Raw genomic sequence first — 57671 nt, forward strand, 5'->3', positions numbered from 1 at the left:
ACTGGCCTAAAGTCCTTAAAATACCCTTTTTATAGTGATATAGAAAAGTTCGGAGAAAAGTATTCTAGTCATCTGCCAAATTAAAATGAAATGGAAATATCATTTCTAATACTAACCAAGAATATAATAAACTCTATTGTTGAACCGCTTTAAATCATAAAGGTAAACATACACTTTTAATAATCGTGAATCCGATTATTACTGTATTGCTGTTTAAGATTCATTTTAAGATTATTTTCTCGCTTAAACTAAACTTCCGCTCAAACATAATGTTCAAAACCTAAGCTTCCTTTACCTGCTCTCAAGGTACAATAGAGAATAATAGCCTGTTTTCTGCTTATACAATTCATTAAGATATGGATTTATTTTCTACACATGGTAAAAGAAGCAACCTACTGTTGCTTCTCTTTCACCATCTTAATAAAGAGAAAGAAGACAATGAATACGATAAAATAATTCAATGGATTCTTAACGATGCTTATCTCCAGCGAAATTTGTAAGAGAATCCAGAGAATGAAGATGGCTAGTATTGAAGGAATGATGATTTTGTACATGTCGACCACCTTCCATAGTTAGTAAAAGAAAGGGGCGCGGGCCCCTTTTTCTTCATGGTTAAAAGCAAGATGCGGCAGCTCCTGTCATTGCACCGCCAACAGCGCCGGTAATTGCTCCAACGGCACCCGCTCCTACTGTTCCGATGCCGGGTATTGTAACTGTTCCTACAGCAGCTCCTGCGAGACCCAGTGTGCCGCCGCCAGTTACCGCACCACCGCCAGTACCTAAAATACATTTCCCGACTGATTGGGTGCTGATTGAACCGCTCGTTTTTCCAGCGTCTTTGTTTACGACTTTGACTAAAATGCCATTTTTGATTTTTTCATATTTCAGTGTAACGGGGTCACCATTTTTGTCAGTAGAGCTTTTCGGAAGAGCCTGCTCCTCGCCCGTTATGTTGTCTTTTAGGGTTGCATTGCCTTTAGCGTCAATATGAACATCTGCATGATTGAACGTCATCTTCAGCTCACTGTCGTTGAGGTTCTCAACTTTGTATGTAGCTTGGGATGCTGCGGCAGCCGCAGCATGGGGTAAAACCGGGAGGGCAAAGGCACCTACTAGGAATACCAAGGCTGCCAGTTTCACTGCGGTTAGCTTCATTTTGCTTTGCATAATTGATCCTCCTCCTTTGGTTGCCATACTAACAAAGGCATTCTGCATCTTAAACCCTTACCATATAAAATGATAAAAAATTCACCCAATTTCATCACATTAACCAACAAGGTTTGTATGTTTCCCTTCGAAAGTCATAGGAGAGTAGGGTTCATATCTGATGCGAAGTTATCAAGGAGGGAAGAAACCAGAAGAGCCCAGAGAAGCACCTTTATTGCAAACAACAGCTTCTTTTCGCATTTTCCACACGACAGTATAAATCCCTTTCCGTCACGGAAACCTAGTGGAAAAGGTTTCTGAAAGGAGGGGGCGTATGATGAAAAGTGAAAAAATTCAAAACAAAACATCTTTGGTTTGGAAGATGGCGATTGCATCTGCGGTTTCTTGGGAAGCGGCAAAACTGGCGGGCTCTGATCATCCCTATTTAGCGCCTCTATCTGTTATCTTATGTTTGCAGCCAACGATAGATCAGTCGATTCGCTTTTCTTTTCATCGTATTGCGGGAACTGCGATTGGGATCATGCTAACGTCCTATCTTGTCAGTCACTTGCCAATGAATGGCTGGATGCTGGGGCTGTTCCTGTTAGGCGGTACTTACATTGCGAAGTGGTTACGAATAGATGTAACGGTTTTACATCAGGCAGCGCTCACCATTTTGTTGGTCTTTACGTTTGAACGGAACTCTAAAGATTATGCATTCGACCGAATCATCGATACGGTGATCGGCGTCATCAGCGCCATTCTGGTTCACATGTTCCTTTTTCCGCCGGACTACACAAAAAAGGCAGCGGACTCTTTTCAAACATTGGCTCGTCAGCTTTCCGGCACACTTTCAGACCTCTCCAAATGGGTTCAATCAGAGTGGGGACAAGGAAAAGGGAACCTTATGGAATATAAAATGAACCATCTTCTGCAGGAGCTGCATACGGCAAAAGAGATGCTGCAAACAGCCTCTGACAGCTTAAAATTCAACCCCGTCAGAAAAAAACATAAAAACATCATTTCAAGCTATCAAATAGAGATGCAAAAGTTGAGCGCCGGATTTGAGTATCTATCAAATATAGTGAAAACGTTAAAAGAATGGGAAAAAGAAGGAGCTTTATCTTCAAGTGACAAAAGGGAGCTGGGGAATGATTTACAAGTGTTAAGTGAATACTTTGCGGGCTTTAAAGGCATACAGCAGGGTGAAACAGACAACTGGAAACAGAAGGAACAAGACATGTTATTGGAATCTCTCCGCTCCGACATGCTGTCGCACCCGCCGCCCGGTCATAAGGTCTATAAAGACTCTTTTTTTTTAGAAACGAAGAAATTGCTGAAGCGTTTGTAATGTTTTCTGGAAATAAAGAATACGGATATACAGATGCAGATATGATCAGGTAAAAGCGGGGGACATGAAATGGATGATATACACCGGATTTTGGATGTCATCGCCAATTCTAAAAACGCTAAGGTACTGGCTACCATCATTAAAACAGAGGGGTCCGCTTATAAGAAAGAAGGGGCTTCGATGCTGATTTTAGGGGATAAAACAAGAGTCGGAATCTTATCCGCCGGTTGTCTGGAAGAAGATCTCGTTGAACGGTCGGAACAGGTCTGGGCTGCAGGACAGCCGTTGATTGTCCGCTTTGATATGAGCGCGGAGGACGATTTATCCTGGGGACAGGGCATTGGCTGTAATGGTGTTTTGACGGTTTTGCTTGAGCCTGTAAAAGGGGAATTGGAACGAAATCTGATGACAGTCAAGACATGCTTAGATGAAAAAAAGTCTGTGACCCGAGTGAAACGATTCACTGAAACGTTAGAGCCGAAGGAAGATCTGTATATAGCTGAAGACGGCAGCGTGTTTGGAACCGGGGATGTTATGGAACAAAGCCGTATTCAAAAACTGAGACAGATAGAAAAGGGAATCAAAAGGGATGAACATACATCTGATTTATTTTTTATCCATCAGATGGTGCCAAAGCCTTGTCTATATGTCTTCGGAGCAGGAGAAGATGCGAGGCCGTTAGTTTCGTTGGCAGCCGGTACGGGTTTTCATGTGACGGTGATTGACTGGCGCCCCGCTTTATGTCATCACGGACATTTTCCTGAAGCCGGCCATTTGATAACGGGAGCACCGGAAGAAGTCATGGAAGGCCTGAGCATGACAAAAAGGGATTTTGTTGTCATTATGACGCACAGCTTTCAAAAAGATCAGATCATTTTACATACATTAAAAAACAAGAATGTGTTTTATAAAGGCGTTTTAGGTCCCAGAAGGCGCACGGAGCGGCTTTTAGGCGGGGCTGAGATTCCGGAAGATATTCATTCCCCTATTGGGCTTCCTATCGGGGCACAAGGGCCTGAGGAAATTGCTGTAAGCATTGTCGGCGAGATGATTAAAAAAATGCGAAAGCAAAGGTCTGCTTTATGAAAACAGCAGCCATTTACCTGGCAGCCGGTACAAGCAGACGCATGGGGACGGATAAGCGAAGTTTATTTCTCAATGGCGTCTCTCTGGGAAGTATAGCTCTTAAAAATGCCTTGTTATCTGAATTAGATCATATTTTCGTTATAACGAGAAAGGGAGATTCACTGCATTGGCTTTCGGATTTTTTCTTTTTAGATCCCATATCAAATAAGTGGAGCCAGGCAGAATGTGAGAAAGCGGGTAAGGGCCAAGGCCATTCTATACAATGCGGTTTACAAAAAGCGGCAGAGTATGAGGCTGACGCCGTTATCATTCTCCTTGCAGATCAGCCGTTTGTCACCGCAGATATTATCAATACGTTAATTGATTCCTATCACAAGGAGAGCCGTTATTCATTTATCGCCGCTGAAAATCAACATCTTCCTATGCCCCCCATTTTATTCTCCAATCAATGTTTCCCGGTATTGCATCAGTTAAAGGGAGATCAGGGCGCCCGGCATGTGATCCGTGAAAGTATGATCAAGACGGGAAAAATGATCAGCTTTCAAGACCCTTTGCTTTTTTATGACGTCGATACAGCTGAAGATTATACGCTGCTGCTGAATAAATTCGGGGAGTGAATGAGTTGGAGTATATCGGGAAGAGTGTCATTCGGAAAGAAGCCCTTGAAAAAGTGACGGGTAAAGCGAAATATACGGATGATTTTCAAGAAACAGGGACGTTACACGCAAAAATGCTGACCAGTCCATATGCGCATGCCGATATTGTGTCTATGGACTTTTCAGAAGCTTGGAAGATTCCCGGAGTGAGAGCGATATTGGGTGATGAACCTTTTCCGCTTGCAGGTGAGGAAATTAAAGACAGATCGCCGATTGCTTATAAAAGGGTCAGATACCATGGTGAGCCGGTTGCTGTTGTTGTTGCGGAAAATCCGATTACAGCTAAAAAGGCAGCGGATGCCATCAAAGTATCTTATAAACCTCTTCCCGTCGTCAATTCCCCCCGTGAGGCCTTTCAAAAGGATGCGCCACTCGTCCATGAACATGCGGACCGCTATGAGAAGACAAAAGGTGTATTCCCGGTTCCGAAGACAAATATCGCAAACCTGGATAAGGTTAGAAAAGGAAATATTGAAGACGGGTTTAGGGAAAGTGATGTGACAGCAGAATTCCAGATTTCCTTTAACCCTTCTGATCACGCTGCGATGGAGACAAGATGCTCGATTGCTGAAATTCGCGCGGATGAGGAGATTATCATTACCACATCTTCTCAAGCTCCTTTTGCCATTAAAAAATTAATGCAGTGGTATTTTGGAATCGAACCCGGAAAGGTTATCGTCAAAACGCCTTTAGTAGGAGGAGCGTACGGGGGAAAAGCAGCCGTTCAGTTAGAGGTGATTGCCTATTTGGCATCAAAAGCGGTTGGAGGCCGACCCGTCAAATTATTTAATACGAGAGAAGAGGATATGATCACATCTCCCGTTCATATAGGATTGGATGCCATTGTTAAATTAGGGGCTGCAAAGGATGGAATCTTAAAGGCGGCAGACATTCAGCTTTTATTTGATGGCGGAGCGTATTCTGATAAAGGAGTGGACATCAGCCGGGCTGCAGTGGTTGATTGTACGGGTCCGTACGCTATCGACCATATACGGTGTGATTCATATTGTATGTATACGAATCATCCATATCCAAGTGCATTCAGGGGCTACAGCCATGCTGAAGTGTTATTTGCCTTTGAGCGGACGATGGATGTATTGGCGGAAAAGCTGAACATGGACCCGTTAGAACTCCGCTATAAAAATGCCATTCGTCCCGGTGACACTACACCTACTCAAGTTCTTCTCAATTCAAGCACGGTCGGAAATGTGCCGAAATGCATTGAAAGATTGAAGGAATTAATGAATTGGGACGAGGGACAGCGAATTGAAATCGACGGCCGGAAGATACGGGCGAAGGGAATCAGCTGCATTTGGAAAACTTCAACATTTGATACAAATGCAACGTCCGGGGTTCTTTTAACCTTTAATCCCGATGGAAGCATTAATTTGATGTCAGGGGTAGTAGAAATTGGAACAGGGACAAAAACAGTGCTAGCCCAAATCCTGGCGGAACGAATGAAAATGGATATAAGCAAAATTCATGTAAAAATGCTTATAGATACACAAACAACACCCGAGCATTGGAAAACCGTGGGGAGCAGAGGGACGTTAATGGCCGGAAATGCCGTACTGAATGCAGCGGAGGAAGCCATTCGAAAGCTTAAGGACGTGGCATCATGTGTGTTGCGGGTTCCTGTCGAGGAATTGGAAGTGGCCGACGGAAAGGTTTATTTTATAGATCATCCTTCTGTACATGTTGAAATAAAAGACATTGCTTACGGATATACGTTTCCAAATGGAAATACCATTGGCGGCCAAATCATTGCGAGCGGCAATTACACATTAACCCGGATGACGAATTTAGACCGGGAAACGGGAAGAGGAAAGCCGGGACCCGAGTGGGCTGTCGGTGCTCAGGGAATTGAAGTTGAGTTGGATAAACGGGATTATACGTACAGAATTACTAAAGCCTATTCTGTTGTGGATATGGGAACTGTACTGAATGAAAAAGCGGCAAGGGGCCAAGTGATGGGGGCGATGAGTATGGGAATTGCATTTGGAGGAAGAGAGACCTTTTTATTTGATTCATATGGAAGAGTATTAAATCCTCAGCTTAGAACATACCGCCCCCTTCACTATGGAGAGCAGCCTGAATATATCATTGAATTTGTTGAAACCCCGCATGTGATTGCGCCTTATGGGGCGCGCGGCGGCGGGGAACACGGACTGTTGGGGATGCCGGCAGCATTGGGAAATTGCCTGTCCGCCGCTTTAGGTGTCCAATTGAATCAACTTCCTCTCATTCCCGAACAATTATGGAGGACGCAAGAGGGGTGGAAAGATGATACCGTTTGATTTTGACTATTTTAAACCGAAGACCATTCAAGAAACAACCCGCCTGTTTCACTCGCTTGCGGCCGAAAAGAAAACACCAATGTATTATTCCGGCGGCACGGAAATTATCACGTTAGGAAGGCTGAATATCGTCTATACGGATGCGGTGATAGATATGAACGCGCTTCCGGGATTTCACGCGATCCGCTTTTATGAAAATGATCTGGTGATCGGAGCAGGCGTGTCATTAACGAAACTGGAGGAAGAAAATCCATTTCCGCTATTAAGTAAAACGGTAAGTGAAATAGCGGATCGGACGACTCGAAATAAAATCAGCCTGGGCGGAAACATTTGCGGGGGCATCTATTACCGTGAGGCCGTGCTTCCGTTGTTGATTTCTGATAGTTTGATAGGGATTGCAGGGAGAGCGGGGATTCATTACCATCCTATAAATAAAGTATTTAATAGGGAAATACAATTGCAAAAAGGAGATTTTTTATTTCATGTCGTTGTCGATCGAGCGTACGTTGACCTGCCATTTGTCAGTATCAAAAGAAGACAGCAGTGGAATGTCGGGTATCCATTGGTGACAGTCTGTGCGCTGAAAAAAGATGATGAGATCAGAATGGCCTTCAGCGGCGTATGTCCATTTCCGTTTCGTTCTGCTGAAATGGAGGCTGTGCTTAACGATAAAAGCCGATCAGCAGAAGAAAGAGTACGCAGGTCTTTACAATATGTACCCAAACCTGTTCTTGATGATGCAGAAGGCTCAAGTGAATACCGAATATTTGTCTTGCAACATACAATTTTAGATGCCTTATGGGAATTAGAAGGAGGTCCAAATGTCTGATCCTATTACGTTGAAAGTAAATGGCGAGGAAAGACAGATTACGGTCAGACCGGCTGATACTTTGTTATTTGCTCTTCGTCTTCGTCTCGGATTAACTGGTGCAAAGCCGGGCTGCTTAAATGGGGATTGCGGCGCCTGTACGGTATTAATGGACGGGGTGCCGATGAAATCTTGTTTAATGCTTGCGGCAGAAGGGGAAGGAAAGGACATTACGACAATTGAAGGACTGATCAATACGCCGATTCAAAAGGCCTTTATTGAAAAATTCGCGTTTCAATGCGGTTATTGCACACCGGGGTTTCTCATGAATTGTCATGCTTTAGTGAATACTGAGCCGAATGCAAGTGATGACACGATAAAAAATTGGCTGGAGTCCAATATTTGCAGATGTACGGGTTATAGGGAGATTGAAGAAGCGGTTAAATCCGTTTTACGTACAGGGAAAGGGACTCATTAGTCCGTAACCGTAAAAAAAAGAGCTCAGAGAATCATCTCTGAACTCCATATTCTTCACTTCATATACCGATACTCCCGCAGTTTCTCCAAAATCGCCACTTCTTTCATCAGTTCTTCACCGACGTTTGTTTCTTTCACTTTCTTCCGCTCCAGCTCTTTGTCGACTAATCGTTTCACTGTTAAGACGTCGGTTCCGGTGCTCAGCACTTCGGCCTTAGAGTTAAAGTGTTTATGGGCGACGAGCTGCATGCCGTAAGAGTTGTATAAGAGTGTGTAGCCGGCGATGCCTGTTGTGGATTGGTAGGCTTTGGAGAAGCCGCCGTCGATGACGATCATTTTTCCGTTTGCCTTGATCGGATCTTCGCCTTCGATTTCTTTTACCGGTGTATGGCCGTTGATGATATGGCCGTGATCCGGGTTGAGGCCGAATTCCTTCAGGATGTTTCGGCAGGCTGCTTCGTCTTCACGCAAATAGTAATACGGATTTTTCTTTTCTTTATGCGTTTCCTTCTCTTTAATGAAGTATCGCTCAAAGGTTGTCATGGCGCGTTTTCCGAAGAGGGAAGAGTATTCGCCTGTCCATAAGTACCAAGTCATATCTGTCGCCAGATCATCGGTTTCTTCCGGATGGGCGAAGGCTTCTCGTAAGAACCGTTCAAATACATCGAGCAGCTCACGGCCCGCATAAGCTTTATCCTCTATCATCATCGTTTCCATGCTGCCGTTTTCATCGACGGGAATACAGCCGTGAATCAGCAGGTTGCCGTTATATTTTAAATAAAGGCTGCCTTTTTTCATCATAAAATTCATATGGCGGCCCAGCTTTTCGGAGTTCTGAACAGAGAACAGCAGCTTGTCCATGACTTCCGCTTCTTCTTCTAACAGCTCGTCAGGCTGTTTAGGATTCACCGTCGCAAAGCAGGTGTTTTCCAGCTGATATGTTTTTCCGTTCAGCGTGATTTCATTGCGGTCATAATCAATCTTTTCCAGTAACAGACGTTCCTCCATATTAAAGTTCGGCCGTCTCTTAATAATCGGGCTCTCAAGCTTGAATTGGATCATCGCGATCGCCTGATGAATTTTTGTGATTTGTTTAATCTCATCTTCCGGTCTGTTTTCGTCCGCTTTCGGGCGGAAAGACGGGTTATCATCGTAATATTTTTCGGCAAGGTTCAATAGCGGTCTCAGATTGATGCCGTAAACGTCTTCAATAATATCCAGATTGTCATAGCGGGCACAGATGCGGATAATGTTTGCCAGGCATACTTTTGAGCCGGAATAAGCGCCTATCCAGAGAACATCATGATTCCCCCATTGAATATCCACTGAATGATAGTTGATCAGTTCTTCCATGATTTTATCCGGCTGCGGTCCGCGGTCATAAATATCGCCGACAACATGCAGATGGTCGACCACCAATCGCTGCGTGCTGTAGGCAAGGCCGGTGATCAGCTTATCGGCCTGGCCGAGCGCAATGATCTGTTCTATGATTTCGGAATAGTATTGTTCCTTGTTGGCGGCTTGTTCTGTTTTGTACAGCAGCTCTTCGGAAATATAAGCAAATTGGGCGGGCAGTGCTTTGCGCAATTTGGAGCGGGTGTACTTGGAAGAACAATAAGAAACGAGCTTAATCATCCGATGAATCGTTTCTTTATACCACTCGTTTAATGCCTCTTTCGTATCAAAGTCATGTTTGATCAGTTTCAGTTTGTCCTCAGGATAATAGACCAAAGCCGCCAGCTCATCAATTTCTCTATCGTAAATGACACCGCTGAAAATATCGCGGATCTTCTCTTTTACCCTTCCTGAACCGTTCCGCAGCACGTGCTGGAATGCCTGATACTCCCCGTGCAGATCACTGACGAAATGCTCGGTTCCTTTCGGCAGGTTCAGTATCGCTTTCAGATTAATGATTTCCGTGACCACTTTTTCTTCACAATCGTATTTTTGTGCGAGCAGATCTAAATATTTCGTTTCCAATCTCGTCCATCCCCTTTTTATTTACGAGCAATTGTATGATAAGGTGAATTTAAAGTATGACATAATGTTTACATTATTAGACCTTATATGATAGTACCGCATAACACCTTTTTGAGACAATGAAAACGGAAAATACGGCGCTTCAGGCATCGAAAATTGGACCGGGATAACGCCGTGAGCTCATCCCCCTATTGACAATGAATTCAACTTCCATTAGAATAAAAAGTTAGCTGATAGGTATTTCTATCAGAAACTCAATACGTAGCAGGCTATGATTGCTGTGGGTCGCACTACAGCAGGAGCGGCTTCTGGAGAGACCGCGGGTTTTCCGCGGCGCCGAAGGGTTCACAATCTCAGGCAAAAGGACAGAAGAGTACCGAATATGTATTTGTCATGCTGTTGATTGTCAGCGGCGCAAATATAATTTGATATTCTTATGACCATGAGATTGGAGGGCATCCAATCTCTTTTTTTATTGGCTTTTTTTGCTCGTCGTTCACTAGAGAGGTAAGGAGGAGTCAGATGTGGAGCAGCGAGAGCTAAAGAGGGACTTATCGAATCGGCACGTGCAGCTGATCGCCATTGGCGGCACGATCGGCACCGGATTGTTTTTAGGGTCCGGTAAGGCGATTCAGCTGGCGGGTCCTTCTATCATCTTTGCGTATTTTATTGTAGGTATTGCGCTTTTTTTCGTCATGCGGGCGCTGGGAGAACTGCTGTTATCTAAAGCGGGCTACCAATCATTAACGGATATTGCCGAAGCGTATTTAGGGCCGCGTGCAGCGTTTGTCACCGGCTGGACCTATTGGTTTTGCTGGATTATGACGGCTATGGCGGATGTGATCGCCGTCGGTGTGTATGTGAAATATTGGTTTGATATTCCGCAGTGGGTTCCTGCACTTATCTGTTTGCTCATTTTATTAGGGCTTAATTTGTTAACGGTTAAGATTTTTGGAGAATTGGAGTTTTGGTTCGCCTTAATTAAGGTAGTCACGATTCTCGCGTTAATTGTCATCGGTGTAGTTCTGCTGGTGATTGGGTTCAAAACGCATACCGGAACGGTTTCAGCGGCGAATCTGTGGGAGCACGGCGGCTTGTTTCCGAACGGATTTTCAGGCTTTTTGCTTTCGTTCCAGATGGTGATCTTCGCCTATGTCGGTGTGGAATTAGTGGGTGTGTCGGCGGCGGAAACGTCAAATCCGAAAAAAAATATTCCGTCCGCTATCAATAAAATTCCATTGCGGATTTTATTTTTCTACGTCGGGGCATTGCTCATTCTTTTATGTATTAACCCGTGGATGCAGTTGAATGCGGCGGAAAGTCCTTTTGTGAAGACCTTCAGTCTGGTCGGTATCCCGTTAGCCGCGGGAATCATTAATTTTGTCGTATTAACGTCTGCCGCTTCTGCTTGTAACAGCGGGATGTTTTCAACAAGCCGGATTTTGTATAACTTAAGCAAAACGAAACAGGCGCCTGCAAGTTTTGCGAAGCTGAATAAAAATCATGTGCCGAGCCGCGCATTATGGATATCGGTTATTGTGCTGTCAGCCGGCGCTCTTTTAAGCAAATTGATACCGGAAGCGGCCTTTGGCATCGTGACAACCATCAGCGCGATTTGTTTCATTTGGGTGTGGGGCGTGATTCTTGTCTGTCATATCAGATACAGGAAAACCCGTCCGGACTTACATGCAAGCTCGTCTTTCAAGGCGCCGTTTGCGCCGTTTATCAATTACGCCGTGCTGGCGCTGTTTGCCGTTATTCTGGTGATTATGCTGTTTGCGGATGCAACGCGCCCGGCTTTGCTGCTGACGCCGCTGTGGTTTATTGGATTATTTCTTATCTATCGGGCGAGAGGGAGAAAGACAGATTGAATTGCTTCAGACGGTGTACTGCCATGCAGTACGCCGTTTTTTGTTTTGATTGGAAAGCGGGAATATTTGTTAGAAATCAGGCTATAATGATTGTATAATTTTAAAAAAGTGTATAATTTTAAATTAAGCGAGGTGGTAATATGAAGTATGAGAAGTTATCTAAGCTTTTTTATAAAATGGATGCTGATTCATATGAGAAAGAATGTAAAAAGAGAACAAGCAGCTATGGCAGTTATTCAACATCATTAAACATACGGGGGTTCCGAAAAGGCCGACCCACGGGCGATTCATTTGAGTTATTCTATGTGAATACACATAAACTCATGAAGCTGAATAATGAAGTGTTGTTAAACAGTTCCAAAATTTCATCCCTTATCAGTCAGCTCCCCGAATTTGCCGTCAAACCTTATTTTGATAAATTAATTATTAATGAAGCACAGAGTAATAATGAAATTGAAGGAATCCGCAGTACAAAAAAAGAATTGAAAGAGGCTCTTAAAGCGTTAGAACAATCCGAGCCCTCACATAAGCGGTTTGTCGGATTGATGAAAACATATCAATTTATAGACCGAATTCCGTCGTTTACAAGCATTCATGACTTTAGGGAATTATATGACGAGCTGGTCGCAGATGAAATCGGAGCAGAAGATGCGCCGGATGGTGAGCTATTCAGAAAAGGCTATGTTGAAGTGAACGATGGGAACATGACCACCCATATCGGCGTTAATTCTGAACAGAAGATAACAGAAGCGCTTGAGGCTTTAATTGCTTATCTTCATGATGAAACACATCCCCAGCTGTATCGTTACATGACAGCTCATTACTACTATGAATACATTCACCCTTTTTATGACGGCAATGGAAGAACAGGACGCCTTATCGTTGGGAGTTATTTGTCCCGATACTTAGAAAAATATTCAGCCATCACTTTTTCTTACGCAGTTAATAAGAACAAAGATAAGTATTATAAGGCATTAGAGGAAATTCCCGCACCTTTAAACCGGGGAGAGCTGACTTTTTATTTAATGGATATGCTGGAATTGCTTCTGTCAGGACAAAAAGGGATTATTGAGGATCTTGAATTTAATTTAATGAAACTGAAACGAATTAGGAACTATATTGATAGCGATCAATGGGCTGATTATAAAGATGAACGTGATATTTTTAATATCATTATCACGATTAATGTATTTGTAAATGATCAGGTTACGCTGTCGGTGCAAGACTTAATGGAGCTCTCAAATAAATCGAGACATAAAATTAACAGAGTAATGGATTATTTAGAACAGCAAGGATTTGTTGAGCTGGTAAGCAGAAGGCCAAAATCTTATAAAATCAGGGAGGATTGTTTAGAGGAGATACTGCCTTCTTAATTCATATTTAAAAAAGCCGCCATATGAATGGCGGCTTTCACATTAATTCCGGATCAAATAATCAAATGCGCCTAAAGCGGCAGTTGCACCTGATCCCATGGAGATAATGATTTGGTTGTACGGGCCGTCTGTGCAGTCCCCTGCGGCAAATAGGCCGGGAACGCTTGTCGCGCCGCTCTTATCGACGATGATTTCGCCGATGCGGTTGCGTTCGACAGTTTCGTCTAACCATTCTGTATTAGGCACGAGACCGATTTGGACGAATACACCTTGAAGTTCAACGTGTTTTTCTTCGCCTGTTTCACGGTCAACGAACGTAATGCCGTTTACGTTTTGATCGCCTGTGATTTCTTTCGTTTGTGCATTTTTGTGCACAGTGACGTTTGGCAGGCTGTAAAGACGTTTTTGCAGGACTTCGTCTGCTTTCAGTTCAGGCGCGAATTCCAGCACAGTCACGTGATTGACGATACCTGCAAGGTCAATCGCCGCTTCGATTCCGGAGTTTCCGCCGCCGATAACCGCTACGTCTTTGCCTTCAAACAATGGTCCGTCACAGTGCGGGCAGTATGCAACACCTTTGTTTTTGAACTCTTGCTCACCAGGTACGTTGACATTGCGCCAGCGGGCACCTGTTGAAAGGATCACTGTTTTACTTTTCAGTACAGCGCCGTTTTCAAGTTCAAGTTCGAAGAGGTCTTTTTTCTCAAGGCGTTTCGCGCGCTGAAGGTTCATGACGTCAATATCATAATCTTTCACGTGCTCTTCAAGGCTTGCGGCGAGCTTCGGTCCTTCAGTCGCTTTGACGCTGATGAAGTTCTCGATGCTCATGGTGTCGAGTACCTGGCCGCCGAAGCGTTCAGCGACGACACCGGTGCGGATGCCTTTACGCGCCGTGTAGATCGCCGCGCTTGCGCCGGCAGGTCCGCCGCCGACAACAAGAACGTCAAACGGGTCTTTGTCGGCAAACTCAGACGCATCTGCGCCGCTGCCCATTTTCGCGAGAATCTCTTCGATGGTCATACGGCCGCTTCCGAAAGATTCACCGTTTAAGAAAACAGTCGGAACAGCCATAATGTTTTTGCTTTCTACTTCTTCTTTGAATGCCGCGCCGTCAATCATTGTATGTGTGATATTCGGGTTGAGCACGCTCATCATGTTTAATGCTTGGACGACATCAGGGCAGTTGTGGCACGTCAGGCTGATATAAGACTCAAAGCGGTATTCTCCGCTGATGTTCTTAATCTGGTCAATGACCTTTTGATCAGCCTTAGGCGCTCTGCCGCTGACTTGAAGCAATGCCAGCACTAAAGATGTAAATTCGTGGCCGAGAGGAACACCGGCGAATGTAACGCCTGTGTCTTCTCCGGTACGATTAACGCTGAAGCTCGGTGTTCTGTTTAATTCAGTTTTTTCAACTGAAATTTTAGATGACATGGAAGCCAGCTCGTCAACGAGAGCCAGCATGTCCTTAGAAGTGTCATCGTCACCGGCGCTTACTTTGAGAACAATGTCGTTCTCAATTAGCTGCATGTATTGATTTAATTGTGCTTTGATATTTGCATCAAGTACCAATGGAATGCACTCCTTAGATTTTACCTACCAAATCAAGGCTAGGTGTAAGTGTTTCGCCGCCTTCTTCCCATTTAGCCGGGCAGACTTCACCTGGGTTTTGACGAACGTATTGAGCTGCTTTTACTTTGTTTACAAGGTTGCTTGCGTCACGGCCGATACCGCCTGCATTGATTTCAACTGTTTGGATGACGCCATCAGGATCGATGATGAATGTTCCGCGGTCAGCAAGACCAGTTTCTTCGTCAAGAACGTCGAAGTTGCGGGAGATCGTTTGAGATGGGTCACCGATCATTGCGTAAGTGATTTTGCCGATTTTTTCAGAGCTGTCATGCCAGCCTTTGTGTACGAAGTGAGTATCTGTAGAAACAGAGTATACTTCAACACCTAATTCTTTCAGTGCAGCGTATTGTCCTTGAAGATCTTCAAGTTCAGTCGGGCAAACGAAAGAGAAATCCGCTGGGTAGAAGCAGAAAACGCTCCATTGACCTTTCAAATCTTCGTTTGTTACATCGATGAATTCACCGTTTTTGAAAGCTTTTGCTTCGAATGGCAGTACTTCTTTTCCGATTAAAGACATAATATCTTCCTCCTGAAATGTGATTTGAAATATATTAAAAAGACAAAGCATTCACTTTATCTTTCAATAATAATTCTAATTATATATAGATTATTAAATAACATTTATTTTTTGTCAAGCTATATGGGGTATTATTTTCTGCTTTTTTTGCTTCAGACGTTAAAAAACGCCTGGTATAAGCGGTTTGGCGCTGTTTGTCATGTTTAGCGCCGGGCGAAAGGGGGATTCTCAATTGGTGAATCGAAACAGTAGGAATCAACCCCTCTATATGGCAGTATAAACCAAAGGGGGTATGATCATGCAAATAAATAACATTACTTTGTACAGTTGTGCGTTGGAGGAGACGAAACACTTCTATGAACGGGTGTTAGGTTTTCCTTTAATTGATGAGTCCGGTGATTCGTTTACCATCAAGGCGGGAGAAAGTGAGTTGGAATTCAGGCGCGCCGATTCTCACTCTCAACCGACGTATCATTTTGCGTTTAACATTCCGAATAATCGTTTTGATGAGGCGAAGGCGTGGATAAAGGATAAAGTCGTTTTTCAAACGGAAGATGGGGAGGATGAGGTGTATTTCTCCCATATTCAGGCGCGTTCCTTTTATTTTAAAGATCCGTCCAACAATCTGGCGGAATTCATCGCGAGAGACACATCGCCGGCAAGCGCGGAACGTTTTTCGATTGAGTCCGTCCTGAATATCGGCGAGGTGAATCTGACGGCTGCCGAGGTGGTATCGACCGGGAAGGAGCTGCAGCGTTTCGGCATTCCGGTGAGAAAGCATGCGCCTCTTAGTGAAAACGGGTTTCATTTTATGGGTGATTACAATGATGGGGCGTTTTTGCTTTTAGGGCCGAACGGGCGCCGCTGGATTTTTTCTGATCAGCATGCGGAGTTTCATCCGCTGTCTGTCGTTGTGAACGGGACGATCCGCATTGAGGCTGACGGAAAGGGCGGCATTGACATCAGGCGGGCACAGCCGTCATAAAAAAGCCCGGGCTCAAAAGGCCCGGACTTGAGGTCATTATTTATAGACAACACGGGTGCTGCACATGATGTCGTGCAGCGTTTTTTTCTCTCCGAAGGCGCCCATGATGAATCCGATATAAAGAATGAGCTTAGATATGATATATGCGAAAGCGCGTCCGAAGGCCTGGCCGATGGAAATGCGTCCGCCATCTTCATTGACGACCTTAAGGCCTAGCAATGCTTTTCCCAGTGTCCCCTGCATCTTTGAGGCCGTGAGCAGGCTGAAATATAAGATACTGATCACAAAAGAGCTCGCAAGAATCGGGATGACGCCGAACACCAGAAAAGAGATGTTAAACTGATTTTCGGTCATGAAGGGGTCAGCCGCCGCAACGCCTGCCGCAAATAAAAAAGAGACCATAAATTGAATGATAAAAATCGGAATTCCTATGATGATTTGATCAATGACGTAAGCCAGAAACCGAATCCAAAATCCTGCCGGTCTTTCCATGTATCTTTTTCTCTCCCTTGCTTTAATCTGGAATATTATACGTAATCATTCCGGATTTTGCAACGGAGCTTAAGCTTCTGCGAGCAGCCTCTTTCCCCATGCCAAGCGTCCCATGATCAGTCCGAAAGCCAGAAGGGCAAACATGATGCCGCACCACATCAGCTGATGGATTCCCAAATGGGAAATAAACCAGCCGCCCGCCGCCGTTCCGATGGTGATGCCGAGGTTGGAAAAAGAGACAAACAGGCTGTTGCCGAATTCGGGGGCCTCCTTTGCTTCCGCAGTAAGCCATGTCTGGCTGACAATGAGCCCGCCGGAATGAACGGCGCCCCATACGAAGACGAGGACGGCCATCGGCGCGAAAGACGTCCCAAACCCGTATATGAGCAAGTAGGCGGCTGTATAAAGAAGCGGAAACAGGATGACGGTCTTTTTCATATTTTTATATAACAAAGCGCCGAAGACGAAATTCCCGGCTATCATAATCACTCCGAAGCTCATCAGCATGAAGCTGACCCATGTGCCGTTCATATGGGACACCCGTCCGAGGTACTCCGCAAAATAGCTGTAGACAGAAAACATGGCCGCAAAGAGACAGGTGACGGCAGCGATATTAAGCCACAAGACCGGCTTGCGAAGGATGCCGAGCTGGCTTCTGAAAGACATGTTTTCTGTGACCGGCATGGATGGCAAAAAGAGAAGAATACCTGTGAATGCGATGAGACTGATGATAGCGCCGAATAGGAATGCTGATTCAAGGGAGAGACGATCCGCCAGATAAGACGTGAAAGGCACGCCGAACGCAAAGCCGGCGGTGATGCCTGAAAAGACTTTCGTTACGGCTTTTCCGGATTGGCCGGCGGGGACAAGCCGGGCCGCGGCCGCAAGCGCTACAGAAAAGAACACCGGGTGGCATAAAGCCGGAATGATCCGAAACGCCAGCATGACACTGAAATGCGCCGTATACGCGTAGACCGCATTTGAAACGGCAAACATCAGCACCGCCAAAAGCAGAATGTATTTCCGGTTTATACCTGAAGCAAGCAAGGTTAAAAACGGTCCCGACACAGCGACGATGAACGCGAAAATACTGACAAGCCACCCCGCTTTTGAAGCAGAAATATGAAATCTGTCCGCCACTTGCGGAAGAACGCCGATAATGCCCATTTCAGTCGTGATAATTCCGAAAACCCCTAATGCCAAAAACAGAATGAAGATGGAGCTGCTTTTTTTCATTGTTATGTATGCCTCCTTTTATAACTACATATACAGAAAAATAGATATGTTAGAACAAAAAAAACCTCCTTTCATGGTTATAGCTGGTGCTGAACATAGTCAGCAAAGGCTTTAATTTGTTTTTCATTCCTTCTGTAATAGGTCCATTTTCCGATTCGTTCGGATTCCAGCAGGCCGGCTTTTTGCATGGTCAGCAGGTAGCTGGAGATGACGGACTGCGCAAGCCCCGACTTTGCCTGAATATCACCGACGCAAATTCCGGTGCGGAAGCTGAGTCCCTGATCAAGGTAAGGTTTTTCATCAAAATGGTCCTCCGGGTGTTTAAGCCACGTCATAATATCACTTCGTGTTTTGTTAGATAACGCTTTATGAATCAATATCGGTTCCATAACGTTTATTATATCTATTTTTCTGGATTTGTAAATTCGTTTTTGACAAAACATTCTCAAATTAAGTAAAAATCGTGCTAAAATATAACATATTATCAGATTACCGGTAAAAAAGCCGGGTTATTGTCAGGAGGATATTCACATGAATCAAAAGAAAAAAGGTACGGTTGCGGTGACCTTGCTTTCCGCTCTGCTGTTTTGTTTATTGCCGGTCCTCGTCTCGCTTTCTCCGCTTGCGGAAACGGGGCCGAACGCGAATCGTTTTAATTCCGCGGGCATGTGGGCCGCCGTCGGCCAGATCTTTGTTATATATGCGGTCCCGCTCATTTTGTATATTCTCGGTATTCGTGTCATGAAAATCATCATGGCCGTTTTTTGCGGAATCGGGCTTATCATTTGCGCGGCTGTCTTGTTGGTGACGTTATTGACCGCAATTTCCTTAGGGCAGGAGCTGTCTCTTTATTACGGCCTTCTCGTTTGGTCAGGCGCGGCTTTTATCGTCAATGTGGTGTGGTATATTGCCGCGTTTCGATCATCCCCGAAGCATCAGCAGGCTATGTGACATTTGTTCTATAAATCTACCGAAAATACAAATATTTCATAGGTTAATTATGGTATGATCAAAGTGATATAGCAGCTTTTAATAGAAACGGGAGGAACTGACATTGAAAAAAAAGACAGCTTCATTGCGAATGAAAACATTGGCGGCCGGCGCTGCGGTTGCTGCGGCTTTATCTGTGGGAGCGGTTTCTGATCTGCCGGGGGCAAAATGGCTGCATCCGGCGGCTGCTCAAGCTGCGGAAACGGTATTTAAACAAAATCATGCGGCATCCGGTTTCTTGGCGGGACGGTATGACGCGCAGGCGATGTCTCCGACGATGTTCAACTGGTCAAGAGAAAGCCGGTTTACAAGCACTGCCGATGGCGCATTAAAATGGGAAAAGAATGTTCCGGCCACCCCTCAAAACGGTGCGGGAGCCGCGGTTGACGGGGACGGCACCGTATTTATTCAATCAAAAGACGGGAAGCTGACGGCGTATCATCCGGACGGTACTGTGAAATGGGTGACGGAAAACCTCGGGACGACCTATACGCTGACTCCGGTGCTCGGAACAAACGGTGTCATTTATCTTCCTTCTCACGATAAAAAACTATATTTCATCGACAAAGAAACCGGAAACATTTTAACATCGGTTCCGCTGAGCGGAGCGCCTAGTTCCGATGCAGCTATCGGCTCTGACGGCACGCTGTATGTGTCGACGCTGGATAACTACATCTATGCGATTAAACCGACGTCGCCTTCGACATGGACGCAAAAGTGGAAGTTTAAAACAAACGGCGTGGTCGGCTCCGCTCCCGTGTTAGCGTCAAACGGCACTCTGTATACGGCAACGTACAATAATATCTTTTACGCGATCAATTCCGGAACGGGCCAAGTGAAATGGTCAAAAACGACGTCCAACGGGTTTAAAGGCTATCCGGTTATTGATAGAGACGGCACCGTTTACGCCGGAAACCAGGACGGCAACTTATACGCCTATACATCAACGGGTGCTGTAAAGTGGACGTTCCCGTTAAACGGTTTCTCCAGCTCTTCATTAGCGATCGACCATAACGGCAATGTGTATATCGGTTCCGGAAGCGGCGAGCTGTTTTCCATCAGCAAAACCGGCAATATGAACTGGTCTTTCTATACGGACGGGCCTGTAAGAACGGCGCCGCTGATTGATGCGGACGGCAATGTGTACTTCGGCTCTGACGATAAAAACGTCTATGCGGTTGACGCTGACGGTAATGAAAAATGGCGCTATCAAACAGACAGCAATGTCATTTCCTCCCCGGTTCTGGCTGAAGACGGCACGCTCTATGTCGGCACTTATACGAAACTGCTCGCATTCGGAGCAAAAAAATAATAAAAAAGAATCCGCGTCGTCTGCGCGGATTCTTTTTTTATTTAGAGGCTTGAATAAATACGCCTTTTTCATGAGAGAATTCTTTAAAGCCGTACACACCGTGATATGAACCGATCCCGCTCGTATTGACACCGCCGAACGGAAGGTTGACGTCAGTGAAATGAACGACGACATCATTGACAGAAGCATTGCCGGACGTCGTATGCTGCAGAACATAATCGATCAGCTCCTGATTATGGCTGAATACATACAAGGCAAGCGGCTTGTCCCGTTCAGTGATGTAATCAACGGCTTCACTGATATCTTCGTAATTCATAATCGGCAGAATCGGTGCGAAGATTTCTTCCTGCATGATCTTCATATCAGGCGTGACGTTTGTCAGCACGGTCGGAGAAATCGTGCGGTCATGCGCATCGAATACGCCGCCGAACGCCGTTTTCGCCCCTTTTTCAATGGCATCATCATACAGGGCTTTGACACGGTTAAAGTTGCGGTCGTTGACAATTTGCGTGAACTTGTTGCGGTCAACCGTATGATCATCCTCCATAAAACCTGCATTGACAATGGTTTGCAGGAGATCTGTAAAGGTGCTCTGCACTTCTTTCTTCATAAGGAGATAGTCAGGTGCGATACATGTTTGCCCCGCATTGACAAATTTGCCGACGGCGATTTTTTTCGCCGCGTCCATCAAATCATAGCCGCTGTCGATGATCGTCGGACTCTTTCCGCCAAGCTCAAGCGTGACGGACGACAAGTGCTTCGCCGCTGCCGTCATGACGATTTTACCGACATTCGTGCTTCCGGTGAAGAAAATGTGGTCAAACGGCTGGTCGAGCAGTTCTGTGGCGACATCGACCTCACCTTCAAAAATGGCGACTTCTTCTTCTTGAAATGCCTCGCGAATAACTGTCGCGGCGATATGGCTCGTCTCCATCGTAAAATCGGACAGCTTCACAATCGCGCTGTTGCCGGCCGCAATGGCAGCCGCAAGCGGAGCCATCGTCAGCATAAACGGATAATTCCATGGGCCGAGAATTAAGGTGACGCCTTTTGGCTCGTACATTAATACGCCGTCAGCGTCGGGGCTGACGGATGAGCCGACGCGTTTCGGCGCCATCCAGGTGTCGAGATTGTTCATATTATCTTTAATCGCCTTGATCGTTCCCTGCGTTTCCGCTCTTTTCACCTCATGATAAGGCTTGCGGACGTCCCGTCTGATCGCCTCGATGATTTCTTCTTCATGTGCGGTGACGGCATCTAAAAAGCGCTGAAGCTTTTCTCTGCGCTGCCCGGCTGTTGAAGCACGCAGCGTTTTTTGATTTTTTTTCTGAAGCTCAAAGACGCGTTTGATGTCTGCTTTTATATGCTGATCCATCGGTCTTCCTCCTCTGGTTGCTTTTTTGTTTCTTCAGGGCCTATTATAATGTGATGTGTTTTTGGGGCAAAGACAGCGTAAACACATCTATACGTTACCGTACATATTGCGGTGATCTGTCTAATGAAAGGAGTGTCTCTTATGCCGGATTCTGTGACAACTGACATCAAACAAGCGCTTTTGGCCATGCTTGGAGAGCGGGATATCCGCCGTGTGACCATGAAGGACATTGCCGAACGGTCGCATGTGAGCCGGGGGACACTGTACCTTTATTACGAGGATAAATATGCGATTTTAGAGGATATAGAGGAAGAAATGAAAGACGGGCTGAGCGAAGCGCTGTATGATTCGCTGAAGAATAAAGATGTGCTTCATTTACATGGCGGATGGCAAAAAGTGCATCCGACCCTGTCTTTTGTTGACCGGCACCGGGAGTTTTTTCAAACGATGATGGACCGTCATAAAATGCCGTATTTTCACTTTCATGCTTTTTTAAAAGATGTGTTCCGGCATGATGTGCTGCTGTCACCGGTCAATGCGGATTTCTCACCGACTGAACAGGATATGTACATTCATTACCGCGCTTTATACACGTATGCCATTGTGTTGTACTGGCTGAATGAGGAGCCCGGGGCATCCCCGGAAGCGATCAGCGGACAGGTGTGGGATTTAATTTCTCAAAAACGATTTTACTGGCTGTTTGGCCGCCGGGTGCCGGAACAAGAAGAAAAAAAGCCCGCCGACCGCCGGGTGACCCGGACGAGGCAGGCCTTGCAAGAAGCCATGATCGGCTTAATGGCGGAAAAAAAAGAGTACGCGGCGATTACGATTTCCGATATTGCCCGTCAAAGCAACCTCCGCCGTGCCACTTTTTATGACCATTACGCCAACAAAGAAGCATTGCTGAAAACGATCATCCATCAATCATGCCGGGATCTGATCGGATTATTGACGGTAAAAGGAGAGCCTGCCGATTGCTCCATGGAAGAAGCGGAAGCCGCGCTCGTCCGTCTCTTTTCGGCACTGTCGGACGGCCTGCCGCTCGTTCATTTTCTGAGAGAGGGTTCGGGAGTGCCTGACGTCATTCCAGAAATGTTCAGAGCGCTGCAATCGTTTTATCTTCATCAGCCTCTGCACATTCAGGCGGGGAAAAAGCTCTATGCATACTATGTCGCGTCCATGCTCGTCGGCTTGATTCAATATCGTCTTCATGAAGGAAAAGACCACGCGCCGGACATGCTGGCCCGGGAGTTTCTGCAGTTTTTGGATGTGAAGAAGTATCGGGTGATTTTGCTGTGAGGATGATGAAAAAGAACTCCGAAAACAGGCGGGGTTCTTTTTTGCTGTTTTCTTTGAGAAGTGCCGATATGAAGTGTCCGGCTTTATCTCTTATAAAAAAGATACCTTCCATATGATGCCTGATCAGCATTCTGCCGCCAAACATGACAAATGTCATATTCGAGGCATGATGGCTGCTACTACAAAAGCGTCTGGCGCCCCGTTATACTTGGGATCATAATGAAAAAGAAGGGACATGACATTCATGATCAATCACGCCGCAACTCAAAAACAAGCGTCTTTAAAAAAGCAGGTTGCCGCATTTTCCGGCGCCGATACAAAGCATAGTGTCATTCAGCTTTTCAACACGTTTGTGCCGTTTTTTGCCCTTTGGTTTCTTGCTTACTTCAGCCTCGATGTCTCCTATCTTCTGACCCTCGCCTTTACTGTTATAGCAGCGGGATTTTTGACAAGAATCTTTATTATTTTCCACGACTGCTGCCATCAATCCTTTTTCAAACAAAAGAAGCTGAACCGGCTGTTCGGGTTTATTTCAGGTGTGCTGACACTGTTTCCGTTCCTTCAATGGCAGCGCAGCCACTCCATTCATCATGCGACGAGCAGCAACTTAGATAAACGGGGCACCGGCGATATTTGGATGATGACCGTCAAGGAATACAACGAAGCGTCAGCTTGGACAAAAGTACGCTACAGACTTTATCGCAATCCGTTTATTATGTTTATTCTCGGCCCGATTTACGTATTTCTGATTAAAAACCGTTTCAATGTAAAAGGCGCCCGCCGCAAGGAGCGCTGGAACACCTATTTCACGAACGCGGCGATTGTCTTATTGGCTGCTGCGACGTGCCTGCTTGTCGGCTGGGAAAACTTTTTGCTTGTTCAGGGTCCGATTTTCCTTATTTCGGGGTCAATCGGCGTCTGGCTCTTTTATGTTCAGCACACGTTTGAGGATTCTTATTTTGAAGCCGATGAGCATTGGGATTATGTGCAGGCCGCGGTAGAAGGAAGCTCCTTTTACAAGCTTCCGAAGCTTTTGCAATGGCTGACAGGCAACATCGGCTACCATCATGTCCACCACTTAAGCCCGAAAGTGCCGAACTACAAGCTGGAAGCCGCTCATGAGGGGCACGAGCCTTTAAAAAACGTACCGACCATTACGCTTAAAACAAGTCTTGAATCCATGAAATTCCGTCTGTGGGATGAGGACGAAAAGCAATTTGTCACCTTTCGGGAGGCGCGGAAAAAACCGGCACCCCATCCGGTACCGAAAGAACCTTTAAAGAAAAATGCCTGATATGGCGCGCGGCTCTTTCTCTTATCAGAAAGGGCCTTCTCTTCATGCGTGAGGATGCAATGAAGGCGGTGTTTTGATAAAGTGATGGTAGACACAAGCAGTAGAAGGTGGAACAAAGATGAAGAAGTATTTTAAATTTCAAAAACTGAATGGGATTTCTCCTTATATATGGACGATTTTTTTCATCTTGCCTTTTTATTTTATTTTTAAAAGCTCTTCTACCTTTGTCATCGTGGCCGGCATCATTTTCACACTTGTTTTCTTTGGCGCATACCGCTTTGCATTTGTTGCAAAAGGCTGGCCGCTTTACTTATGGGCACTTCTTCTGATCGGCATTTCGACCGGCTCAGTTATGCTGTTCAGCTATATTTATTTCGCCTTCTTTATCGCCTACTTCATCGGCCATATCCGAGACAAAGTTCCTTTTTACATCTTATATTACATTCATATCATCAGTGCGGCGGTTGCCGTCAACTTCAGTCTTGTTCTGAAAAAAGGGTGGTTTTTGACACAAATTCCGTTTATCGTCATTACACTGATCAGTGCCATCCTGCTCCCGCTCACCATTCGAAGCAGAAAGGCAAGAGAGCGCCTTGAGGAGAAATTAGAATATGCAAATGAACGAATCGCCGATCTTGTGAAGCTGGAAGAAAGGCAGCGCATCGCCCGGGACCTTCACGATACACTCGGACAAAAGCTCTCCTTAATCGGATTGAAAAGCGACCTCGCCCGAAAGCTGATATACAAGGACCCTGAACAGGCCCGCACTGAGCTGAAAAGCGTGCAGCAGACGGCCCGCACCTCGTTAAATGAGGTCAGACAAATCGTCTCATCGATGAAAGGCATCCGATTGAAGGATGAGCTCGGCAATGTTCGGCAAATTCTTGAAGCGGCAGGAATTGATTTTGTGTATGAAGAAAAAGAAGCGCCCAAACATATCTCTTTGCTGAACGAAAACATCGTCAGCATGTGCATTAAAGAAGCCGTCACCAATGTCGTGAAACACAGCGGCGCCAAAGTATGCCGCATCACCATTCAGCAGCTTTGGAAAGAGGTTGTCATTACGGTAGAAGATGACGGCAGCTTTCAATGCAAAGAAGACCGCTTTTTTTCAAAGGGGCACGGCCTGCTTGGAATGAGGGAACGTCTTGAATTCGCAAACGGCAGTTTAGCCATCGATACAGCCGCCGGAACAAAGCTGACCATGAGAATCCCGAATGATTCAAAATCAAAAGAAAAGGATGGTAGCAGATGATCAACATCTTCATTGCCGAGGATCAGCAAATGCTGCTCGGCGCACTCGGTTCGCTGTTGAATTTAGAAGAGGATATGACGGTTGTCGGCAAAGGCACAAGCGGCCAGGATGCCATCGATTTCGTGGAAAAACATGCGCCCGACATTTGTCTGATGGATATCGAAATGCCCGGGAAATCAGGCCTTGAAGCGGCAGAAGAACTCAAGGACAGCGGTGTGAAAATCATCATTTTGACGACCTTTGCCCGCTCCGGCTATTTTCAGCGGGCGCTAAAAGCAGGCGTCAGCGGGTACATGCTCAAGGACAGCCCGAGCGATGAGCTCGTCAGCGCCATCCGCAGCGTCATGAAAGGAAGACGCGTCTACGCACCTGAATTAATGGAGGACATCTATAGTGAAGAAAACCCGCTGACCGAACGGGAAAAAGAGGTGCTCGAGCTTGTCGCAGACGGAAAAAACACGAAAGAAATCGCAAGCGCCCTCAGCATTAAAAGCGGCACAGTCCGCAATTACGTTTCGATGATCCTTGATAAATTAGAAGTGAAAAATCGAATTGAAGCCATTACCCGATCAAAGGAAAAGGGCTGGTTTAAGTAACCCGCCCTCAGCTTGTTCAGCCAGTGTTTTTGCACTGGCTTGTTTCTTTTTTACCGTCACTCCGTCTCTTCCTTCCACTTCTTATCAATCAGCATTTTTCCCGGCCAAGTGTATGCCATGATGCCGCCGTCTGCGGTGATGTCTTCTCCCGTGACATAAGAGCTGTCGTCTGAAGCGAGGAAGAGCGCGACGGCTGCCATTTCTTCCGGTTTTCCGAGCCGGCCGAGCGGCGTGATCCATTTGTTGGCTTCACGGAACGCCTCGCCCATTTCGTCTTCTGTCGTGCCTGCCAATTTATCAATGAGCGGCGTTTCAATCGTCCCCGGCGATAAGGAATTGACGCGGATTCCGCTTCTGGCGTAATCAATGGCCATCGCTCTCGTCAGGTTCGTGATTCCGCCTTTTGCGGCGTTATAGCCTGAGCGGTCAAGGTCTGCGGCCCGGCCGGACATGGAGGAGGTGTTGATGATGGAGCCTCCTTTTTCGAGCATGAGCGGAATCAGGTATTTGCTGCACAGAAATGTGCCGCGCAGATCGACGGCGATGATCCGGTCAAACAGGTCGACCGGGTATTCATGGACTTTTCCGCCCTCTTGGTCAACACCGGCATTGTTAAACAGAATATCAATTGTTCCGTACTTTTGCTGAATGCCGTCTGCAAAAGACTTTACGTTTTCTTCGTCTGATACATCAAGGTGAAAGGCTTCTGCTTCTCCGCCGTTTTTTCTGATGGCGCTGACGGTTTCATTCAGTTCGCTTTCATTGATGTCACCGCAGATCACGCGGGCGCCTTCATCGGCGAAAATCCGTGCCGTCGCTTGTCCGATGCCTGTCGCGGCCCCTGTGATGATTGCGGTTTTGTCTGTTAATCTTCCCATATTGCGATTCCTCCTTTTTTATATCTGTTCCCGCTGAATAGGGGGATAAACATACGGCGGTCTGTTTCTAAATAGCTATTAAATATGTTAATATTATGTATATACATCATTGGAGGTTTGCATATTTTGAAGATCCAGCATAAGAAGGAGATAGCGTTTTATTGTTATGCCATTGTTCCTATGGGATTTGTGATTTACACCGTTATCTCTATTCTATTTCAGGACATCACATTTCCTCTCACTGTAAGAAATGTTCTGCATGAGTCTTTGCGAAACTTGGGATCTCTTATCTTATTTAGTTTGTTTTTCTACCCGTCATACATATGGATGAAGAAGGAATTCGGCCGCCGGAAAGAAGCAGAGAGGAGAGGATGATCAACATTCTCTCTTTTTTATTGATAAAATGGGTGAAATGAATCCATTAACATGTTAAATTTACAATATATGCATCTGCTAATGCTAGTTGACAATTGTCACTGTATATGATAAATAGATGCTGAAAAGATTTTACATAACATCAAAGCATAATTAAAGGAGAGATCTGAAGTGCGGAAAAAAAAGTTTAAAGCAGAATCCAAGCGATTGCTGGACATGATGATTAACTCCATTTACACGCAGAAGGAAATTTTTCTCCGCGAGTTAATTTCCAACGCGAGCGATGCGATTGACAAAATCTATTACAAGGCGTTAACCGATGATTCATTAACGTTTGATCAAGACAATTACTACATAAAAGTGACGGCGGACAAAGAAGCGAGAACGCTCACCGTCACAGACACCGGTATCGGGATGACAAAAGACGAGCTTGAACAGCATCTCGGCACGATTGCGAAAAGCGGTTCACTCGCTTTCAAGCAAGAAAATGACTCGAAAGACGGCCATGACATTATCGGCCAGTTCGGCGTCGGATTTTATGCGGCGTTTATGGTGGCTGATAAAGTCACGGTGAAAAGTAAAGCGCTCGGCAGTGACGAGGCGTATGTGTGGGAGTCGGAAGGGGCTGCCGGCTACACGATCGCGCCGTGTGACAAGGAAACCGTCGGTACGGAAATCACCTTGAAAATAAAAGAAAACACAGAAGATGAAAGCTATGATGAGTTTTTAGAAAACTACCGCATCAAAGCGATCGTGAAAAAGTACTCTGATTTTATCCGCTACCCGATCAAAATGGAAGAGACGGTCAACAAGCCGAAAGAGGGCAGCGAGAACGAATTTGAAGAAGTTCAGGAAGAACAGACGGTCAACAGCATGGTGCCGATCTGGAGAAAAAACAAAAGCGAGCTGACGGATGAGGATTACGAGGCTTTTTACGCCGAGAAGCATTACGGCTTTGATAAACCGCTGACCCATGTGCATATCAGCGTCGATGGAGCGGTGCGTTACAATTCGATTTTGTTTATTCCGGAAAACATGCCGTTTGACTATTATACGAAGGAATTCGAAAAAGGATTGGAGCTGTACTCCAACGGCGTGCTGATCATGAACAAATGCGCCGACCTGCTTCCGGATCATTTCAGCTTTGTAAAAGGCATGGTGGATTCTGAGGATCTGTCGCTGAACATTTCCAGAGAGATGCTGCAGCACGACCGCCAGCTGAAGCTGATTGCAAAAAACATCAATAAAAAAATCAAAGCCGAGCTGAAGAGCCTGCTGAAGAACAAAAGGGAAAAATACGAATCTTTCTATGAATCTTTCGGCAGACAGCTGAAATTCGGCGTCTATAATGATTTCGGCGCGAATAAAGACGTATTAAAAGATCTGCTTCTCTTCTATTCATCTAAGGAGAAAAAGCTCGTCACTCTGGACGAATATGTGTCCAGAATGCCTGAGGATCAAAAATATATCTATTACGCGTCCGGTGATTCATATGAGCGGATTGAAAAGCTGCCGCAAACTGAAATGGTGGCGGACAAAGGCTACGAGATTTTATATTTCACGGAGGATATTGATGAATTCGCGATCAAAATGCTGACAAGCTATGAGGAAAAAGAGTTCAAATCCGTATCCAGCGCCGACTTAGGCATCGACAGTGACGAAGATGAAAAGCAGACTGAAGCCGAAGAGAACGAATATAAAGACCTGTTCGAAAGCATGAAAGAGATTCTTGCGGATAAAGTAAAGAACGTCAGAGCATCGAAACGTTTAAAATCCCATCCGGTCTGCTTTGCGACAGACGGCGAAGTGACGATCGAAATGGAGAAAGTGTTAAACGCCATGCCTGACAGCCAGCAGGTCAAAGCGGAAAAAGTGCTGGAAATCAACCCGAACCACGAAGTGTTTGAGACGTTAAAGAACGCGCACGGACAAGATCGGGAAAAGCTGGCATTATACACAAACCTGCTGTACAATCAGGCGCTTCTGATTGAAGGGCTGCCGATCCATGATCCGGTCGAGTTTACGAATGACATCTGCAAAGTTATGGTATGACGCTAAAAAGGAATCGCCCGGCGGGGGCGATTCCTTTTTTTATTACAGTGTGCGCTGTTTAAGAATTTGATTTTGTTTGCTGCGCTTCTTTAAGGAGAACCGTTTTTTCAAGTGCGTTTCGATTTCTTCTAAACTTCTGCCCTTCGTTTCAGGAACGATGTAAGCGGCGAAGAAGAAGGATGAGAGGCAAATGACTGAGAATATTCCGAATACCCAGCCGATGCCCATGGCGCTCAGCATAAGCGGGAATACCAGTGAAACGATCAGGTTGGTTGCCGACAGAATCAATGTCGTAAATCCGGTTGCGGCTCCGCGTGCGTTTGACGGGAACAGCTCCGGCATCAGGACCCACACAACGGGACCCCATGTCGCCTGGTAGAAAACGATATAGATGCCGAGAAACAGCACGGTCAGCCAAGCCGTTGAAGCTGACAGGCCGGCCAGAAGGAGAATGGCTGATAGTGACGCCAGGCTCAAGGTAATGCCGACACTTCCCCACATCAGCAGTTTTTTCCGGCCGATCCGGTCAATTAAGATCATGGCGGTGATACACATGATGACGTTTAAGACACCGATGCCCATCGTGCCGAGAACGGACGCCGAAGTGCCGAGTCCGGCCTTTGTAAAGATGGTCGGCGCATAGTAAATCACCGTGTTGATACCGACCGCCTGCTGGAAGATGGCGAGGCCGATCCCGATCAGCAGCATAGGGCGGATCCATTTTGCTTTCAGCAAGCCGAGCGTAGATTCTTTTTTCTCGGCTTCTCCTTGTTTCATTTCCGCCAATTCAACGGCGATATCCTTTTTGTCGTGCGTCATTTCCATGACTTGTCTGGCTTCGTGCTCACGGCCGCGTTTGACGAGCCATCTCGGAGATTCCGGCATAAACGCGATTCCGATTAATAAAAGCGCCGCCGGTACTGCCGCGAGACCGACCATCCAGCGCCAAGCTTCAAACGGGGTGAATATGTAATTCACGATATATGCGAGTAAAATTCCGGTTACAATCATTAAGTTATTCAATGTGCCGAGCGTTCCGCGTATTTTTGTCGGCGCCATCTCAGATAGATAAACGGGAACCAGCGCCGTTGAGCCGCCGACGGCTAACCCGAGTATGACACGGGAGATAATCAGCATAGTGACGGTTTGCGAAGCCGCACACGCAAGCGCGCCGATAATAAAAATGAGTGAAAGGACGAAAACCACTTTTCTCCGGCCCCATCGGTCAGAGCATGTCCCGCTTAATGCGGACCCGAAAATCGCACCGAGCAGCAGCATGCTGACGACCAATCCCTCGGTCAGCGTGTTTAAAGGAATATCATTGTTAATAAATAACAAAGCCCCTGAAATCACACCGGTATCATAGCCGTAAAGCAGCCCGCCTAATGCTCCGAAAAAGTAAATCAGGTATTTTTTGGTACTTTTCTTCACAGATGATCCTCCTCATCTTTTGGAACGCATAATAGTTTATTTAGATAACTATTTCATTCCCCGAAGAGAAAAATATAAACATAAAAAAAACACGCCCCTTTTAAAAGGCGTGTTTTTTTTCTTAGGAAAACAGCTTGTCGATAAACGCGATTTCTTCAGCAGATAGCGTAATGGAGGCTGCTTTCATGTTGTCTTTTAATTGATCCGCGCGTTTGGCGCCTGGAATCAGGATATCGATTTCAGGTCTCGCCAAGTACCAGGCAAGCACGATATGCGCCGTATCGGCATTGTGCTTTTCGGCAATCGGTTTGAGCTGGTTGACTTTTTTGATGTTTTCTTTAAACTGTTCCCCTTGGAAATGCGCCTGATCATTGCGCAGGTCGCCTTCAGGGAAGGTTGTGTTCTCGTCGTATTTGCCGGCCAGCAGTCCGGATACGAGCGGGAAGTACGGAATGAATGAGATGCCGTGTTCTGTCGTATAAGGGAAGAAAGTCTTTTCCGCCTCACGGTTCAGCAGGTTGTATTCTCCTTGAATCACGTCGACTAAGCCGTCTTTATTGGCTTCTTTCAGCTGCTCCAAAGAGAAATTGGATACGCCGATGGAACGGATTTTTCCTTCTTTTTTCAGCTCATTCAATGCTTGAACGGCTTCGTCCTTCGGCGTGTGCTCATCCGGGAAATGGATGTAGAATAAATCGATGTAATCAGTCTGCAGGCGTTTCAGGCTGTCTTCGACCGATTGTTTCAAAAAGGCCGGTGAATTGTCGAAAACAAAGTCATCGCCTTCTTTTCTGTGAGCGGCTTTTGTGGCGATGAAGACATCCTCGCGGTTGCATTCTTTCAGCACCTCGCCGATTAATTCTTCAGAACGGCCCACACCGTAAATATAGGCGGTATCTAACATGGTAACGCCGCTTTTAATCGCTTCCCGGACCAATTCTTTTCCCGTTTCTTCATTCAGATTCGGATAGAGATTGTGTCCGCCGACCGCATTTGTTCCCAAACCGATCGGAAATACCTTTAGGTCAGTTTTGCCGATTGTTACTTTGCTCATGTTTTCGCCCCCTGAAAAAATTGGATATCATAGCGACTGCCGGAAAAATACGGCAGCGTTCTCTATTAACTATAACGCTATGCCAAGTGAATGTCGATTTGATGCTCTTGGCAATACTTCGTATATTCCTCATCGAGCTGCTGAGAAGTGACAATGCTGTGAAGCCGGTCGAAAGGCGCGTATGTCAAAAGCGTGGATTTGCCGAATTTGGAATGATCCGCGAGCAGATACACTTCGTTCGCCTTTTCGGAAATTCTCTTTTTCACCTCGTATTCCAGTAAGTCGGAATTCGTCAGGCCGTGGGTGATCGTTGTCCCGGTAGCGGACATGAACGCCTTGTTAATGTTGTATTTATTGAGTGTGCTCGGATCATCAATGCCGACAAACGACCTTGTCTTCCGTTTGTAGTTATTGCCGATGATGATCAGGTCGATATTTTTCATGGATGAAGCCGCGTTAATAATATCAAGGCTGTTCGTCAAAACCGTTACATTCTTATCGGGATCAAGTGTCTCCAGCATCGATTTGGTCGTCGTGCCGGAATCAATAAATACAAGATCGTGATCCTCAATAAACCGTGATGCATAGCGGGCGATTTTGATTTTTTCATCCTGATGTTGAATGGTGCGGTTCTCAAAAGGGACGAGCACAGATTTTTCTACTGATGTCACGCCGCCGTACACCTTTTTGATAACCCCTTTTTCCGCAAGCTTATTAATATCGCGTCTGACCGTGTTTTTAGAGACGTTGAATACCTCGCACAGCTCATCCAGCGAAGTGGCTCCGTGTTTGAGAATGTATTCTTCCATCTCCTGAATCCGCATCAGTTTCATAAAAAAACTCCTTCTAGAATTCTTAAAGTAATTAAAATATATAATAAACACCAGAAGTTAATCAATAGTTACTTAACAAATGATAAAAAAGAGGGTTCACACCGTACGATTCGACACGGTTCTCCAAGTTCCTGTTTTCCCGATCAAAAAAAGTATGATAAAAATAATGAAAATATTTTGATTTTTTAGATTGACTTGAAGATGTGTTGGGCTTACAATGTAACCAAGAAATGACCAAAATATAACCTGTAAAATCAAAAGTGAAAGATGTAACCGTTTGCTTTTCCCGGTACATGACCAACTTTTACATGGGAAGATTGGGAGTCACCATCATTTTAGCATTTGTAAGCGTTTAATTCATGTCTTTTATATGTAAAAGATGAATATATTCATCCGTTATTATCCAGCTGAACAGGATGTTTACTATTTAAGGAGGCAATGAGAATGGCAGAGATCAGAAAACTGAAAAACTACATCAATGGTGAATGGGTTGAAAGTAAGACAGATCAATATGAAGACGTTGTCAATCCGGCTACAAAAGAAGTGATGTGCCAGGTTCCGATTTCTACGCGGGAGGATGTGGAATACGCCGTCCGCTCAGCGTCAGAGGCGTTTCAAACATGGTCAAAGACGGCAGTGCCGCGCCGTGCGAGAATTCTATTTAACTATCAGCAGCTTCTCCAGCAGAACAAAGAAGAGCTTGCCCGTCTGATCACTTTGGAAAACGGTAAAAACACGACGGAAGCACTCGGTGAAGTGGGACGCGGAATTGAAAACGTCGAATTCGCAGCGGGCGCGCCGTCACTCATGATGGGCGATTCACTCGCCTCCATCGCGACGGATGTAGAGGCGGCGAACTACCGCTATCCGATCGGGGTGGTCGGCGGTATCGCACCGTTCAACTTCCCGATGATGGTTCCGTGCTGGATGTTCCCGATGGCGATTTCATTAGGAAACACGTTCATTCTGAAGCCGTCTGAGCGCACGCCGCTGTTAACGGAAAAACTGGCAGAGCTGTTTGAACAGGCCGGTCTGCCGAAGGGCGTCTTCAATGTCGTGCACGGCGCGCATGACGTCGTAAACGGCGTTCTTGAACATCCGGATATTAAAGCCATCTCATTCGTCGGTTCAAAACCTGTCGGCGAGTATGTTTTCAAAAAAGGCAGCGAACATTTGAAACGCGTGCAGGCGTTAACGGGCGCGAAAAACCATACGATCGTGTTAAATGACGCCCACCTTGAAGATACGGTGACAAACATTATCGGTGCGGCATTCGGTTCGGCAGGAGAGCGGTGCATGGCATGCGCGGTTGTGACGGTTGAAGAGGGAATCGCCGATGAGTTTATGGCGAAACTACAGGAAAAAGCAGAGGACATCAAGATCGGAAACGGACTGGATGACGGCGTATTCTTGGGCCCGGTCATCCGCGAGGACAACAAAAAACGCACGCACAGCTATATTGAAAAAGGCATCGAAGAAGGAGCGAGACTTCTTTGTGACGGGCGTGAAAACGCAACGGAAGACGGCTATTTCGTCGGACCGACGATTTTTGACAACGTGACGACGGATATGACGATCTGGAAAGATGAAATCTTTGCGCCCGTTCTGTCGGTCATCCGCGTGAAAAACTTAAAAGAAGCGGTGGACATCGCCAACCAGTCTGAATTTGCGAACGGCGCGTGTCTGTTCACTTCAAATGCTAACGCGATCCGCTACTTCCGTGAAAATATTGACGCGGGGATGCTCGGCATCAATCTTGGCGTGCCGGCGCCGATGGCATTCTTCCCGTTCTCTGGCTGGAAGTCTTCTTTCTTCGGCACATTGCACGCAAACGGAAAGGACAGCGTCGACTTCTATACACGTAAAAAAGTCGTGACGGCACGATACCCGTCTCCTGACTTCAATTGATCTGACAGCCGGCCCGGACGGCTTTGTGATTCCGTCCGGGTTTTCTTTTACCATCAATTAAGGAGGAATAAACATGAGTCATTTGCTGCGCAAACCGCAGGCCGATGAGATGTCTCAAGGCGTGAACATCATACATGACGTGACTTCAGCCAATTCAGACCTCAAATACGTCGGATTTAAAGTCGTTGACCTCACTCCCGGTTCCGCATATACAGAAGATTTGAAAAAGACGGAGTGCTGCATCGTTGCGGTAACGGGAAAAATCACCGTCACTGATTATGATCAGACATTTGAAAGCATCGGCACCCGTGAAAGCGTATTTGAAAGAAAACCGACGGACAGCGTTTATGTGTCCAATGACCGCTCTTTTGAAATCACAGCGGTCAGCGGGGCGAGGGTCGCGCTGTGCTATTCTCCGTCCGAACACCAGCTTCCGACAAAGCTGATTAAAGCGGAAGACAACGGTGTGGAACATCGCGGCAAGCTGGCAAACAAACGAACCGTTCATAATATTCTCCCCGATTCAGATCCATCGGCAAACAGCCTTCTCGTTGTTGAAGTTTACACGGACAGCGGCAACTGGTCGAGCTACCCGCCTCATAAACATGACCAAGACAATCTGCCGGCTGAATCCTTTTTAGAAGAAACCTATTACCATGAAACGGACCCGCCGCAGGGGTTTGTCTTCCAGCGTGTGTACACGGACGACCGCTCGATTGACGAGACGATGACCGCAGAAAATGAAAACGTTGTCATCGTGCCGGCGGGCTATCACCCGGTTGGTGTTCCGGACGGGTATACCTCTTACTACCTGAATGTAATGGCGGGACCGACACGAAAATGGAAGTTTCATAATGATCCGGCCCATGAATGGATCCTGGAACGCTAACAAGTGAGGAGTGGCAGATAACGATGAAATATACATTTAATGAAGAAAAAGAGTTTGATATTGTCGCGATCGGGCGCGCGTGTATTGATTTGAACGCTGCGGAATACAACCGGCCGATGGAAGAAACGATGACGTTTTCTAAATATGTCGGCGGCTCCCCGGCAAATATTGCGATCGGCAGCGCCAAGCTCGGATTAAAAGCCGGTTTTATCGGCAAAATCCCGGATGATCAGCACGGCAGATTCATCGTTTCTTATATGCAGGGAAAGGGCGTTGATACGTCACAAATGACCGTTGACAGAGAAGGGCGCAAAGCCGGGCTCGCTTTTACGGAAATTCTCAGTCCCGAAGAGTGCAGCATTCTGATGTACCGGGATGACGTGGCGGATTTGTATCTTGAGCCGTCCGAAGTCAATGAAGGTTACATCGCAAACGCGAAAATGCTGCTCGTGTCAGGCACGGCGCTTGCGAAAAGCCCGTCGCGCGAAGCCGTCTTAAAAGCGGTGCATATCGCAAAAAAACATGACGTAAAAGTCGTGTTTGAGCTCGACTACCGTCCGTATACATGGCAATCGGCAGAAGAAACAGCCGTGTACTACACGCTGGTGGCGGAACAATCCGATATCGTCATCGGTACGCGTGATGAATTTGACGTAATGGAAAACCGCAGCGGCGGAGATAACGATGAAACCGTCCGCCATTTGTTTGCGCACTCTGCTGACCTTGTCGTCATTAAGCACGGCGTTGACGGATCATACGCATACAGCAGATCGGGAGAAGTTTTCCGGGCGCACGCCTATAAAACAAAGGTGCTGAAGACCTTCGGAGCGGGTGATTCCTATGCGTCAGCCTTCATCTACGGACTTGTCAGCGGCCGGGATATTGAAACGGCTTTAAAATACGGGAGCGCTTCCGCTTCCATCGTCGTCAGCAAACACAGCTCCTCAGAGGCAATGCCGGCTGCCGGTGAAATCATCGAACTGATTGAAGCGCAGCACAGTCTTAACGGTAAATAGAACGTATAAAAGGTGGGATCGTTTGTGGGTAAGACAATTCGCTTAACGACAGCACAAGCGCTGATTAAATTCTTGAACCGGCAGTACATTCATGTTGACGGAAAAGAAGAGCCGTTCGTTGAGGGCATCTTCACGATTTTCGGCCACGGAAATGTGTTGGGGATCGGGCAGGCGCTTGAGCAGGACGCCGGGCACCTGAAAGTCTATCAAGGCAAAAACGAACAAGGCATGGCGCATGCCGCGATGGCATACAGCAAGCAGATGCTGAGAAGAAAAATTTACGCGGTATCGACATCAGTCGGTCCGGGTGCCGCTAACTTGACGGCTGCCGCGGGTACGGCGCTGGCCAATAATATCCCGGTGCTGCTGCTTCCGGCCGATACCTTTGCGACGAGGCAGCCTGACCCGGTGCTTCAGCAGGTGGAGCAGGAATACAGTGCCGCCGTCACGACAAACGATGCGTTAAAGCCCGTGTCCCGCTATTGGGACCGCATCACCCGCCCCGAGCAGCTGATGAGCAGCTTAATCCGGGCATTTGAAGTGATGACAGATCCGGCAAAAGCGGGTCCGGCGACCATCTGCATATCTCAGGATGTAGAGGGAGAAGCATTTGATTTTGATGAAAGCTTCTTTGAAAAACGCGTTCATTACATTGACCGGATGCAGCCAAGCGAGCGTGAGCTGAAAGGCGCCGCGGAGAGAATTAAGGAGAGCAGCCGTCCCGTCATTTTAGTGGGCGGCGGCGCGAAGTACTCCGGCGCGCGTGAGGAATTAATCGCGCTTTCTGAAACATACGGCATTCCGCTTGTCGAAACGCAGGCCGGAAAGTCAACGGTTGAAGCCGATTTCGCCAACAATCTGGGCGGCATGGGCATCACGGGCACACTCGCCGCAAACAAAGCCGCCCGCCAGGCTGATCTGATCATCGGTGTCGGCACACGTTACACGGACTTTGCGACATCCTCGAAAACGGCGTTTGATTTTGACAAAGCAAAATTTTTGAATATCAATGTCAGCCGCATGCAGGCTTACAAGCTTGACGCGTTTCAGGTCGTAGCCGATGCGAAAGTGACGCTCGGCAGGCTGCACGGCTTATTAGACGGATATAAAAGTGCATTCGGCACGGCGATTAAAGATTGGAAAGATGAATGGCTGGCTGAACGGGACCGGCTCGGCAAGGTCACTTTTACACGTGACGCGTTCGAACCGGAAATTAAGAACCATTTCTCACAGGATGTGTTAAACGAGTATGCCGACGCGCTCGAGACTGAGCTGCCGCAAACAACGGCGCTGTTGACCATCAATGACACGATTCCTGAAGACAGCGTCGTCATCAGTTCGGCGGGATCTCTTCCGGGAGATTTGCAGCGGCTGTGGCATTCCAACGTCCCGAATACGTACCACCTCGAGTACGGCTATTCCTGCATGGGGTATGAGGTATCGGGCACGCTCGGCCTCAAGCTGGCCCATCCCGACAAAGAAGTCTATTCACTCGTCGGCGACGGAAGCTTTCTGATGCTGCACTCAGAGCTGATTACCGCGCTTCAATATAACAAAAAAATCAATGTCCTGCTTTTTGACAACTCGGGATTCGGCTGTATCAACAACCTGCAGATGGATCACGGGAGCGGCAGTTATTTCTGCGAGTTCCGCACAGAGGACAATCAGATTTTAAACGTTGATTACGCGAAGGTGGCAGAGGGCTACGGCGCTAAAACATACAGAGCCAATACGGTTGAAGAACTGAAAGCGGCGCTTGAAGATGCGAAAACGCAAGACGTATCCACTTTAATTGAAATGAAGGTTCTGCCGAAAACGATGACGGACGGCTATGACAGCTGGTGGCATGTCGGCGTGGCGGAAGTGTCGGAGCAGGAAAGTGTTCAGCGGGCATACGAAGCGAAAGAGATGAAGCTGAAGTCTGCGAAGCAGTACTAGAGGGGAGGCATCACGATGGGCAAACAAGATATTCTGTGGGGCATCGCTCCCATTGGGTGGCGCAATGACGATATGCCGGAAATCGGAGCCGGGAATACGCTGCAGCATTTGTTAAGCGATATTGTTGTCGCCGGCTTTCAAGGTACGGAAGTGGGAGGGTTTTTCCCTGAACCCTCCGTCCTCAATAAGGAGCTGGCTCTCCGGAACTTGCGGATTGCGGGGAAATGGTTCAGCAGCTTTATCATTCAAGACGGTATTGAAAAAACGGCTGAACAATTTACAGAACACTGTGATTATTTGCAGAAAGTCGGAGCGGATGTCGCCACCGTTTCTGAACAGACGTACAGTGTTCAAGGCTTGGACATTGATGTATTTAAGAAAAAACCGCACTTCACAGATGAAGAATGGGATACGCTGTGCCAGGGCTTGAACCGTCTCGGGAAAATCGCTGACGAATACGGGCTGGACATGGTTTTTCATCATCATCTCGGCACAGGCGTCCAGACGGCGGAAGAAGTTGACCGGCTGATGGATGGAACGGACCCGCGGTATGTCCATTTACTTTATGATACCGGGCATGCCTATATCTCGGACGGAGACTATATGACAATTCTCAACAAGCATATGGATCGGATCAGACACGTTCATTTCAAGGACGCGCGGTTTGACATTATGGAGCGGTGCAGACAGGAAGGCAAGTCATTCAGGCAGTCGTTTTTACAGGGCATTTTTACGGTTCCCGGAGACGGATGCATCGATTTTACCGAAGTGTACCGATCGCTCGTCCGTCATGATTATTCAGGCTGGATCGTCATCGAAGCCGAACAAGACCCGGCAGTCGCCAATCCGCTTGAGTACGCGCTGATTGCGAGAAAGTACATCGACAGTGAACTGCTTGATCCTGCAAATTAGAGGGGGACTTATATGAATAGTGCCAAGGCGGAATCAGCTTTCAGCAAAAGGACCATCGCCGCAGCATTAGCCAATTACATTGATGCAGGTTCCATCGTGGCAGGATCAGCGGGTTTATCTATGTGGGTCAGCTATTTAAAGCTGTCCGACAGCCAGATCGGATTGCTCGGCGCCTTCAGCGCAAACGCGATATCAGCGGCCATCGGAGCGCTGCTCGGCGGGTATTTGGCTGATAAGGTCGGCCGAAAAGCTGTATACACAAACAGTATGCTCGTCTACGCCTTAGGAATTTGTTTGGTTTTGTTTGGATTCAACTTTCCCATGCTGTTATGCGGATACATGATTATCGGGATTTCTGTAGGCGCGGATATTACGGCTTCATGGACCATTATCGCGGAAAACGCCCCCGAGAAAAACCGGGCGAGGCATTGCGGAGTGGCGCAGGTGGCGTGGGCCGCAGGAGCCGTTGTGGTTCTGCTGTTATCCGTTTTGGTCGGTGACCTCGGGCTTTTAGGAAATAAAATTGTCTTTGCGCATCTATTGGTGATCGCCCTGATCACATATGTGATAAGAAAGCGTTTACCTGAGTCGGATGCCTGGAAAAACAGTGAAGAGCGGCCTGCCGCCGTGAAAAAAACATCTTATTTTGACCTGCTTCAGCCGAAATTTTTCAAGAACATTTTGTTTTTAATGGGTGTGTTTCTCGTATGGAATCTCGCCGCGGGCGTCATGGGATTCTTCATGCCGTACATCTACCAGCAGGTCGGCGGCGTATCCGCAAATACGGCCAACATTCTGCAGATGGCCCTGTTTATCTTCACCGGGCTCGGCGTCGCCTGTATCTTCATGCCTTTTGCAGATCAATATCGGAAAACGGTGTTCGGAATTTGCGCCTTTATGGCCGTTGTCGGCTGGTCGCTGTTTTTACTGCCGTTTCAGGGGCTCCCGATGCTGCTTTTGTTTGTTTTAGCGATCGGCATCAATAACGGAGCCGGCCAGCAGGCGAACTACCAGCTGTGGGCAAGCGAGCTGTTCCCGACAGAATACAGAGCGTCAGCACAAGGGCTCATGTTCTTTCTCGTCCGTATTTCAATCGGCATTTGGAGTTTATTTGTGCCGGTCATCATGTCACAATTCGGCATCGGTTTTATGGCCGGTATTCTGCTCATATGTGTGACGGCCAGTATGATCATCGGACTTGTCTTCGCGCCGAGTACGTCCGGCAAGTCGCTTGAACAGATACAGGAGGAACTTTACGGCGCTCCTCAGGACGGCAGCGAGAAAAGAAAGACGAGAACCATTATTTGATTATCAGAAGGAGTGGCGATCAATGAATTTACGTATAGGTGTTATCGGAACCGGTGCTATCGGAAAAGAGCACATCAACCGCATCACAAATAAGCTGTCCGGAGCGGAAATTACCGCTGTCACAGATGTGAATCAGGAGGCCGCGCAGCAGACCGTTCAGGATTTCAATTTGAACGCCTCCGTTTATCCTGATGACGACAGCCTCCTCGCTGCTGAAAATGTGGATGCCGTCTTAGTGACAAGCTGGGGCCCGGCTCACGAGTCCAGCGTTTTGAAAGCGATTCAGCACGGCAAGCACGTGTTTTGTGAAAAGCCGCTTGCGACAACGGCAGAAGGCTGTATGCGCATTGTCGAGGAAGAAATGAAGACGGGAAAACGATTGGTGCAGGTAGGTTTTATGCGCAGATATGACAGCGGTTACGTTCAGCTGAAAGAAGCGATCGATAACCGCGTGGTCGGCGAGCCGCTGATGATTCACTGTGCGCACCGCAACCCGACAGTCGCATCGAATTATTCAACGGACATGGCCGTCGTCGATACGCTCGTTCATGAAATTGATGTCCTCCACTGGCTCGTCAATGACGACTATGAATCCGTACAGGTCATCTATCCGAAGAAATCAAAAAATGCGCTGCCGCATCTGAAAGATCCGCAGATGGTCATCATCGAAACAAAAGGCGGCATCGTCATCAATGCCGAAATCTACGTGAACTGTAAATACGGCTATGACATTCAATGTGAGATCGTCGGGGAAGACGGCGTCATCAAGCTTCCGGAACCGTCAAGCATCAGCTTGAGAAAAGAAGGGACATTCAGCACCGATATCCTGATGGATTGGCAGCGCCGATTTGTGGCTGCGTATGATGTGGAAATTCAAGACTTCATTGATTCGATCCGGAAAAAAGGCGAAGTCAGCGGTCCGACGGCATGGGACGGTTATATTGCCGCGGTGACAACTGACGCGTGCGTAAAAGCTCAGGAATCCGGGCAGAAAGAGCCTGTGGCGCTGCAAGAGAAACCGGCATTCTACCAATCATTTACGACTGTGAACAAATAATAGATCGGGAGTGAAAGAAATGAAACTGGCCTTAGATCCATCCATGTACCGCGATGATTTAACGTTAGAGGAAATGGTCTATAAAACGGCGGAGCTCGGATATGAATATATCGAATTGTCCCCGCGCGAGGATTTTTGTCCTTTCTACAAATATCCGAAAATCGATTCAGCAAAAATCAAACAATTGAAGCGCCTTTTAAAGGATACAGGTGTGAAGCTGTCCTCTCTTCTTCCGCTTTACCACTGGGCGGGTCCTGATGAAGACCGCCGACAGGCCGCCGTGCGCAACTGGAAACGGGCGATCGAAATTGCGGTTGAACTTGAAGTGGATTTGATGAACAGTGAATTCAGCGGTTCAAAATATGATCCTTTGACAAGTGAAGAAAAATTCATCAAATCCATGGATGAACTGCTGCCCGTTTTTGAAAAAGAAGGCGTTAAACTCAATCTTCAGGCTCACCCGTATGATTTTATCGAAACGCACAAAGGCGCGATGGATATGATCCGCGCGCTTGATAAGGATTGGATCAATCTTGTCTACTCGACTGCGCATACGTTCTTCTATGATGACGGAAAAGGCGATATTGCGACCATGTTTGATGAAGCCGGCGACCGCCTTACACATGTTTTATTTGCAGATACTTTTAATCATAAAGCGGCGCACGGCCTGCGTTACATCGTCAACCCGCCTGATGCGAAAGTAACGGTTCACCAGCATTTGGACATCGGGCAAGGCGAGGTTGATTTTGAGACGATTTTCAGAAAGATGAGAGAGATGAAATTCGACGGAATTGCGACGAACGCCGTTTTTGCTTGGGTCGGCGAAAGAGCGGATGAATCAAGCCGGACCACGCTTAAGAAATTAAAGGAAGAACTGGGTATGGCATAAGCTGAGTACGGAGTTCGGCGGAGCGGGGCAAAAAAGCCCTCCAGCCGGACTCCCTTCATATCGAAAACGCGGATGGGAGAGGCTGACATGAAACTTTGCTTTAATGAAGCGACTACGCTGGAGAATTCAAACCTGAAACAGGATTTAGAACTGTGCGAAAAGCACGGCTATGATTATATTGAAATCCGCACAATGGATAAGCTGCCGGAATATTTAAAAGACCATTCACTGGCCGATCTGGCGGAATATTTTCGAACCCATCACATTAAACCGCTTGCCCTGAACGCACTGGTTTTCTTCAACAACCGTGATGAGAAGGGCTATAGGGAGATCATTTCGGAATTCAAAAGCATGATGGAAACCTGCAGGACGCTCGGCGTGAAATACGTAGTGGCCGTGCCGCTTGTGACAGAGCGGAAAATCTTGAAAGAAGAGATCAAAAAGAGCAGCGCAGAGGTGCTGACTGAGCTTTCGGACATCGCGGAGCCGTACGGCGTAAACATTGCCCTTGAATTTGTCGGCCATCCGCAATGCACGGTCAATACATTTGAACAGGCGTATGACATCGTGAACGCTGTCGGCCGCGATAATGTCGGACTGGTGTTTGACAGTTTCCATTTCCACGCGATGGGCTCCAATATTGAGAGCTTGAAGCAGGCGGACGGAAAGAAAATTTTCATCTATCATATCGACGATACAGAGGACTTCCCGATCGGCTTTTTAACGGATGAAGACCGCGTCTGGCCTGGACAGGGTGCGATTGACTTAGACGCCCATCTGTCAGCGTTAAAAGAAATCGGATTCAATGATGTTGTCTCCGTAGAGCTGTTCAGACCTGAATATTATAAGCTGACTGCGGAGGAAACGATCAAAACGGCAAAGGAAACAACGGAAGCCGTCGTATCAAAATACTTCATGAAGGAGGCGTGAACATGGCTTTTGTCACCATGAAACATCTTCTTGCAGAAGCGAAACGGGAGCATTATGCAGTCGGCCAGTTTAATATCAACGGCCTCCAATGGACGAAGGCGATTCTGCAAGCGGCGCAAAAGGAGCAATCGCCGGTCATCGCAGCGGCTTCCGATCGTCTGGTCGACTATTTAGGCGGATTTAAAACGATTTCCGCCATGGTCGGCGCGTTAATGGAAGAAATGGCGATTACCGTTCCCGTCGTGCTCCATCTTGATCACGGAAGCAGTGCGGAACGCTGCAGACAGGCCATTGACGCCGGATTCAGCTCAGTGATGATTGACGGCTCCCATCATCCGATTGATGAGAACATCGCGATGACAAAAGAAGTCGCCGATTATGCGGCAAAGCAAGGCGTCTCAGTAGAAGCAGAAGTCGGCACGGTCGGCGGCATGGAAGACGGGCTGGTCGGCGGGGTCCGCTATGCCGATATCGCCGAATGTGAGCGGATCGTCAAAGAAACCAATATCGACGCGCTGGCCGCCGCCCTCGGCTCCGTCCACGGCAAATATCAAGGTGAACCGAATCTCGGATTTAAAGAAATGGAGGCTATCTCCCGCATGACTGATATTCCCCTCGTTCTCCACGGAGCATCCGGGATTCCGCAGGATCAGGTCAAAAAAGCCATCACGCTCGGCCACGCGAAAATCAATATCAACACGGAATGTATGGTAGCCTGGACAGACGAAACACGCCGCATGTTTCAGGAAAACGGCGATCTGTACGAACCGCGCGGCTACATGTCACCCGGCATTGAAGCCGTGGAAGAGACAGTGCGAAGCAAAATGAGAGAGTTCGGATCAGCCGGTAAAGCCGTAAAACAGCAGGTCGGCTGATGAAAACAGAACCGCCATGATGGCGGTTTTTTGTGCGGTGTTGCGCCCGTACGCCCGAAACGATTATGATGATGGCAGCAGTGTAAGAAACGGGAGTGGTTCAGTTTGAATAAAATCATGATTGTGGAAGACAGTGAAGACATTCGCGGACTATTGCAGAATTACCTTGAAAAATACGGATATCAAACCGTGGCCGCCGCGGATTTCACGGCTGTTCTTGATGTTTTTTTGCGGGAAAAGCCTGATGTGGTGCTGCTTGATATCAATCTGCCGTCTTATGACGGCTATTATTGGTGCCGCCAGATCCGCCAGCATTCTACAAGCCCGATCATTTTCATCTCAGCCAGAAGCGGAGAAATGGATCAGGTGATGGCGATTGAAAACGGCGGAGATGATTATATCGAAAAACCATTTTCTTATGATATTGTGCTGGCGAAAATCAAAAGCCAGATCCGCAGGGCATACGGAGAGTACGCTGCCAAGCAGGGAGAGAAAGTGGTTGAATATGCCGGTGTGCAGCTCTTTGTGGAACGGTTTGAACTGCGCTTTCAGGACGAAAAAAGTGAGCTTTCTAAAAAAGAAAGCAAGCTTTTGGAAGTGCTGCTGGAGCGGGGAGAAAAGGTGACGGGAAGAGACCGGCTCATGGAAAAAACGTGGGACACCGACATTTTCGTCGATGATAATACACTTAACGTGTATATCACGCGGCTCAGAAAAAAACTGCGGGAGCTGAATGCGCCTGTTTCCATCGAATCGGTGCGGGGCGAAGGCTACCAGCTGAGGGCGCTGTCATGAAGCTGTTTCTCCGGTCTCATGCCGTGCTGATTCTGCTTTTTCTCCTTCAAGGGCTGTTTGTCTTCTTTTATTACTGGTTTGCGGGTCTTCATTCTTTTTCCCACCTGTTTTACATATTGGGCGTGCAGCTTCTTATTTTGGCGGGTTATCTTGCCTATCGCTGGTACAAAGACCGCGGCGTGTACCATTGGCTCAGCTCGGAGCAGGAAGGGACGGACATCCCGTATCTCGGTTCTTCGGTGTTCTGTTCAGAGCTGTATGAAAAGCAGATGGAGCTGATCCGGCTGCAGCACCAGAAGCTTCATGAGACCGAAGCCAAGCTTGACGCGCGGGTGACGTATATGAACCAATGGGTGCACCAAGTAAAGACGCCGCTGTCGGTCATTAATTTAATCATTCAGGAAGAAGATGAGCCCGTCTTTGAACAAATCAAAAAAGAGGTTCGGCAGATTGAATTCGGGCTGGAGACGCTTCTTTATTCATCAAGGCTCGACCTGTTTGAGCGGGATTTTAAAGTCGAAGCGGTTTCCTTATCAGAGCTTCTCCAATCGGTTATTCAAAGTTATAAACGATTTTTTATTCAATACCGCGTTTATCCGAAAATGGACATTCGCGATGATCATCAGATTTACACCGATGCGAAATGGCTCAAATTTGCGATCGGCCAAGTGGTCACAAATGCGGTCAAGTATTCGGCAGGCAAGAGTGACAGACTTGAGCTGAATGTCTTCCGCGATGAAGACAGGACGGTGCTTGAAGTCAAAGATTACGGTGTTGGCATTCCCTCGCAAGATATCAAGCGGGTGTTTGACCCTTATTACACCGGCGAAAACGGGCGGCGTTTCCAAGAATCTACGGGGATCGGCCTCCATCTCGTCAAAGAAATTACGGGCAAGCTCAATCATACGGTGGACATCAGCTCGTCCCCCGGTGAAGGGACATCGGTCCGATTTTCATTTCTTACAAAAATGTAAGGCTGCGTTAAGAAAACAACATAGCTCGTTTTGTTTCCCCTTGATAACATGGATTTATGTCAAGGGGATTTTTATGTTAAATGCCCCGGCACTACATGAAAGCAGCCCAGACCAACAAGAATAAAACCATAAGGAGGATTTTCATGGCGAATATGCTTGAAGTCAAACATATAAATAAAACCTATAAAGGACAAGTGTCCTATCAAGCTTTAAAACAAATTTCGTTTTCAATAGAAGAAGGCGGGTTCACGGCGGTGATGGGACCGTCCGGCTCCGGAAAAACAACGCTTTTGAATATCATTTCAACGATTGACCGTCCGGATTCAGGCGATATCCTGATTCACGGAGAAAACCCGCACCGCCTGAAGCGGACAAAGCTCGCTCATTTCCGCCGCAAGCAGCTCGGATTTGTGTTTCAGGATTTCAACCTTCTGGACACGCTGACGATCGGTGAAAATATCATGCTGCCGTTAACGCTTGAAAAAGAAGCGCCGTCTGTCATGGAAGAAAAACTGCACGGCATCGCGGCAAAGCTCGGAATCGAAGACCTGCTCAACAAACGGACGTTTGAAGTATCCGGCGGACAGCGCCAGCGGGCCGCCATCGCAAGAGCGGTCATTCATAAGCCGTCACTCATTCTGGCCGATGAACCGACGGGCAACCTTGATTCCAAAGCGTCAAAAGACGTCATGGAAACGATGCAGAGCCTGAATCAGGATGATCATATCACGGCTTTGATGGTGACCCATGATCCGGTTGCGGCAAGCTACTGCCGCCGCGTCATCTTTATAAAAGACGGCGAACTGTTTAATGAGATTTACCGCGGGGAAAACCGCCAAGTCTTTTATGAACAGATTCTTGATGTGCTGTCTATGCTGGGGGGAAACGCAAATGACCTTTCTTCAGTTCGCTTATAAAAACGTCACGAGAAACAAAAGGGCCTATCTTGCTTTCTTTTTAAGCAGCGCTTTTTCCGTTTTGATTTTCTTTACCTTTGCGATGTTCCTGTTTCATCCGGCACTAAAAGAAGGCTACCTGAATAACATCGCCAGAAAAGGCTTAACCGCCGCGGAATGGATGATCTTTGTTTTTTCTTTCTTATTTGTTCTGTATTCGGTTAACGCATTTTTGAAATCGAGAAATAAAGAATTCGGTATTCTGCTGATGCAGGGTATTACGCCGGTGCAGCTGAGAAAGCTCATTACGGCGGAAAACATGATCATCGGCGTCATGTCGATCGCAGCCGGGATTATCGGAGGATTCATTTTTTCGAAAACGTTCTTTACGGTCGGCGCTTATATTTTAGAAATGGACGCGCTGCCTCTGTACATGCCTTGGAAAGCGCTCGGCATTACGGCCGGCGGATTTCTGCTCTTATTTTTCCTTTTATCGCAGTTCACGATCCTTTTTGTCAGATCAAATACGGTGATCAAATTAATAAAGGGCACTGACAAGATCAAGCCGGAGCCGAAGCCGTCCGTGCTTCTGTCCTTATTCGGTATCGCCTGTCTTTGCGGCGGGTACGGCATGGTTCTGAAAGGCAATGTCCACGGGACTCAACCGTTCATCATTTTACTGCTTACCGTCATCGGCACGTATTTCTTTTTCAGCCAAAGCAGCATCTGGATTCTGCGCGCGCTGAAGAAGTGGAAAACCTTTTATCTGCGCGGGAAAAATGTCATTTGGGTTTCTGACCTTGTTTATCGTTTAAAAGACAACGCCCGCCTGTTCTTTATCGTCAGCATTATTTCCGCGGTTGCGTTTACTGCGACAGGCGTGCTCGCAATGTACAAATCGACCGTCGGGGCGGAAGAGTCCGCCTATGAGATGGAGTATGTATCTTTCAGCAATAATTCAAAAGAAAAGACTCATTTGAAAGATATTGACCATGAACTGAAAACACACGGCTTTACGTATAAGAAAGACAAAATAAATGTTTCCTATGTCCGCTATCAGGAAGGAGATACTGTTCCGCCTGTTTACATGATCAGCAAATCGGATGTATCAAAATACTTCCATGTCAAGCTGAGCGGCCTGAAACATGATGAGACTGTCTATTTCCCGGGCACGTATGACCGCAATTTCAAAAACGAAGCGCCGGATCAGCTGAAGCTGCTGAACCAAAAAGGCAAGCCGTCTGACCAAAAACTGACGGTAAAAGAAGTCAAAAAACCGCTGATCTCATTGAATGCCATCATCGCGGTGAACGATCAAACCTTTGATCAGCTCAAATCACTCGGTGATAAAGCGTCATTATACGGCTACAGCTACGATCATTGGAAAGACAGTCTTGGGTTCAGCCAATCTCTGAAAGATGAAATCTACGGCAACTATATCGACGTGCATTCTGATTTTATGTCAAAAGCCGGCACCTACTATGATACGGTGCAGCTGCCGAGCCTGAGTTTATTCATCGGCCTGTTTATCGCAATTGTCTTCTTTGTCGCGGCAGCAAGTTTCTTATATTTCAGGCTGTTCACCGATTTAGATGAGGACCGGGAGCGCTACCGTTCACTGGCCAAAATCGGCCTGAGTGAGCGTGAAATGGCACAAAGCGTGACAATACAATTGGCCATTCTTTTCTTCTTTCCATTTGTCATTGCCGTCATGCATACGCTGTTTGCTTTGAGAACATTGGCCGTGGAAGGCTATTCCGATGTAGCGGGGCCGCTCAGTCTGACCATCGGAGGGTTTTTCATCTTTCAACTTCTGTTCTTCCTCGCGGTGCGGACAAGCTATTTGAAAAAAATGAACAAGTAAGGGGAGTGCAAAGATGAAAAAAGCATTGGCAATCCTGGCCGTCTTGGCGGCCGCTGCCGTCATATACGGACTTCTCTTTTTTCATAATGATGTTACAGACAGATTTAATCCGTTTATTCACCAGCAAGATGTTTATGTACAGATTGATCGAGATGGCAAACATCTTAGCCCGGGCGGTACTGAGTATACATTAGACGGATATAACGCATCCGGGAAAAAAGAAGAAGTGACCTTTTTCGCCGGGAAAGACCTTCGGAAGAACGCGTATTTGAAGGTGAAGGCGAAAGGAAAGTATGTCGAGACCTGGGAAGAAGTCAGATTTGAAGATATGCCGGGCTCCGTACAGTCAAAATTAAAGTGAACATGAAAAGCGGCACAGTGTCATGACTGTGCCGCTTTTTTTATTTTTTATTTTCTTCAGCCCGTTTGATCAGCATGTCGGTGATGATATCCATCTGTTTGCTGACGGCAATCGGGTCATACGGATAGAAGGTGTTGAAATCGTTGATAAAGACACGATTGTTTTTTACGGCATCGAGATTTTTCCAAACGGATGAATCTTTCAGACGCTCAAATGTTTTGCTTTCTCCATTCGGATTGTAATCGGTAATGAACATATAATCAGCCGCATATTGAGGGATGACCTCTTGGGAAACCTGTTTCATGGCGCCCGTTTTCATGATGTCTTTTTCAATTTTGGCCGGCGCTTTCAATCCGAGCGCATTATAAACGGCTTGGCCGCCGCGGCCGGAATTGTCATTGAAAATCCAGATTTCGCCTTTATCCGTCGTTTCATAAAGGCCGACTGTCTCGTCTTTGCCGATCACGTTTTTGAGGCGCTTTTGATTCGCTTCGGCTTTTTTGTTGAAGTCTGCCATAAAGCTTTTGGCTTTATCCTTCGCCCCGGCAATGTCGCCGAATAGGCTGACCGTATCTTTCGTATTCTTTGCGGTGTTAAAAGGAATGACAATCGTCGGTGCGATTTTCGATAGTTTTTCGTATTGGTCATCCTTCATCAGCACGATTAAATCAGGCTTCAGCTGCATCACTTTCTCCACATTGACGGGATTGCCGATGTCCGTGATATTTTTCAGCTGTTTTTTGATAAACGGATTTTTGAAAGCCCATGAGCCCGCCCCGACGACATTTGCGTCAACGGACAGCAGCTCACCTGCATAAAAATCAGTGACGATCCGTTTCGGATGTGCGGGTATGTCAATATTTCCTTTTGTTGATTCATATGTACGCATGTCTGTCTTTCCTTTGCCTGATGCCGATCCGTTGTTTTCCTTCGCGCCGCTGCAAGCGCTTAATGCGAAAACAAGCAGAAGTGCCAGGCCGATCAGCCATGATTGTTTCTTCATAATGATCCCCCTATTTCGGTGATAATGATTATCATTATTAATATAGCAGGAAGACGTCATTCCGTCTATGTTTTTTATAGAAATCCTTCCTTGATTATCCATGTTATAGTAGTAAAGGAGGAGGAATGAATGTTGATTACGAAAAGAGGGACTTGGTGGGAAGTGCTGCACAGCTGGTGGCTGCTGCTGACTTTTGCGCCGTTTGCGCTGACCGCTTTCTTGGCCTTTTTCTATATCGGCTACCGGGCCAAGAACAAAAAATGGCTGAAATACGGACTTATCTATTTTATTATTTTAGCAATTGCTTTTGTGCTGCCGAGCACGCCGGGCGTGTATATCGTGCTGCCTTTATGGGTCATCTCCATCATCCACGGGCTGAAAGTGCGGGCGGCTTATTTGATACAGCTTGATGTGTTTAAACAAAACGTCGAAGCAAGAGCGTTTGAAGCGGTAAGGCATGAGGCGGAAGCAAAATTCGGCGGAAAACCCGCTCATCGCATTGATCTGACAAAACAGAGATAAAAACAAATGACAAAGCCGGTATCTCGCGCTTTGTCATTTGCATGACCGGCCTATTGCTGGTATGAGTGCTGCTGAAACGGTGTGTGATGCTGTGTTTGCGGGAATGAAGAAACATTAGCGTTTGCCATCGGTGCAGGCATGTGTCCGCTTACTTCCTGCTGAAGCTGATTGCACACATTCACGATTTGCTGGCATTTCTGAATGGCCGCTTCATGCCCCTGCAGCGCTTGCTGAATGGTATGAACGGCATGCTGTTCATGGTTAAGCATCTGCTGAAGCATTTGAATGTTTTGCTGTTCCTGCTGGAGCATTTGCTTGTACTGCTGACTGCTTTGCTGTGTCTGCTGAATAAGCTGCTGTGCTGTTTGGCGGCATTGCTGCAGCTGATTTCCGCTGTATTGGTTTTGATACATCATGAAGACCTCCTGGAGTGATTGATTTTACACATTTATCATGTGAAAGAATAGGAGAGGCATTCATGCAAGAAAAGGATTCAAATATTTACCTGTTATGTACAGAGCGGAATACAAGGCTCGGGATGGCCTGTCGAGCTTTGTATTCCGGCCCTTTTTCTCAGAAGCCGCCTTCTGTAGCGTGAAAAGGAATATTGAGTCTGTTTTCGACTGCGCGCAGGCGCTGATTCAAACGGTTTAAGCGGCGGGTATGGATTTCAATGGACTGGCTCAGCCGTCTGATCTGCTCATTCATACGCGTGATTTCCCGGTTTTGGCGCTGGTCTTCTTGTGAGAGGCGGGTGAGCTCTCTCGTTTGCTGGGCGTTTTGTCTTTCAAGCTGGGCGACTCTCCGTTCTAAAGCCGTCGGCTGCCGCTCTTCAGACTGAGGGGGCGCATAATAATAGCTTTCCTGCTGCTGATACGGCTCATACTCAACGCGGTTCACTTCGTATTCCTGCTGCTGAGGGAAATAGGCAGGCGGGGTGTAGTACTGATATGGGTTCATTCATCATTCTCCTTATCTAGTGAAGTCTTTATACACTATGTAGTCAATTGCACAGTGCCACGGCATCTGCCTAAGTTACAGGCGTAAAAAAGCTTCAAAGGAAGGTGATCATGTTGCGGAACATACGGATTTTCATCATGACGGTTCTTGTTTTCGGATGCGTCATGATAACAGGCTGCTCGCAAAAGAAAGCAGACGATACCCCTTTTTATTACGGGACATGGGATGCAGGGCTGAAACCGGGCCCGATGGACGGGGTCAGATCTGAAACCGTCACGTTTACGAAAGACAGCGTGCTGACAAAGCAGGTCATTCAAGGCCGCGGCGAGGTTGCCATGCCCTCAGATGTGTACAAGGTGATCTCACAAAACACGGACGGGACGATCGAGATTGAATACCTCGGACATCCGCACCCCGTCAAAAGCACGTTGAAAAGAGGAAAAAACGGTACGCTCATTTGGAAGATATACGGAGAAACAAAAACAATGACAAGAATAAAAACCGGCGGGGAGGATGCACATGAGAAATAAGGCTGCCGACAGACTCGTTTTGACGGGTGTCATCGTACATATCATTCAATGGTTTTCACTGTTATGGTTATTTTTTATGCTTTTTGATCAGTTCGGGCGTTTTACCATTTACAATCCCAATGTCGTCAACAGCAGCATGCAGTCTTTTTCATTCTTTGATATGATGCGCGCTCTTCTGTTTTCCGGCACGCTGCGGAATACGCTTCTGCTGTTTCTGTTTGCGGCAATGCTCATTTACTTGTGGGTGAACGCTCTGTTTATCCTGCTGGAAATCGTTTCTTATATCATGATCAGGCGGAACAGCCGTTCATTATGGGCATACTTTCCCGCAGCGATGGGAATAAAGCTTGCCCTTCTGGACATAGCGGCCGTCCCTTTCTTTGCGGCGGGGCTGATGCTCTTGAAGCAGAAAACAGACGACGGCGGCGAACAAGCTGACAAGGGGAAAAGACGGCCCCGCATCCGGAGGCAGGCCCGGTATACGAAGAGAAGGCGGAGAAACTTGTCCGTTTGATTTTTCATTGAAACGAAAAAACGATATGATGAAAGCATAAGAAGAAAAGGATACAAAGGAGATGCAGGATGTACAAGTTAATCGCAATAGATATGGACGGAACACTACTAAACGATCATCATGAAGTGACGGCTGAAGTCCGCGGGGCGCTTGATGCCGCCAAAGCGGAAGGGGTCAATATCGTCCTGTGCACGGGCCGGCCGATCGGCGGCGTGCGTCGGTATTTGGAAGAGCTGAACTTACAGGAAGAAGGCGACTTTGTGATTGCCTATAACGGCGCACTCGTCCAAAATACGTATACAAACGGTGTCGTGGCCGAGCAGTCATTAGGCTTTGAGGATTTGAAGTCGCTTTACGAGCTGAGCTTACAGCTGGATACTCCGATGCATTACTTTGACACAGCCAATTTGTACACGCCGAACCGGGATATCAGTGAATACACGGTATACGAATCATACATTACGAAAGTGCCGCTTCATTTCCGCACGATCGATGAAGTGCCGAAGGATATTCTGATTCCGAAAGTCATGTTCATTGACGATCCGGACAAGCTGGAGAAAGCGATCGCTTCCATTCCGGAATCATTCAAAGAAACATACACAATGGTCAAAAGTGCGCCATTCTTCCATGAGATTCTTCACCCGAAAGTCAGTAAAGGAAACGCGGTTAAGCTGCTGGCCGAAAAACTCGGCATTGAACAGAAAGACGTCATGGCAATCGGCGATAACGGCAACGACATGTCCATGATTCAGTGGGCCGGCTGCGGTGTGGCAATGGCCAATGCCATCCCGGAAGTAAGGGAGATTGCCGATTTTGAAACGAAATCAAATAACGAACACGGCGTGGCGCATGCGATTCAGGAGCTTGTGCTGAAAAAATAGGCACCCCATCAGAGGGTGCTTTTTTACCGCGTATTTTGGTGATATGATAAGCGGAGAGGGGAGGCGCGACATGGATCGTGAAAAACAGCAGCTCAGCATAGAAGCGGCAAAACTATATTATCAATCAGATTACAGCCAGCAGCAGATCGCCGAACGGCTTAATCTGTCACGCCCCACCGTTTCAAGGCTGCTTCAGTACGCAAAGGAAAAAGGGTATGTGCAAATTCGCGTCATGGACCCATTTGAGGATCTGGACGAACTAGGCGCGAAGCTGGAAGAAAAATACGGGCTGCTTGAGGCGCACGTCGTCTTTTCTCCAAGCGACGATTACCAGGCCATTACACATTACTTAAGCCGCTATGGCGCAGACTATATGCATAAAACCGTAAAGGACGGCGATATACTCGGCGTAAGCTGGGGGACGACGATGTACCAGATCGCAAGCCGCATGGAGCCGAAGCAGGTAAAGAGCGTTGAAGTCGTGCAGCTGAAAGGCGGCATCAGTCATTCCAATGTCAATACGTATTCGTCAGAAACGATTCAGCTGTTCGCCGAAGCATTTCAGACGATGCCGAGGTATTTGCCGCTGCCGGTTATATTTGACAGCGCCGATGTGAAACAGATGGTCGAGCGGGACAGACATATTAAGCGGATCATTGAAATGGGCAGACAAGCCAATATCGCCCTGTTTACGGTCGGAACCGTCCGGGATGAGGCGCTGCTTTTCAGACTCGGCTATTTCCGGGAAGAAGAGAAACAATTACTGAAAGCACGCGGAGTCGGCGATATTTGTTCGCGCTTTTTTGACGCGGAAGGCAGGATTTGCAGCAGCAGCATTAACGGCCGGACGATCGGAGTCGAGCTCAGCGACTTGAAAATGAAAGAGCGTTCGATTCTGGTGGCGGGCGGCAGCAGAAAATGCAAGGCCATTCACGGTGCCCTGAAAGGAAAGTACGCCAACGTTTTGATTACCGATCAGCATACGGCCAAAAAACTCATTCAAGAATTGTGACAATTCATGAACATAATTTCAATTACCAATTTACATATGTTCAAAATTCGGTTATTCTAAACGTATCCTAGGAAAAAGGAAGTGCATACAATGTCAATTGCAAGTCAAATAGACCATACTGCTTTGAAACCGCATACACAAAAAGCAGATATTTTACAACTGATAAAAGAAGCAAAAGAATATAAATTCGCTTCCGTTTGTGTAAACCCGACTTGGGTCAAACTCGCAGCGGAGGAACTGAAGGGCACGGGAGTTGACGTTTGCACCGTTATCGGATTTCCTCTCGGCGCAACGACATCGGAAACAAAAGCATTTGAAACGAAGGATGCCATCTCAAAAGGAGCCACTGAGGTTGACATGGTCATCAATATCGGCGCATTAAAAGACGGCGATGATGAAGCGGTTGAAGCTGATATCCGCGCGGTAGTTGAAGCAGCTGATAAAAAAGCGCTCGTCAAAGTGATCATCGAAACATGCCTTTTGACAGATGAAGAAAAAGAGCGCGCGTGCCGCTTAGCGGTATCAGCAGGCGCCGATTTCGTCAAAACGTCTACCGGTTTTTCTACAGGCGGGGCAACGGCTGAAGATATCGCTCTTATGAGAAAAACAGTCGGACCGGACATCGGGGTCAAAGCATCAGGCGGCATCAGAACAAAAGCTGATGTTGACAGCATGATCGCTGCGGGCGCGAGCCGGATCGGCGCAAGTGCGGGCGTCTCTATCGTGAGCGGCGGAGACAGCGGCAGCAGCGACTATTAATCAGCAGTGCGGAAGCTGAAAGCTTCCGCCATCCTCTTTCTTTGTTGATGCATAAAAAATTGTAAGCGAATACAAATAAAAGGAGAACACATATGAAGTATCTCATCGGAATTATCGGAATCATTGTGTTTTTAGGTCTTGCCTGGCTTGCCAGCAACGGCAAAAAAAGAATCAGAATCCGGCCGATCGCCGTCATGCTCGTGCTGCAGCTGATTCTCGGTTATATTCTCCTCAACACCGGTATCGGGAATTTTCTTGTCGGCGGTTTTGCAAAAGGATTTAACTACTTGCTGGAATATGCATCAGAAGGGATTAACTTTGTATTCGGCGGGCTTGTGAATGCGAAACAGACGACGTTCTTCATGAGCGTGCTTCTGCCGATCGTCTTTATATCCGCTTTAATCGGAATTCTGCAGCATTGGAAGGTCCTTCCCTTCATCACGAAGTATATCGGTCTTGCGTTAAGCAAGGTGAACGGAATGGGGAAAATCGAATCTTACAACGCTGTTGCATCCGCGATTTTAGGGCAATCAGAAGTCTTTATCAGTTTGAAAAAACAGCTCGGTTATCTTACTGAACAGCGCTTATATACGCTTTGCGCATCCGCAATGTCGACGGTCTCAATGTCGATCGTCGGTTCTTACATGATGATGCTGAAGCCTGAATACGTCGTGACGGCGCTTGTGCTGAACTTATTCGGCGGATTTATCATCGCTTCTATCATTAACCCGTACACCGTCAGCAAAGAAGAGGATTTGATCGTCGTTCCTGAAGAAGAAAAGCAATCCTTTTTTGAAGTGCTCGGTGAGTATATAATGGATGGATTCAGAGTCGCCGTCGTCGTAGCGGCGATGCTGATCGGATTTGTCGCACTCATTGCCCTGGTCAACGGCGTTTTTAACGCGGTCTTCGGCATTACATTCCAGGCGCTGCTCGGATATGTATTCGCGCCGTTTGCGTTTTTAACCGGTATTCCGTGGAATGAAGCGGTGAGCGCCGGAAGCATTATGGCGACGAAAATGGTATCGAATGAATTTGTGGCGATGCAGACACTCTCATCCGGCGATTTCCATTTCAGTGCGCATACACAGGCAGTGGTATCTGTATTCCTTGTCTCATTCGCGAATTTCTCCTCTATCGGAATCATTACCGGTGCGGTGAAAGGGCTGCATGAAAAACAAGGAAACGTCGTCGCGCGGTTCGGTCTGAAGCTGCTGTACGGCGCAACACTCGTCAGCTTCTTGACAGCGGCGATCGTCGGATTGATTCACTGAACATAAATGAAGGACAGGTGATAGATCATGAGAATGGTAGATCTTATTGTAAAAAAACAAAATGGAAAAGAACTGACAACAGAAGAAATTCAATTTTTCGTAAAAGGATACACGGACGGAAGCATCCCTGATTATCAGGCAAGCGCACTGGCTATGGCGATTTACTTTCAGGATATGACAGATCAGGAGCGCGCAGATCTGACAATGGCGATGGTGAATTCAGGGGAAACGATTGATCTCTCCGCCATTGAAGGCATTAAGGTCGACAAGCACTCTACGGGCGGGGTCGGCGACACGACAACTCTCGTACTCGCACCGCTCGTCGCGGCGCTCGGCGTTCCCGTCGCTAAAATGTCCGGCCGCGGTCTTGGCCATACGGGGGGGACCATTGATAAGCTGGAAGCGATCGAAGGCTTCCACGTGGAATTATCAAAAGATGAATTCATCAAGCTTGTGAACCGCGACAAGGTAGCCGTCATCGGACAAAGCGGCAACTTGACGCCTGCCGATAAAAAGCTGTATGCGCTGCGTGATGTAACGGGTACGGTGAACTCCATCCCGCTGATCGCAAGCTCAATTATGAGTAAAAAAATCGCTGCCGGAGCAGATGCTATCGTGCTTGACGTCAAAACGGGAGCCGGCGCGTTTATGAAAACGGATGAAGACGCCGTGAACCTCGCCAAAGCAATGGTCCGCATCGGAAACAACGTCGGCCGCCAGACGATGGCCGTGATTTCTGACATGTCGCAGCCGCTCGGTTTTGCGATCGGGAATGCCCTGGAAGTACAAGAAGCCATTGATACGTTAAGAGGGGAAGGGCCTGAAGACTTAAACGAACTCGTCCTCACGCTCGGCAGCCAAATGGTCGTATTGGCGAAAAAAGCTGAGACATTGGAAGAAGCGAGAACGAAGCTTCAGGAAGTCATGAAAAACGGCAAAGCGCTTGAAAAGTT

At 47.1% G+C, this 57671-nt stretch carries 56 protein-coding genes and 1 riboswitch (1 of these 57 cut by a window edge); of the genes, 40 read left to right on the top strand and 16 right to left on the bottom strand.

All coding sequences use genetic code 11. The annotated features are described in order from the left end of the window. Window positions 1–392: 392 nt before the first annotated feature. Both G9F75_RS00605 and G9F75_RS00610 read right to left on the bottom strand, forming a co-directional pair. Complete coding sequence (locus G9F75_RS00605) at window positions 393–554, bottom strand: hypothetical protein (protein WP_004393168.1); 162 nt, start codon at window positions 552–554, stop codon at window positions 393–395. Window positions 555–612: 58 nt separating this feature from the next. Next, window positions 613–1167, bottom strand: a complete 555-nt coding sequence (locus tag G9F75_RS00610; protein ID WP_064108051.1) for a hypothetical protein — start codon at window positions 1165–1167, stop codon at window positions 613–615. Between the two features lie 313 nt (window positions 1168–1480). On the opposite strand from G9F75_RS00610, the gene G9F75_RS00615 reads away from it, so the two are divergent. From G9F75_RS00615 to G9F75_RS00640, 6 genes are all read left to right on the top strand, one after another. Next, window positions 1481–2497 carry an FUSC family protein gene (locus tag G9F75_RS00615; RefSeq protein WP_022554022.1) on the top strand — a complete coding sequence of 339 codons (1017 nt, stop codon included), beginning with the start codon at window positions 1481–1483 and terminating at the stop codon, window positions 2495–2497. Between the two features lie 69 nt (window positions 2498–2566). Further along, complete coding sequence (locus G9F75_RS00620; protein ID WP_022554021.1) at window positions 2567–3583, top strand: XdhC family protein; 1017 nt, start codon at window positions 2567–2569, stop codon at window positions 3581–3583. Continuing rightward, a complete protein-coding gene (locus G9F75_RS00625) occupies window positions 3580–4200 on the top strand; it encodes an NTP transferase domain-containing protein (protein ID WP_167408865.1) in 621 nt (206 codons plus the stop codon). The genes G9F75_RS00620 and G9F75_RS00625 overlap by 4 nt, the downstream gene beginning before the upstream one ends. Before the next feature lie 5 nt (window positions 4201–4205). Next, window positions 4206–6536: a xanthine dehydrogenase family protein molybdopterin-binding subunit gene (locus G9F75_RS00630; protein WP_167408866.1), complete on the top strand. Its 2331-nt coding sequence runs from the start codon at window positions 4206–4208 to the stop codon at window positions 6534–6536. Next, window positions 6523–7365, top strand: a complete 843-nt coding sequence (locus G9F75_RS00635; RefSeq protein ID WP_065180362.1) for an FAD binding domain-containing protein — start codon at window positions 6523–6525, stop codon at window positions 7363–7365. The genes G9F75_RS00630 and G9F75_RS00635 overlap by 14 nt, the downstream gene beginning before the upstream one ends. Then, complete coding sequence (locus G9F75_RS00640; protein ID WP_101287693.1) at window positions 7358–7822, top strand: (2Fe-2S)-binding protein; 465 nt, start codon at window positions 7358–7360, stop codon at window positions 7820–7822. The genes G9F75_RS00635 and G9F75_RS00640 overlap by 8 nt, the downstream gene beginning before the upstream one ends. A 53-nt stretch (window positions 7823–7875) precedes the next feature. Here G9F75_RS00640 and fbp read toward each other — a convergent pair whose 3' ends face one another. Further along, window positions 7876–9801 carry a fructose-1,6-bisphosphatase gene (gene fbp, locus G9F75_RS00645; RefSeq protein ID WP_014419314.1) on the bottom strand — a complete coding sequence of 642 codons (1926 nt, stop codon included), beginning with the start codon at window positions 9799–9801 and terminating at the stop codon, window positions 7876–7878. A gap of 298 nt (window positions 9802–10099) precedes the next feature. Then, a riboswitch (glycine riboswitch) is annotated at window positions 10100–10180 on the top strand. A gap of 145 nt (window positions 10181–10325) precedes the next feature. Here fbp and G9F75_RS00650 point away from each other — a divergent pair. Both G9F75_RS00650 and G9F75_RS00655 read left to right on the top strand, forming a co-directional pair. Then, complete coding sequence (locus tag G9F75_RS00650; RefSeq protein WP_063636563.1) at window positions 10326–11672, top strand: amino acid permease; 1347 nt, start codon at window positions 10326–10328, stop codon at window positions 11670–11672. Window positions 11673–11812: 140 nt separating this feature from the next. Then, on the top strand, window positions 11813–13045 hold the full coding sequence (locus G9F75_RS00655) for a Fic family protein (RefSeq protein WP_065180360.1): 1233 nt from the start codon (window positions 11813–11815) through the stop codon (window positions 13043–13045). 42 nt (window positions 13046–13087) lie between these two features. Here G9F75_RS00655 and ahpF read toward each other — a convergent pair whose 3' ends face one another. Both ahpF and ahpC read right to left on the bottom strand, forming a co-directional pair. Further along, window positions 13088–14617 carry an alkyl hydroperoxide reductase subunit F gene (ahpF, locus tag G9F75_RS00660; RefSeq protein WP_021494656.1) on the bottom strand — a complete coding sequence of 510 codons (1530 nt, stop codon included), beginning with the start codon at window positions 14615–14617 and terminating at the stop codon, window positions 13088–13090. Window positions 14618–14630: 13 nt separating this feature from the next. Further along, complete coding sequence (ahpC, locus tag G9F75_RS00665) at window positions 14631–15194, bottom strand: alkyl hydroperoxide reductase subunit C (protein WP_004393188.1); 564 nt, start codon at window positions 15192–15194, stop codon at window positions 14631–14633. A 298-nt stretch (window positions 15195–15492) separates the two neighbouring features. Here ahpC and G9F75_RS00670 point away from each other — a divergent pair, with 298 nt between their 5' ends. After that, a complete protein-coding gene (locus G9F75_RS00670; protein WP_106067788.1) occupies window positions 15493–16179 on the top strand; it encodes a VOC family protein in 687 nt (228 codons plus the stop codon). Window positions 16180–16215: 36 nt separating this feature from the next. On the opposite strand, the gene G9F75_RS00675 is transcribed toward G9F75_RS00670, so the two are convergent. The 3 genes from G9F75_RS00675 to G9F75_RS00685 all read right to left on the bottom strand — a co-directional run bounded on the left by G9F75_RS00675 (window position 16216) and on the right by G9F75_RS00685 (window position 18296). Beyond that, window positions 16216–16671 carry an RDD family protein gene (locus tag G9F75_RS00675; protein ID WP_014419310.1) on the bottom strand — a complete coding sequence of 152 codons (456 nt, stop codon included), beginning with the start codon at window positions 16669–16671 and terminating at the stop codon, window positions 16216–16218. A gap of 69 nt (window positions 16672–16740) precedes the next feature. After that, window positions 16741–17907 (bottom strand): MFS transporter, encoded by a 1167-nt coding sequence (locus G9F75_RS00680; RefSeq protein ID WP_029972996.1) that lies wholly within the window; start codon window positions 17905–17907, stop codon window positions 16741–16743. Between the two features lie 77 nt (window positions 17908–17984). Next, complete coding sequence (locus G9F75_RS00685; RefSeq protein ID WP_014722059.1) at window positions 17985–18296, bottom strand: ArsR/SmtB family transcription factor; 312 nt, start codon at window positions 18294–18296, stop codon at window positions 17985–17987. Window positions 18297–18438: 142 nt separating this feature from the next. On the opposite strand from G9F75_RS00685, the gene G9F75_RS00690 reads away from it, so the two are divergent. Then, window positions 18439–18858 (top strand): DUF5391 family protein, encoded by a 420-nt coding sequence (locus G9F75_RS00690; RefSeq protein ID WP_022554012.1) that lies wholly within the window; start codon window positions 18439–18441, stop codon window positions 18856–18858. A gap of 130 nt (window positions 18859–18988) precedes the next feature. Next, complete coding sequence (locus G9F75_RS00695) at window positions 18989–20209, top strand: outer membrane protein assembly factor BamB family protein (RefSeq protein ID WP_088005523.1); 1221 nt, start codon at window positions 18989–18991, stop codon at window positions 20207–20209. Between the two features lie 37 nt (window positions 20210–20246). On the opposite strand, the gene G9F75_RS00700 is transcribed toward G9F75_RS00695, so the two are convergent. Next, a complete protein-coding gene (locus tag G9F75_RS00700) occupies window positions 20247–21584 on the bottom strand; it encodes an aldehyde dehydrogenase family protein (RefSeq protein ID WP_014419305.1) in 1338 nt (445 codons plus the stop codon). A 141-nt stretch (window positions 21585–21725) separates the two neighbouring features. On the opposite strand from G9F75_RS00700, the gene G9F75_RS00705 reads away from it, so the two are divergent. From G9F75_RS00705 to G9F75_RS00720, 4 genes are all read left to right on the top strand, one after another. Then, window positions 21726–22883, top strand: coding sequence for a TetR/AcrR family transcriptional regulator (locus G9F75_RS00705; RefSeq protein ID WP_014419304.1), 1158 nt, complete (start codon window positions 21726–21728; stop codon window positions 22881–22883). 244 nt (window positions 22884–23127) lie between these two features. Further along, the gene (desA, locus tag G9F75_RS00710) at window positions 23128–24177 is read left to right on the top strand and encodes a Delta(5) desaturase DesA (RefSeq protein WP_167408914.1); all 1050 of its coding nucleotides are present in this window, start codon (window positions 23128–23130) and stop codon (window positions 24175–24177) included. 118 nt (window positions 24178–24295) lie between these two features. Further along, complete coding sequence (locus G9F75_RS00715) at window positions 24296–25432, top strand: sensor histidine kinase (RefSeq protein WP_167408867.1); 1137 nt, start codon at window positions 24296–24298, stop codon at window positions 25430–25432. Further along, window positions 25429–26028 (top strand): response regulator transcription factor, encoded by a 600-nt coding sequence (locus tag G9F75_RS00720; protein ID WP_014419301.1) that lies wholly within the window; start codon window positions 25429–25431, stop codon window positions 26026–26028. The genes G9F75_RS00715 and G9F75_RS00720 overlap by 4 nt, the downstream gene beginning before the upstream one ends. A gap of 56 nt (window positions 26029–26084) precedes the next feature. Here G9F75_RS00720 and G9F75_RS00725 read toward each other — a convergent pair whose 3' ends face one another. Next, entirely contained in the window at window positions 26085–26906 is an 822-nt protein-coding gene (locus G9F75_RS00725; RefSeq protein WP_022554010.1) for an SDR family oxidoreductase, read from the bottom strand. Between the two features lie 126 nt (window positions 26907–27032). Here G9F75_RS00725 and G9F75_RS20000 point away from each other — a divergent pair, with 126 nt between their 5' ends. Beyond that, window positions 27033–27281 carry a hypothetical protein gene (locus G9F75_RS20000; RefSeq protein ID WP_014306134.1) on the top strand — a complete coding sequence of 83 codons (249 nt, stop codon included), beginning with the start codon at window positions 27033–27035 and terminating at the stop codon, window positions 27279–27281. 171 nt (window positions 27282–27452) lie between these two features. Next, entirely contained in the window at window positions 27453–29333 is a 1881-nt protein-coding gene (gene htpG, locus G9F75_RS00735; RefSeq protein WP_007614881.1) for a molecular chaperone HtpG, read from the top strand. 42 nt (window positions 29334–29375) lie between these two features. On the opposite strand, the gene G9F75_RS00740 is transcribed toward htpG, so the two are convergent. From G9F75_RS00740 to G9F75_RS00750, 3 genes are all read right to left on the bottom strand, one after another. Further along, window positions 29376–30764 (bottom strand): sugar porter family MFS transporter, encoded by a 1389-nt coding sequence (locus tag G9F75_RS00740; protein WP_017418537.1) that lies wholly within the window; start codon window positions 30762–30764, stop codon window positions 29376–29378. Between the two features lie 121 nt (window positions 30765–30885). Next, entirely contained in the window at window positions 30886–31818 is a 933-nt protein-coding gene (locus G9F75_RS00745) for an aldo/keto reductase (protein ID WP_007407843.1), read from the bottom strand. A gap of 77 nt (window positions 31819–31895) precedes the next feature. Next, window positions 31896–32651, bottom strand: a complete 756-nt coding sequence (locus G9F75_RS00750) for a DeoR/GlpR family DNA-binding transcription regulator (RefSeq protein WP_103526456.1) — start codon at window positions 32649–32651, stop codon at window positions 31896–31898. Window positions 32652–33095: 444 nt separating this feature from the next. Between G9F75_RS00750 and iolA the strand changes: the two genes are divergently transcribed. From iolA to G9F75_RS00825, 15 genes are all read left to right on the top strand, one after another. Beyond that, on the top strand, window positions 33096–34559 hold the full coding sequence (gene iolA / locus G9F75_RS00755; protein WP_103526458.1) for a methylmalonate-semialdehyde dehydrogenase: 1464 nt from the start codon (window positions 33096–33098) through the stop codon (window positions 34557–34559). A 73-nt stretch (window positions 34560–34632) separates the two neighbouring features. After that, a complete protein-coding gene (gene iolB / locus G9F75_RS00760) occupies window positions 34633–35448 on the top strand; it encodes a 5-deoxy-glucuronate isomerase (protein ID WP_021494667.1) in 816 nt (271 codons plus the stop codon). A 23-nt stretch (window positions 35449–35471) separates the two neighbouring features. After that, on the top strand, window positions 35472–36464 hold the full coding sequence (gene iolC / locus G9F75_RS00765; protein ID WP_017418539.1) for a 5-dehydro-2-deoxygluconokinase: 993 nt from the start codon (window positions 35472–35474) through the stop codon (window positions 36462–36464). Between the two features lie 24 nt (window positions 36465–36488). Beyond that, window positions 36489–38402 carry a 3D-(3,5/4)-trihydroxycyclohexane-1,2-dione acylhydrolase (decyclizing) gene (iolD, locus tag G9F75_RS00770; protein WP_014419292.1) on the top strand — a complete coding sequence of 638 codons (1914 nt, stop codon included), beginning with the start codon at window positions 36489–36491 and terminating at the stop codon, window positions 38400–38402. A gap of 15 nt (window positions 38403–38417) precedes the next feature. Further along, entirely contained in the window at window positions 38418–39314 is an 897-nt protein-coding gene (iolE, locus tag G9F75_RS00775; RefSeq protein ID WP_021494670.1) for a myo-inosose-2 dehydratase, read from the top strand. Between the two features lie 12 nt (window positions 39315–39326). Further along, window positions 39327–40622, top strand: a complete 1296-nt coding sequence (locus G9F75_RS00780; RefSeq protein ID WP_167408868.1) for an MFS transporter — start codon at window positions 39327–39329, stop codon at window positions 40620–40622. A gap of 22 nt (window positions 40623–40644) precedes the next feature. After that, the gene (gene iolG / locus G9F75_RS00785) at window positions 40645–41679 is read left to right on the top strand and encodes a bifunctional inositol 2-dehydrogenase/D-chiro-inositol 1-dehydrogenase (protein WP_014419289.1); all 1035 of its coding nucleotides are present in this window, start codon (window positions 40645–40647) and stop codon (window positions 41677–41679) included. A 19-nt stretch (window positions 41680–41698) separates the two neighbouring features. Continuing rightward, window positions 41699–42568, top strand: coding sequence for a sugar phosphate isomerase/epimerase family protein (locus G9F75_RS00790; RefSeq protein WP_167408869.1), 870 nt, complete (start codon window positions 41699–41701; stop codon window positions 42566–42568). A gap of 87 nt (window positions 42569–42655) precedes the next feature. After that, window positions 42656–43498: a 2-keto-myo-inositol isomerase gene (iolI, locus tag G9F75_RS00795; RefSeq protein WP_012118841.1), complete on the top strand. Its 843-nt coding sequence runs from the start codon at window positions 42656–42658 to the stop codon at window positions 43496–43498. A gap of 2 nt (window positions 43499–43500) precedes the next feature. Continuing rightward, window positions 43501–44373: a class II fructose-1,6-bisphosphate aldolase gene (fba, locus tag G9F75_RS00800; protein ID WP_088056364.1), complete on the top strand. Its 873-nt coding sequence runs from the start codon at window positions 43501–43503 to the stop codon at window positions 44371–44373. A 105-nt stretch (window positions 44374–44478) separates the two neighbouring features. Continuing rightward, window positions 44479–45168 (top strand): two-component system response regulator YxdJ, encoded by a 690-nt coding sequence (yxdJ, locus tag G9F75_RS00805; RefSeq protein ID WP_004393241.1) that lies wholly within the window; start codon window positions 44479–44481, stop codon window positions 45166–45168. Continuing rightward, a complete protein-coding gene (yxdK, locus tag G9F75_RS00810) occupies window positions 45165–46142 on the top strand; it encodes a two-component system sensor histidine kinase YxdK (protein ID WP_021494678.1) in 978 nt (325 codons plus the stop codon). The genes yxdJ and yxdK overlap by 4 nt, the downstream gene beginning before the upstream one ends. A 143-nt stretch (window positions 46143–46285) precedes the next feature. Then, a complete protein-coding gene (yxdL, locus tag G9F75_RS00815) occupies window positions 46286–47059 on the top strand; it encodes an ABC transporter ATP-binding protein YxdL (protein ID WP_007614823.1) in 774 nt (257 codons plus the stop codon). Continuing rightward, complete coding sequence (yxdM, locus tag G9F75_RS00820; protein WP_121984289.1) at window positions 47034–48902, top strand: ABC transporter permease YxdM; 1869 nt, start codon at window positions 47034–47036, stop codon at window positions 48900–48902. The genes yxdL and yxdM overlap by 26 nt, the downstream gene beginning before the upstream one ends. Window positions 48903–48915: 13 nt before the next feature. Continuing rightward, window positions 48916–49263 carry a YxeA family protein gene (locus tag G9F75_RS00825; RefSeq protein ID WP_004393256.1) on the top strand — a complete coding sequence of 116 codons (348 nt, stop codon included), beginning with the start codon at window positions 48916–48918 and terminating at the stop codon, window positions 49261–49263. A 40-nt stretch (window positions 49264–49303) separates the two neighbouring features. Here G9F75_RS00825 and G9F75_RS00830 read toward each other — a convergent pair whose 3' ends face one another. Continuing rightward, a complete protein-coding gene (locus G9F75_RS00830) occupies window positions 49304–50266 on the bottom strand; it encodes an iron-hydroxamate ABC transporter substrate-binding protein (RefSeq protein ID WP_043020879.1) in 963 nt (320 codons plus the stop codon). Between the two features lie 129 nt (window positions 50267–50395). On the opposite strand from G9F75_RS00830, the gene G9F75_RS00835 reads away from it, so the two are divergent. Next, a complete protein-coding gene (locus G9F75_RS00835) occupies window positions 50396–50788 on the top strand; it encodes a hypothetical protein (protein WP_007407824.1) in 393 nt (130 codons plus the stop codon). A 50-nt stretch (window positions 50789–50838) separates the two neighbouring features. Here G9F75_RS00835 and G9F75_RS00840 read toward each other — a convergent pair whose 3' ends face one another. Next, window positions 50839–51201 (bottom strand): hypothetical protein, encoded by a 363-nt coding sequence (locus G9F75_RS00840; protein WP_007407823.1) that lies wholly within the window; start codon window positions 51199–51201, stop codon window positions 50839–50841. 160 nt (window positions 51202–51361) lie between these two features. Then, on the bottom strand, window positions 51362–51748 hold the full coding sequence (locus G9F75_RS00845; RefSeq protein ID WP_014419276.1) for a hypothetical protein: 387 nt from the start codon (window positions 51746–51748) through the stop codon (window positions 51362–51364). Between the two features lie 110 nt (window positions 51749–51858). Between G9F75_RS00845 and G9F75_RS00850 the strand changes: the two genes are divergently transcribed. The 7 genes from G9F75_RS00850 to G9F75_RS00880 form a co-directional block, all read left to right on the top strand. Further along, entirely contained in the window at window positions 51859–52278 is a 420-nt protein-coding gene (locus tag G9F75_RS00850) for a lipocalin family protein (protein WP_007407821.1), read from the top strand. Continuing rightward, window positions 52268–52792 carry a hypothetical protein gene (locus tag G9F75_RS00855; protein ID WP_063636552.1) on the top strand — a complete coding sequence of 175 codons (525 nt, stop codon included), beginning with the start codon at window positions 52268–52270 and terminating at the stop codon, window positions 52790–52792. The genes G9F75_RS00850 and G9F75_RS00855 overlap by 11 nt, the downstream gene beginning before the upstream one ends. A 68-nt stretch (window positions 52793–52860) precedes the next feature. Then, the gene (gene yidA / locus G9F75_RS00860) at window positions 52861–53673 is read left to right on the top strand and encodes a sugar-phosphatase (protein WP_014419274.1); all 813 of its coding nucleotides are present in this window, start codon (window positions 52861–52863) and stop codon (window positions 53671–53673) included. 70 nt (window positions 53674–53743) lie between these two features. Continuing rightward, the gene (locus G9F75_RS00865; RefSeq protein WP_025650021.1) at window positions 53744–54685 is read left to right on the top strand and encodes a DNA-binding transcriptional repressor DeoR; all 942 of its coding nucleotides are present in this window, start codon (window positions 53744–53746) and stop codon (window positions 54683–54685) included. Between the two features lie 90 nt (window positions 54686–54775). Then, window positions 54776–55444 carry a deoxyribose-phosphate aldolase gene (deoC, locus tag G9F75_RS00870; RefSeq protein WP_004393277.1) on the top strand — a complete coding sequence of 223 codons (669 nt, stop codon included), beginning with the start codon at window positions 54776–54778 and terminating at the stop codon, window positions 55442–55444. A 92-nt stretch (window positions 55445–55536) separates the two neighbouring features. Further along, entirely contained in the window at window positions 55537–56718 is a 1182-nt protein-coding gene (locus tag G9F75_RS00875) for a NupC/NupG family nucleoside CNT transporter (RefSeq protein WP_004393280.1), read from the top strand. Window positions 56719–56745: 27 nt separating this feature from the next. Next, on the top strand, window positions 56746–57671 hold the 5' portion of the coding sequence (locus G9F75_RS00880) for a pyrimidine-nucleoside phosphorylase (RefSeq protein WP_007614811.1). The gene runs 376 nt beyond the window's last position; the window shows 926 of its 1302 coding nt (coding positions 1–926); the start codon lies at window positions 56746–56748; the stop codon falls past the right edge of the window.

It is taken from the genome of Bacillus sp. EKM208B, from assembly GCF_011800725.1.
GTDB lineage: Bacteria > Bacillota > Bacilli > Bacillales > Bacillaceae > Bacillus > Bacillus velezensis.

Coding starts and splice junctions, on each gene's coding strand:
- G9F75_RS00605 (WP_004393168.1), bottom strand. CDS start 554: ATGTACAAAATCATCATTCCTTCAATACTAGCCATCTTCATTCTCTGG.
- G9F75_RS00610 (WP_064108051.1), bottom strand. CDS start 1,167: ATGCAAAGCAAAATGAAGCTAACCGCAGTGAAACTGGCAGCCTTGGTA.
- G9F75_RS00615 (WP_022554022.1), top strand. CDS start 1,481: ATGATGAAAAGTGAAAAAATTCAAAACAAAACATCTTTGGTTTGGAAG.
- G9F75_RS00620 (WP_022554021.1), top strand. CDS start 2,567: ATGGATGATATACACCGGATTTTGGATGTCATCGCCAATTCTAAAAAC.
- G9F75_RS00625 (WP_167408865.1), top strand. CDS start 3,580: ATGAAAACAGCAGCCATTTACCTGGCAGCCGGTACAAGCAGACGCATG.
- G9F75_RS00635 (WP_065180362.1), top strand. CDS start 6,523: ATGATACCGTTTGATTTTGACTATTTTAAACCGAAGACCATTCAAGAA.
- G9F75_RS00640 (WP_101287693.1), top strand. CDS start 7,358: ATGTCTGATCCTATTACGTTGAAAGTAAATGGCGAGGAAAGACAGATT.
- G9F75_RS00655 (WP_065180360.1), top strand. CDS start 11,813: ATGAAGTATGAGAAGTTATCTAAGCTTTTTTATAAAATGGATGCTGAT.
- ahpC (WP_004393188.1), bottom strand. CDS start 15,194: ATGTCTTTAATCGGAAAAGAAGTACTGCCATTCGAAGCAAAAGCTTTC.
- G9F75_RS00670 (WP_106067788.1), top strand. CDS start 15,493: ATGCAAATAAATAACATTACTTTGTACAGTTGTGCGTTGGAGGAGACG.
- G9F75_RS00675 (WP_014419310.1), bottom strand. CDS start 16,671: ATGGAAAGACCGGCAGGATTTTGGATTCGGTTTCTGGCTTACGTCATT.
- G9F75_RS00680 (WP_029972996.1), bottom strand. CDS start 17,907: ATGAAAAAAAGCAGCTCCATCTTCATTCTGTTTTTGGCATTAGGGGTT.
- G9F75_RS00685 (WP_014722059.1), bottom strand. CDS start 18,296: ATGGAACCGATATTGATTCATAAAGCGTTATCTAACAAAACACGAAGT.
- G9F75_RS00690 (WP_022554012.1), top strand. CDS start 18,439: ATGAATCAAAAGAAAAAAGGTACGGTTGCGGTGACCTTGCTTTCCGCT.
- G9F75_RS00695 (WP_088005523.1), top strand. CDS start 18,989: ATGAAAACATTGGCGGCCGGCGCTGCGGTTGCTGCGGCTTTATCTGTG.
- G9F75_RS00700 (WP_014419305.1), bottom strand. CDS start 21,584: ATGGATCAGCATATAAAAGCAGACATCAAACGCGTCTTTGAGCTTCAG.
- G9F75_RS00705 (WP_014419304.1), top strand. CDS start 21,726: ATGCCGGATTCTGTGACAACTGACATCAAACAAGCGCTTTTGGCCATG.
- desA (WP_167408914.1), top strand. CDS start 23,128: ATGATCAATCACGCCGCAACTCAAAAACAAGCGTCTTTAAAAAAGCAG.
- G9F75_RS00715 (WP_167408867.1), top strand. CDS start 24,296: ATGAAGAAGTATTTTAAATTTCAAAAACTGAATGGGATTTCTCCTTAT.
- G9F75_RS00720 (WP_014419301.1), top strand. CDS start 25,429: ATGATCAACATCTTCATTGCCGAGGATCAGCAAATGCTGCTCGGCGCA.
- G9F75_RS00725 (WP_022554010.1), bottom strand. CDS start 26,906: ATGGGAAGATTAACAGACAAAACCGCAATCATCACAGGGGCCGCGACA.
- G9F75_RS00745 (WP_007407843.1), bottom strand. CDS start 31,818: ATGAGCAAAGTAACAATCGGCAAAACTGACCTAAAGGTATTTCCGATC.
- G9F75_RS00750 (WP_103526456.1), bottom strand. CDS start 32,651: ATGAAACTGATGCGGATTCAGGAGATGGAAGAATACATTCTCAAACAC.
- iolA (WP_103526458.1), top strand. CDS start 33,096: ATGGCAGAGATCAGAAAACTGAAAAACTACATCAATGGTGAATGGGTT.
- iolB (WP_021494667.1), top strand. CDS start 34,633: ATGAGTCATTTGCTGCGCAAACCGCAGGCCGATGAGATGTCTCAAGGC.
- iolC (WP_017418539.1), top strand. CDS start 35,472: ATGAAATATACATTTAATGAAGAAAAAGAGTTTGATATTGTCGCGATC.
- iolE (WP_021494670.1), top strand. CDS start 38,418: ATGGGCAAACAAGATATTCTGTGGGGCATCGCTCCCATTGGGTGGCGC.
- G9F75_RS00780 (WP_167408868.1), top strand. CDS start 39,327: ATGAATAGTGCCAAGGCGGAATCAGCTTTCAGCAAAAGGACCATCGCC.
- iolG (WP_014419289.1), top strand. CDS start 40,645: ATGAATTTACGTATAGGTGTTATCGGAACCGGTGCTATCGGAAAAGAG.
- G9F75_RS00790 (WP_167408869.1), top strand. CDS start 41,699: ATGAAACTGGCCTTAGATCCATCCATGTACCGCGATGATTTAACGTTA.
- iolI (WP_012118841.1), top strand. CDS start 42,656: ATGAAACTTTGCTTTAATGAAGCGACTACGCTGGAGAATTCAAACCTG.
- fba (WP_088056364.1), top strand. CDS start 43,501: ATGGCTTTTGTCACCATGAAACATCTTCTTGCAGAAGCGAAACGGGAG.
- yxdK (WP_021494678.1), top strand. CDS start 45,165: ATGAAGCTGTTTCTCCGGTCTCATGCCGTGCTGATTCTGCTTTTTCTC.
- yxdL (WP_007614823.1), top strand. CDS start 46,286: ATGGCGAATATGCTTGAAGTCAAACATATAAATAAAACCTATAAAGGA.
- yxdM (WP_121984289.1), top strand. CDS start 47,034: ATGACCTTTCTTCAGTTCGCTTATAAAAACGTCACGAGAAACAAAAGG.
- G9F75_RS00825 (WP_004393256.1), top strand. CDS start 48,916: ATGAAAAAAGCATTGGCAATCCTGGCCGTCTTGGCGGCCGCTGCCGTC.
- G9F75_RS00830 (WP_043020879.1), bottom strand. CDS start 50,266: ATGAAGAAACAATCATGGCTGATCGGCCTGGCACTTCTGCTTGTTTTC.
- G9F75_RS00835 (WP_007407824.1), top strand. CDS start 50,396: ATGTTGATTACGAAAAGAGGGACTTGGTGGGAAGTGCTGCACAGCTGG.
- G9F75_RS00840 (WP_007407823.1), bottom strand. CDS start 51,201: ATGTATCAAAACCAATACAGCGGAAATCAGCTGCAGCAATGCCGCCAA.
- G9F75_RS00845 (WP_014419276.1), bottom strand. CDS start 51,748: ATGAACCCATATCAGTACTACACCCCGCCTGCCTATTTCCCTCAGCAG.
- G9F75_RS00850 (WP_007407821.1), top strand. CDS start 51,859: ATGTTGCGGAACATACGGATTTTCATCATGACGGTTCTTGTTTTCGGA.
- G9F75_RS00855 (WP_063636552.1), top strand. CDS start 52,268: ATGAGAAATAAGGCTGCCGACAGACTCGTTTTGACGGGTGTCATCGTA.
- yidA (WP_014419274.1), top strand. CDS start 52,861: ATGTACAAGTTAATCGCAATAGATATGGACGGAACACTACTAAACGAT.
- G9F75_RS00865 (WP_025650021.1), top strand. CDS start 53,744: ATGGATCGTGAAAAACAGCAGCTCAGCATAGAAGCGGCAAAACTATAT.
- deoC (WP_004393277.1), top strand. CDS start 54,776: ATGTCAATTGCAAGTCAAATAGACCATACTGCTTTGAAACCGCATACA.
- G9F75_RS00875 (WP_004393280.1), top strand. CDS start 55,537: ATGAAGTATCTCATCGGAATTATCGGAATCATTGTGTTTTTAGGTCTT.